The 56,873-nt window shown below is 56.8% G+C and carries 55 protein-coding genes (2 of these 55 running past the window's edge); 35 read left to right on the top strand and 20 right to left on the bottom strand.

Features of this window, described 5'->3' with window-relative positions; genetic code table 11:
- The 10 genes from BFV67_RS13450 to flhE all read left to right on the top strand — a co-directional run.
- Positions 1-138, top strand: the end of a protein-coding gene (locus BFV67_RS13450; protein WP_069598491.1) for a Csu type fimbrial protein. It extends 828 nt beyond the left edge of the window; only the last 138 of its 966 coding nucleotides appear in the window; its start codon lies beyond the left edge, outside the window; the stop codon is at positions 136-138.
- A gap of 84 nt (positions 139-222) precedes the next feature.
- Entirely contained in the window at positions 223-1,890 is a 1,668-nt protein-coding gene (gene tar / locus BFV67_RS13445; protein WP_069598490.1) for a methyl-accepting chemotaxis protein II, read from the top strand.
- Positions 1,891-1,934: 44 nt separating this feature from the next.
- Positions 1,935-3,536 (top strand): methyl-accepting chemotaxis protein IV, encoded by a 1,602-nt coding sequence (gene tap / locus BFV67_RS13440; protein ID WP_023344434.1) that lies wholly within the window; start codon positions 1,935-1,937, stop codon positions 3,534-3,536.
- A 19-nt stretch (positions 3,537-3,555) separates the two neighbouring features.
- The gene (gene cheR / locus BFV67_RS13435; RefSeq protein WP_008500429.1) at positions 3,556-4,422 is read left to right on the top strand and encodes a protein-glutamate O-methyltransferase CheR; all 867 of its coding nucleotides are present in this window, start codon (positions 3,556-3,558) and stop codon (positions 4,420-4,422) included.
- Positions 4,419-5,468: a protein-glutamate methylesterase/protein-glutamine glutaminase gene (locus BFV67_RS13430; RefSeq protein WP_008500430.1), complete on the top strand. Its 1,050-nt coding sequence runs from the start codon at positions 4,419-4,421 to the stop codon at positions 5,466-5,468. Before cheR ends, BFV67_RS13430 begins: the two co-directional genes overlap by 4 nt.
- Before the next feature lie 17 nt (positions 5,469-5,485).
- Positions 5,486-5,875 (top strand): chemotaxis response regulator CheY, encoded by a 390-nt coding sequence (cheY, locus tag BFV67_RS13425; RefSeq protein ID WP_008500431.1) that lies wholly within the window; start codon positions 5,486-5,488, stop codon positions 5,873-5,875.
- 10 nt (positions 5,876-5,885) lie between these two features.
- On the top strand, positions 5,886-6,530 hold the full coding sequence (gene cheZ / locus BFV67_RS13420) for a protein phosphatase CheZ (protein ID WP_008500432.1): 645 nt from the start codon (positions 5,886-5,888) through the stop codon (positions 6,528-6,530).
- Between the two features lie 148 nt (positions 6,531-6,678).
- Entirely contained in the window at positions 6,679-7,827 is a 1,149-nt protein-coding gene (gene flhB / locus BFV67_RS13415; protein ID WP_021240449.1) for a flagellar biosynthesis protein FlhB, read from the top strand.
- The gene (flhA, locus tag BFV67_RS13410; RefSeq protein ID WP_008500434.1) at positions 7,820-9,898 is read left to right on the top strand and encodes a flagellar biosynthesis protein FlhA; all 2,079 of its coding nucleotides are present in this window, start codon (positions 7,820-7,822) and stop codon (positions 9,896-9,898) included. The genes flhB and flhA overlap by 8 nt, the downstream gene beginning before the upstream one ends.
- Complete coding sequence (gene flhE / locus BFV67_RS13405) at positions 9,898-10,290, top strand: flagellar protein FlhE (protein ID WP_023325526.1); 393 nt, start codon at positions 9,898-9,900, stop codon at positions 10,288-10,290. Before flhA ends, flhE begins: the two co-directional genes overlap by 1 nt.
- Before the next feature lie 58 nt (positions 10,291-10,348).
- Here the strand turns inward: flhE and argS are convergent, their stop codons facing one another.
- Entirely contained in the window at positions 10,349-12,082 is a 1,734-nt protein-coding gene (argS, locus tag BFV67_RS13400) for an arginine--tRNA ligase (RefSeq protein ID WP_008500436.1), read from the bottom strand.
- 239 nt (positions 12,083-12,321) lie between these two features.
- Here argS and BFV67_RS13395 point away from each other — a divergent pair, with 239 nt between their 5' ends.
- Together BFV67_RS13395 and cutC are read left to right on the top strand one after the other, a co-directional pair.
- Positions 12,322-12,891 carry a VOC family protein gene (locus BFV67_RS13395; protein WP_039266608.1) on the top strand — a complete coding sequence of 190 codons (570 nt, stop codon included), beginning with the start codon at positions 12,322-12,324 and terminating at the stop codon, positions 12,889-12,891.
- 69 nt (positions 12,892-12,960) lie between these two features.
- On the top strand, positions 12,961-13,704 hold the full coding sequence (gene cutC, locus BFV67_RS13390) for a copper homeostasis protein CutC (RefSeq protein ID WP_069598958.1): 744 nt from the start codon (positions 12,961-12,963) through the stop codon (positions 13,702-13,704).
- A 262-nt stretch (positions 13,705-13,966) separates the two neighbouring features.
- On the opposite strand, the gene cmoB is transcribed toward cutC, so the two are convergent.
- From cmoB to BFV67_RS13365, 5 genes are read right to left on the bottom strand one after another with little or no spacing between them, the layout of a single operon-like run.
- A complete protein-coding gene (cmoB, locus tag BFV67_RS13385; protein WP_025912287.1) occupies positions 13,967-14,938 on the bottom strand; it encodes a tRNA 5-methoxyuridine(34)/uridine 5-oxyacetic acid(34) synthase CmoB in 972 nt (323 codons plus the stop codon).
- Positions 14,935-15,678, bottom strand: coding sequence for a carboxy-S-adenosyl-L-methionine synthase CmoA (gene cmoA / locus BFV67_RS13380; RefSeq protein ID WP_023325522.1), 744 nt, complete (start codon positions 15,676-15,678; stop codon positions 14,935-14,937). The genes cmoB and cmoA overlap by 4 nt, the downstream gene beginning before the upstream one ends.
- 40 nt (positions 15,679-15,718) lie before the next feature.
- Entirely contained in the window at positions 15,719-16,114 is a 396-nt protein-coding gene (locus BFV67_RS13375) for an MAPEG family protein (RefSeq protein WP_021240443.1), read from the bottom strand.
- A 51-nt stretch (positions 16,115-16,165) separates the two neighbouring features.
- Positions 16,166-16,984: a DUF72 domain-containing protein gene (locus BFV67_RS13370; RefSeq protein ID WP_023293959.1), complete on the bottom strand. Its 819-nt coding sequence runs from the start codon at positions 16,982-16,984 to the stop codon at positions 16,166-16,168.
- A complete protein-coding gene (locus BFV67_RS13365) occupies positions 16,981-17,547 on the bottom strand; it encodes a hydrolase (protein WP_069598489.1) in 567 nt (188 codons plus the stop codon). The genes BFV67_RS13370 and BFV67_RS13365 overlap by 4 nt, the downstream gene beginning before the upstream one ends.
- 263 nt (positions 17,548-17,810) lie before the next feature.
- Between BFV67_RS13365 and aspS the strand changes: the two genes are divergently transcribed.
- From aspS to ruvB, 6 genes are all read left to right on the top strand, one after another.
- Positions 17,811-19,583 (top strand): aspartate--tRNA ligase, encoded by a 1,773-nt coding sequence (gene aspS / locus BFV67_RS13360; RefSeq protein WP_008500445.1) that lies wholly within the window; start codon positions 17,811-17,813, stop codon positions 19,581-19,583.
- 1 nt (position 19,584) lies between these two features.
- Positions 19,585-20,028: a dihydroneopterin triphosphate diphosphatase gene (nudB, locus tag BFV67_RS13355; protein WP_008500446.1), complete on the top strand. Its 444-nt coding sequence runs from the start codon at positions 19,585-19,587 to the stop codon at positions 20,026-20,028.
- 27 nt (positions 20,029-20,055) lie between these two features.
- Entirely contained in the window at positions 20,056-20,796 is a 741-nt protein-coding gene (locus BFV67_RS13350) for a YebC/PmpR family DNA-binding transcriptional regulator (protein WP_008500447.1), read from the top strand.
- A 34-nt stretch (positions 20,797-20,830) separates the two neighbouring features.
- Positions 20,831-21,352, top strand: coding sequence for a crossover junction endodeoxyribonuclease RuvC (ruvC, locus tag BFV67_RS13345; protein ID WP_003859749.1), 522 nt, complete (start codon positions 20,831-20,833; stop codon positions 21,350-21,352).
- Between the two features lie 80 nt (positions 21,353-21,432).
- Positions 21,433-22,047: a Holliday junction branch migration protein RuvA gene (gene ruvA, locus BFV67_RS13340; RefSeq protein WP_023617042.1), complete on the top strand. Its 615-nt coding sequence runs from the start codon at positions 21,433-21,435 to the stop codon at positions 22,045-22,047.
- 8 nt (positions 22,048-22,055) lie between these two features.
- Positions 22,056-23,066: a Holliday junction branch migration DNA helicase RuvB gene (gene ruvB / locus BFV67_RS13335; protein WP_008500449.1), complete on the top strand. Its 1,011-nt coding sequence runs from the start codon at positions 22,056-22,058 to the stop codon at positions 23,064-23,066.
- Between the two features lie 52 nt (positions 23,067-23,118).
- Here ruvB and znuB read toward each other — a convergent pair whose 3' ends face one another.
- Positions 23,119-23,904 (bottom strand): zinc ABC transporter permease subunit ZnuB, encoded by a 786-nt coding sequence (gene znuB / locus BFV67_RS13330; RefSeq protein ID WP_069598488.1) that lies wholly within the window; start codon positions 23,902-23,904, stop codon positions 23,119-23,121.
- Positions 23,901-24,656 (bottom strand): zinc ABC transporter ATP-binding protein ZnuC, encoded by a 756-nt coding sequence (gene znuC, locus BFV67_RS13325; protein WP_008500451.1) that lies wholly within the window; start codon positions 24,654-24,656, stop codon positions 23,901-23,903. Before znuC ends, znuB begins: the two co-directional genes overlap by 4 nt.
- Positions 24,657-24,733: 77 nt before the next feature.
- Between znuC and znuA the strand changes: the two genes are divergently transcribed.
- From znuA to lpxM, 3 genes are all read left to right on the top strand, one after another.
- Positions 24,734-25,678, top strand: a complete 945-nt coding sequence (gene znuA, locus BFV67_RS13320) for a zinc ABC transporter substrate-binding protein ZnuA (protein WP_069598957.1) — start codon at positions 24,734-24,736, stop codon at positions 25,676-25,678.
- Positions 25,679-25,693: 15 nt separating this feature from the next.
- Positions 25,694-27,013 carry a murein DD-endopeptidase MepM gene (gene mepM, locus BFV67_RS13315; protein ID WP_008500453.1) on the top strand — a complete coding sequence of 440 codons (1,320 nt, stop codon included), beginning with the start codon at positions 25,694-25,696 and terminating at the stop codon, positions 27,011-27,013.
- 120 nt (positions 27,014-27,133) lie between these two features.
- Positions 27,134-28,105 (top strand): lauroyl-Kdo(2)-lipid IV(A) myristoyltransferase, encoded by a 972-nt coding sequence (gene lpxM / locus BFV67_RS13310; protein ID WP_025910055.1) that lies wholly within the window; start codon positions 27,134-27,136, stop codon positions 28,103-28,105.
- Positions 28,106-28,150: 45 nt separating this feature from the next.
- Here the strand turns inward: lpxM and pyk are convergent, their stop codons facing one another.
- Positions 28,151-29,593 (bottom strand): pyruvate kinase, encoded by a 1,443-nt coding sequence (gene pyk / locus BFV67_RS13305; protein WP_008500455.1) that lies wholly within the window; start codon positions 29,591-29,593, stop codon positions 28,151-28,153.
- A gap of 137 nt (positions 29,594-29,730) precedes the next feature.
- Positions 29,731-30,600, bottom strand: coding sequence for a MurR/RpiR family transcriptional regulator (locus tag BFV67_RS13300; RefSeq protein ID WP_008500456.1), 870 nt, complete (start codon positions 30,598-30,600; stop codon positions 29,731-29,733).
- Positions 30,601-30,956: 356 nt separating this feature from the next.
- On the opposite strand from BFV67_RS13300, the gene zwf reads away from it, so the two are divergent.
- From zwf to BFV67_RS13285, 3 genes are all read left to right on the top strand, one after another.
- Positions 30,957-32,432 carry a glucose-6-phosphate dehydrogenase gene (gene zwf / locus BFV67_RS13295; protein WP_008500457.1) on the top strand — a complete coding sequence of 492 codons (1,476 nt, stop codon included), beginning with the start codon at positions 30,957-30,959 and terminating at the stop codon, positions 32,430-32,432.
- A gap of 233 nt (positions 32,433-32,665) precedes the next feature.
- Positions 32,666-34,477, top strand: coding sequence for a phosphogluconate dehydratase (edd, locus tag BFV67_RS13290; protein WP_023325516.1), 1,812 nt, complete (start codon positions 32,666-32,668; stop codon positions 34,475-34,477).
- Between the two features lie 39 nt (positions 34,478-34,516).
- A complete protein-coding gene (locus BFV67_RS13285; protein WP_025756915.1) occupies positions 34,517-35,158 on the top strand; it encodes a bifunctional 4-hydroxy-2-oxoglutarate aldolase/2-dehydro-3-deoxy-phosphogluconate aldolase in 642 nt (213 codons plus the stop codon).
- A gap of 41 nt (positions 35,159-35,199) precedes the next feature.
- Here BFV67_RS13285 and purT read toward each other — a convergent pair whose 3' ends face one another.
- A complete protein-coding gene (gene purT / locus BFV67_RS13280) occupies positions 35,200-36,378 on the bottom strand; it encodes a formate-dependent phosphoribosylglycinamide formyltransferase (RefSeq protein ID WP_069598487.1) in 1,179 nt (392 codons plus the stop codon).
- 171 nt (positions 36,379-36,549) lie between these two features.
- Here purT and BFV67_RS13275 point away from each other — a divergent pair, with 171 nt between their 5' ends.
- Together BFV67_RS13275 and ptrB are read left to right on the top strand one after the other, a co-directional pair.
- The gene (locus BFV67_RS13275; protein WP_021240435.1) at positions 36,550-37,200 is read left to right on the top strand and encodes a tellurite resistance TerB family protein; all 651 of its coding nucleotides are present in this window, start codon (positions 36,550-36,552) and stop codon (positions 37,198-37,200) included.
- A gap of 85 nt (positions 37,201-37,285) precedes the next feature.
- Entirely contained in the window at positions 37,286-39,346 is a 2,061-nt protein-coding gene (gene ptrB / locus BFV67_RS13270) for an oligopeptidase B (RefSeq protein ID WP_023293953.1), read from the top strand.
- Here the strand turns inward: ptrB and exoX are convergent.
- The 3 genes from exoX to BFV67_RS13255 all read right to left on the bottom strand — a co-directional run bounded on the left by exoX (position 39,343) and on the right by BFV67_RS13255 (position 41,021).
- Positions 39,343-40,005 (bottom strand): exodeoxyribonuclease X, encoded by a 663-nt coding sequence (gene exoX, locus BFV67_RS13265; protein ID WP_069598486.1) that lies wholly within the window; start codon positions 40,003-40,005, stop codon positions 39,343-39,345. The genes ptrB and exoX overlap by 4 nt on opposite strands.
- 24 nt (positions 40,006-40,029) lie before the next feature.
- Positions 40,030-40,680, bottom strand: coding sequence for a carbon-nitrogen hydrolase family protein (locus BFV67_RS13260; protein WP_069598485.1), 651 nt, complete (start codon positions 40,678-40,680; stop codon positions 40,030-40,032).
- Between the two features lie 110 nt (positions 40,681-40,790).
- Positions 40,791-41,021, bottom strand: a complete 231-nt coding sequence (locus tag BFV67_RS13255) for a DNA polymerase III subunit theta (protein WP_008500465.1) — start codon at positions 41,019-41,021, stop codon at positions 40,791-40,793.
- A 137-nt stretch (positions 41,022-41,158) separates the two neighbouring features.
- On the opposite strand from BFV67_RS13255, the gene yobA reads away from it, so the two are divergent.
- From yobA to BFV67_RS13235, 4 genes are all read left to right on the top strand, one after another.
- Positions 41,159-41,530: a CopC domain-containing protein YobA gene (gene yobA / locus BFV67_RS13250; RefSeq protein ID WP_069598484.1), complete on the top strand. Its 372-nt coding sequence runs from the start codon at positions 41,159-41,161 to the stop codon at positions 41,528-41,530.
- Between the two features lies 1 nt (position 41,531).
- Positions 41,532-42,401 (top strand): copper homeostasis membrane protein CopD, encoded by an 870-nt coding sequence (gene copD, locus BFV67_RS13245; protein WP_069598483.1) that lies wholly within the window; start codon positions 41,532-41,534, stop codon positions 42,399-42,401.
- Between the two features lie 16 nt (positions 42,402-42,417).
- The gene (locus tag BFV67_RS13240) at positions 42,418-42,756 is read left to right on the top strand and encodes a YebY family protein (protein WP_008500468.1); all 339 of its coding nucleotides are present in this window, start codon (positions 42,418-42,420) and stop codon (positions 42,754-42,756) included.
- A gap of 654 nt (positions 42,757-43,410) precedes the next feature.
- Positions 43,411-43,902: a hypothetical protein gene (locus tag BFV67_RS13235; protein ID WP_069598956.1), complete on the top strand. Its 492-nt coding sequence runs from the start codon at positions 43,411-43,413 to the stop codon at positions 43,900-43,902.
- Positions 43,903-44,208: 306 nt separating this feature from the next.
- On the opposite strand, the gene BFV67_RS13230 is transcribed toward BFV67_RS13235, so the two are convergent.
- The gene (locus tag BFV67_RS13230; RefSeq protein WP_069598482.1) at positions 44,209-45,150 is read right to left on the bottom strand and encodes a VirK/YbjX family protein; all 942 of its coding nucleotides are present in this window, start codon (positions 45,148-45,150) and stop codon (positions 44,209-44,211) included.
- A gap of 166 nt (positions 45,151-45,316) precedes the next feature.
- Between BFV67_RS13230 and pphA the strand changes: the two genes are divergently transcribed.
- Positions 45,317-45,961: a protein-serine/threonine phosphatase gene (gene pphA, locus BFV67_RS13225; protein ID WP_023325510.1), complete on the top strand. Its 645-nt coding sequence runs from the start codon at positions 45,317-45,319 to the stop codon at positions 45,959-45,961.
- A gap of 34 nt (positions 45,962-45,995) precedes the next feature.
- Here the strand turns inward: pphA and BFV67_RS13220 are convergent, their stop codons facing one another.
- From BFV67_RS13220 to yebS, 4 genes are all read right to left on the bottom strand, one after another.
- The gene (locus BFV67_RS13220; protein ID WP_008500472.1) at positions 45,996-46,235 is read right to left on the bottom strand and encodes a YebV family protein; all 240 of its coding nucleotides are present in this window, start codon (positions 46,233-46,235) and stop codon (positions 45,996-45,998) included.
- Between the two features lie 106 nt (positions 46,236-46,341).
- Positions 46,342-47,784, bottom strand: a complete 1,443-nt coding sequence (rsmF, locus tag BFV67_RS13215; protein WP_047748786.1) for a 16S rRNA (cytosine(1407)-C(5))-methyltransferase RsmF — start codon at positions 47,782-47,784, stop codon at positions 46,342-46,344.
- A gap of 77 nt (positions 47,785-47,861) precedes the next feature.
- Positions 47,862-50,495, bottom strand: a complete 2,634-nt coding sequence (locus tag BFV67_RS13210; protein WP_023325508.1) for a PqiB family protein — start codon at positions 50,493-50,495, stop codon at positions 47,862-47,864.
- A complete protein-coding gene (gene yebS, locus BFV67_RS13205; protein ID WP_021240425.1) occupies positions 50,464-51,747 on the bottom strand; it encodes a membrane integrity lipid transport subunit YebS in 1,284 nt (427 codons plus the stop codon). Before yebS ends, BFV67_RS13210 begins: the two co-directional genes overlap by 32 nt.
- A gap of 132 nt (positions 51,748-51,879) precedes the next feature.
- Between yebS and BFV67_RS13200 the strand changes: the two genes are divergently transcribed.
- The 4 genes from BFV67_RS13200 (at position 51,880) to htpX (ending at position 56,303) form a co-directional block, all read left to right on the top strand.
- Entirely contained in the window at positions 51,880-52,377 is a 498-nt protein-coding gene (locus BFV67_RS13200; RefSeq protein ID WP_008500476.1) for a GAF domain-containing protein, read from the top strand.
- Positions 52,378-52,473: 96 nt separating this feature from the next.
- Positions 52,474-53,160 (top strand): RNA chaperone ProQ, encoded by a 687-nt coding sequence (gene proQ / locus BFV67_RS13195; RefSeq protein ID WP_069598481.1) that lies wholly within the window; start codon positions 52,474-52,476, stop codon positions 53,158-53,160.
- Between the two features lie 19 nt (positions 53,161-53,179).
- Positions 53,180-55,228 (top strand): carboxy terminal-processing peptidase, encoded by a 2,049-nt coding sequence (gene prc, locus BFV67_RS13190; RefSeq protein WP_025910096.1) that lies wholly within the window; start codon positions 53,180-53,182, stop codon positions 55,226-55,228.
- A gap of 193 nt (positions 55,229-55,421) precedes the next feature.
- Entirely contained in the window at positions 55,422-56,303 is an 882-nt protein-coding gene (gene htpX, locus BFV67_RS13185; RefSeq protein WP_014884290.1) for a protease HtpX, read from the top strand.
- A 50-nt stretch (positions 56,304-56,353) separates the two neighbouring features.
- On the opposite strand, the gene BFV67_RS13180 is transcribed toward htpX, so the two are convergent.
- Positions 56,354-56,873: the final stretch of an MFS transporter gene (locus BFV67_RS13180; RefSeq protein ID WP_021240422.1), read on the bottom strand. It continues 854 nt past the right edge of the window; 520 of the gene's 1,374 nt are visible here — the last part of the coding sequence; its start codon lies off the right edge, out of view — the gene reads right to left on this strand; its stop codon occupies positions 56,354-56,356.

Here is a 56,873-nt window from a genome sequence, read left to right as displayed (position 1 = left end):
ACCAGCGCGACGTCGTCGCAGGTCAGTGCCGACGGTTTACTGCGTACCTACAACTACACCGCGAAAGTGCTGACTAATCAGGCCACGCCACCCGCCGGAACCTACACCGATACGCTGATTGTCGACGTGGCTTTCTAACCCCGCGCTTTTCCCTTTCTCAAATGTAAAGTTCCTGTTGGCTGTGCCGATAACACCGTTAATAAATCTATGAGAAGGTGTTGTATGTTGAACCGTATCCGCGTTGTCACAATGCTTATGATGGTGCTGGTCATTTTCGCACTACTTCAGCTTATCTCCGGCGGGCTTTTTTTCTCGTCATTAAAACAGAACCAGGACAGCTTCGCGGCCTCGAACGATCTCCGCCTGCAGCAGAGTGAACTCACCTCAACGTGGGATCTGATGCTGCAAACGCGTATCAACCTGAGCCGCTCGTCCGCGCGCATGATGATGGATCCCAACAATCAGCAGAGCAGCGCGAAAACCGATCTGCTGAAAAATGCCCGGGCGACACTTGCGGATGCCGCAAAGCATTACGAGGCCTTTAAGAAAATCACCCCGCAGCCTGCGATGGAGCAGGTGAGCCAGAATATCGACGAAAAATACAACGCCTACCATGCCGGTCTGGCAGAGCTGATTCAGTTCCTGGAGAGCGGCAACATGGACGCCTATTTCGCGCAGCCGACGCAGGGGATGCAAAACGCCCTCGGCGCGGCGCTGGGGGAATATGCAAAGGTCAGTGGCGATCTGTATCACTCCGCGTTTGCTGAAAGCCAGAATGACTACCGCTTTGCGAAATGGCAGATGGCGGTGCTGGCGCTGGCGCTGGTCATTGTGCTGATCGCGGTCTGGTACGGCATTCGCCATATCCTGCTGAACCCTCTCGGTCGCGTTATTGCCCACATTCGTGACATTGCCGGCGGTGACCTGACCAAAACGCTGACCGTGTCCGGGCGCAATGAGATCACCGAGCTGGCAAACAGCGTTGACCATATGCAGCGTTCGCTTATCGATACCGTCGCCAACGTGCGTAGCGGCACGGATGCCATCTATACCGGCACCAGCGAAATTGCGATGGGCAATAACGACCTCTCATCGCGCACTGAACAGCAGGCGTCCGCCCTGGAAGAGACGGCGGCCAGCATGGAGCAGCTCACCGCGACCGTGAAGCAGAACGCCGATAACGCCCGCCAGGCGTCTCAGCTGGCGGAAAGCGCCTCCGAGACGGCGCAGCGCGGCGGCCGCGTGGTGGATGGCGTAGTGAAAACCATGCACGACATCGCCGAGAGCTCGAAGAAAATCGCCGACATCATCAGCGTCATCGACGGCATTGCCTTCCAGACCAACATTCTGGCGCTGAACGCCGCCGTGGAAGCGGCGCGCGCAGGCGAACAGGGACGCGGATTTGCCGTGGTGGCCGGGGAAGTGCGCAACCTGGCCAGCCGCAGCGCCAACGCGGCAAAAGAGATCAAATCGCTGATTGAAGATTCCGTCTCCCGCGTCGATACCGGCTCCGTGCTGGTGGAAAGCGCCGGGGAGACCATGAATGACATCGTGAATGCCGTCACCCGCGTGACGGACATCATGGGTGAAATCGCCTCTGCGTCTGATGAGCAGAGTCGTGGTATCGACCAGGTTGCCCTGGCGGTATCGGAAATGGATCGCGTGACACAGCAAAACGCCGCCCTGGTGCAGGAGTCCGCTGCGGCGGCCGCTGCGCTGGAAGACCAGGCGAGCCGTCTGAAGATGGTCGTCTCGGCGTTTCGTCTCGCTTCACTCGCTGGAAACACGGTCACCCCGCAGGCGACGTACCGCGCGCCAGCCGCTGAAACGGCTGCCAACCGTACGCGTACCGCGGCGACCGGACAAGATGAAAACTGGGAAACATTTTGACTGACAATTAAACCGCGGCTGCTTGCCGCTTGATGGGAGCGTGGATGTTAAATCGTATTCGTATCTCGACCACACTGTTTTTGATTCTGATCCTTTGCGGTGTGTTGCAGGTTGGCAGTAACGGGTTGTCTTTTTGGGCGTTTCGCGATGGCTATCAGAATTTGCAGGACGTTGAGGCGAGTAATCAGCAGCGCTCCGCACTGGCACAAACCCGTGCCGTGCTGTTGCAGGCAAGCACTGCGCTGAACAAGGCGGGAACCTTAACCGCGCTAAGTTATCCGCCGGATGACATTAAGGCGCTGATGGCCACCGCACGCGACAGCCTGAAACAGGCTGACGCACAGTTTAAGGCCTTTGCGGCACAGGCCACCGGCAGCGAGAAAGAGAAAGCGCTGAAGGCCGCCATGAAGACCCATTTTGAACAGTGGTACAGCGATCTCGACCATCAGGCGACGTGGCTTGAGAACAACCAGCTGTCGGATTTTATGACCGCGCCGGTTCAGGCCTCGCAGGCGGCGTTTGACGGCAGCTTTGACGCATGGCAGCAGGATATCAATCAGTCTGTTCTGCGCGCCGGTGAAGCAAGCCGCACCAGCTATCACATGTCGGGCGTCATCTTCGGCGTGATGGTGATTCTGGCGGGCTTGCTGACCGGCGCCGCGCTGCTCTGGTCACGCAAAATGATTGTGCAGCCGCTGGCGATTATCAGCAGCCACTTCGACAGCATTGCGAAAGGCGACCTGGCGCGTCCGGTGGCGGTGTTCGGCAAAAACGAAATTTCGGCGATCTTTGCCAGCCTGAAGGCGATGCAGGGATCGCTGCGGGAAACGGTATCCGACGTGCGTCAGGGCAGTTATGCCATGCACACCGGGATCTCAGAGATTGCGGCGGGTAACAACGATCTCTCATCCCGCACCGAGCAGCAGGCGGCCTCGCTGGCGCAGACGGCAGCCAGCATGGAGCAGCTGACGGCGACGGTTAGCCAGAACGCCGATAACGCGCGTCAGGCATCTGACCTGTCAAAACAGGCGGCGATGACGGCGAAGAAGGGCGGCGACCAGGCGTCCCACGTCGCCAGCACCATGCAGGAGATCGCCACCAGTTCACAGAAAATTGGTGACATCATCAGCGTGATTGACGGTATCGCGTTCCAGACCAACATTCTGGCGCTGAATGCTGCCGTTGAAGCGGCGCGTGCCGGGGAGCAGGGGCGCGGATTTGCGGTGGTGGCGGGTGAGGTGCGTAACCTGGCGAGCCGCAGCGCCAACGCGGCGAAAGAAATTAAGGTGCTGATTGAAGAATCGGTGTCACGGGTTCAGCAAGGCTCTGCCCTGGTGGATACGGCGGCACAAACCATGCACGAAATCGTCACCTCGGTGACGCGGGTGAACGACATCATGGGCGAGATTGCCTCGGCGTCGGATGAACAGCGTCGCGGGATTGAGCAGGTTGCTCAGGCGGTCACCCAGATGGATCAGGTGACGCAACAGAACGCCTCGTTAGTTGAGGAAGCGGCAGCGGCAACCGATCAGCTGGCCAGCCAGGCGGATCGTCTGACCGGGCTGGTCGCGGTATTTAATGTGAAAGAGCACGTTGAAGCAGTAACAGAAGTCGGGCGGTCGCAGGCCGTGCCAGTTGTATCCTGAATGTAATTAAGAAGGCGCTATGACATCACCAATGCCCCCTGGGCAAACGTCATTATTGTTGCAGATGACACAGCGCCTCGCGCTGTCCGACGCGCATTTTCGTCGGATATGTCAGTTAATCTACCAGCGTGCGGGGATCGTGCTTGCGGATCATAAGCGGGACATGGTCTACAACCGTCTGGTGCGGCGCTTGCGTACGCTGGGGCTGGATGATTTTGGCCGCTATCTGAGCATGCTCGAGGCGAACCAGAACAGCGCAGAGTGGCAGGCTTTTATTAACTCGTTAACCACCAACCTGACGGCGTTTTTCCGGGAGGCCCACCACTTCCCGGTCCTGGCCGAGCATGCGCGCCGGCGCACCGGGGAGTATCGCGTCTGGAGTGCGGCCGCCTCGACGGGTGAAGAGCCGTACTCGCTGGCGATCACCCTTGCCGATACGCTGGGGATGGCGCCGGGACGCTGGAAGGTCTACGCCAGCGATATCGATACCGAAGTGCTGGAGAAGGCGCGTAACGGTGTTTATCGCCAGGATGAACTGAAAACGCTGTCGCCGCAGCAGCTGCAGCGTTATTTCATGCGCGGCACGGGCCCGCATGAAGGCCTGGTACGCGTACGCCAGGAGCTGGCGAACTGCGTCGAATTCGCGCCCGTTAACCTGCTGGATAAGCAGTACAACGTGCCGGGGCCGTTCGACGCCATTTTTTGCCGTAACGTCATGATCTATTTTGATAAAACGACGCAACAGGACATTTTGCGTCGGTTTGTTCCGTTGCTCAAGCCTGACGGTTTACTGTTTGCCGGGCACTCGGAAAACTTCAGCAACCTCGTGCGTGAGTTTAGCCTGCGTGGGCAAACGGTATATGCGCTGAGTAAGGAAAAAGCATGAGTAAAATCAGGGTATTGTCCGTCGATGATTCAGCGCTGATGCGTCAGATCATGACTGAAATTATCAATAGCCACAGCGACATGGAGATGGTGGCAACCGCCCCCGATCCGCTGGTAGCGCGGGATTTAATTAAAAAATATAACCCCGACGTGCTAACGCTGGATGTCGAGATGCCGCGCATGGATGGCATAGATTTCCTCGAAAAATTAATGCGGCTGCGGCCCATGCCGGTGGTGATGGTCTCCTCCCTGACCGGAAAAGGATCGGAAATCACCCTGCGCGCGCTGGAGCTGGGGGCGGTGGATTTTGTCACCAAGCCGCAGCTCGGCATTCGCGAGGGGATGCTGGCGTACAGCGAGATGATCGCCGAGAAGATCCGCACCGCGTCGCGGGCAAAGCTTGCCGCCCATACGCCGATGGCCGCGCCTGCGACCCTGAAGGCCGGTCCCTTACTCAGCTCGGAAAAACTGCTGGTCATTGGGGCGTCAACCGGAGGAACAGAGGCAATTCGTCATGTACTCCAGCCATTGCCGCTCTCAAGTCCGGGTATTCTGATCACGCAGCATATGCCGCCAGGCTTTACCCGTTCGTTCGCCGAACGCCTGAACAAGCTGTGCCAGATCAGCGTGAAAGAGGCGGAAGACGGCGAGCGCGTGCTGCCGGGACATGCCTATATCGCGCCGGGCGACAAGCATATGGAACTGGCGCGCAGCGGCGCTAACTATCAAATCAAAATTCATGACGGACCGCCGGTCAACCGGCACCGTCCGTCGGTGGATGTGCTGTTTCATTCGGTGGCGAAACATGCGGGGCGCAACGCCGTGGGGGTGATCCTGACGGGGATGGGCAACGACGGGGCCGCCGGAATGCTTGCAATGCACCAGGCTGGCGCCTGGACGATTGCGCAGAATGAAGCAAGTTGTGTGGTGTTCGGCATGCCGCGCGAGGCCATCAATATGGGTGGCGTGAGCGAAGTGGTCGATCTTAGCCAGGTAAGCCAGCAGATGCTGGCGAAAATCAGTGCCGGACAGGCAATACGTATTTGACTCAGGAGTATTATTTTATGGCGGATAAAGAGCTTAAGTTTTTGGTTGTGGATGACTTTTCCACCATGCGTCGCATTGTGCGCAACCTGCTGAAAGAGCTGGGCTTCAATAACGTTGAAGAAGCAGAAGACGGCGTGGATGCGCTGAACAAGCTGCAGGCGGGCGGGTTTGGTTTTGTGATCTCCGACTGGAACATGCCAAACATGGACGGTCTGGAACTGCTGAAAACCATTCGTGCTGATGCGGGAATGGCGTCCATGCCGGTGCTGATGGTCACGGCAGAAGCGAAAAAAGAGAACATCATTGCCGCTGCACAGGCGGGCGCAAGCGGCTACGTGGTGAAGCCATTCACGGCGGCGACCCTGGAAGAGAAGCTCGGTAAGATCTTCGAGAAACTCGGCATGTGAGGTGTTGGTTATGATGCAACCTGCTATGAAACCCGTTGAAGAACACTCGCCGAGCGACATCATCGTCCGCATCGGCAGCCTGACGCGCATGCTGCGTGACAGCCTGCGTGAGCTGGGTCTGGATCAGGCGATTGCCGAAGCGGCGGAAGCGATTCCTGATGCCCGCGATCGTCTGGACTACGTCGTGCAGATGACCGCTCAGGCCGCTGAACGTGCGCTGAACAGCGTGGAAGCGTCGCAGCCGCACCAGGATGCGATGGAAAAGGGGGCGAAAGCGCTGACCAAACGCTGGGACGAGTGGTTTGAGAACCCTATCGAGCTGGCGGATGCCCGCGAACTGGTGACCGATACCCGCCAGTTCCTGGGGGATGTGCCTGGCCACACCAGCTTCACCAATGCCCAGCTGCTGGACATCATGATGGCGCAGGATTTCCAGGACCTGACCGGTCAGGTGATTAAGCGCATGATGGATGTGATCCAGGAGATTGAGCGCCAGCTGCTGATGGTGCTGCTGGAGAACATCCCGGAACCGGCAGCCCGTCCAAAACGCGAGAACGAAAGCCTGCTCAATGGTCCACAGCTCGACGCCAGCAAGGCGGGCGTGGTGGCAAGCCAGGATCAGGTGGACGACCTGCTGGACAGCCTCGGCTTCTGATGGTCCATTCCGCTTCAGGGGGTTAACGCCGCCTGGGGCGGTTTGCGACAAAATCACCGAAAAGAGCCCGAATAAACGGGCTTTTCCCGCCATTGGATTTCCGCTGCGCTGGCATGATACCCGTGACGTAATGGGCTGAGCGTGCACAGTGGCAGAAGAGAACGACGACAAAACGGAAGCCCCCACACCCCACCGACTAGAAAAGGCGCGTGAGGAAGGGCAGATCCCCCGATCCCGAGAATTGACCTCCCTGCTGATCCTTATCGTAGGGGTGTGCATTATCTGGTGGGGCGGGGAGTCGCTCGCCCGCAAGCTGGCGGGCATGCTCTCAACCGGCTTACGTTTTGACCACAGTATGGTCAACGATCCGAATCTGATCCTCAGCCAGATTATTCAGCTGATTAAAGGGGCCATGGTTGCGCTGCTGCCCCTCATTACCGGGGTTGTGCTGGTCGCGCTGGTCTCGCCGGTGATGCTCGGCGGTCTGGTCTTCAGCGCCAAATCGCTGCAGCCGAAATTTTCCAAACTCAACCCGCTGCCGGGTATTGCGAAAATGTTCTCTGCCCAGACCGGGGCCGAATTGCTCAAAGCCATTCTCAAATCGGTGCTGATGGGCAGCTCCGCGGGGTTTTACCTCTGGTACCACTGGCCGGAAATGATGCGTCTTATCAGCGAATCGCCGCTCACCGCGATGAGCAACGCGCTGAATCTGGTCGGGCTCTGCGCGCTGCTGGTGGTGCTCAGCATTATCCCGATGGTGGGTTTTGACGTGATCTTCCAGCTCTATACCCACTTCAAGAAGCTGCGGATGTCGCGTCAGGATATCCGTGACGAATATAAGCAGATGGAAGGTGACCCGCACGTGAAGGGGCGCATCCGCCAGATGCAACGTGCCGCCGCCCGTCGCCGCATGATGGACGATGTGCCAAAGGCCGACGTCATCGTTACCAACCCGACACACTATTCCGTTGCGCTGCGCTATGACGAAAACAAAATGAGCGCGCCGAAAGTGGTGGCGAAAGGGGCGGGGCTGATCGCGCTGCGTATCCGTGAAATTGGCACCGAACACCGCGTGCCGATCCTCGAAGCCCCTCCGCTGGCGCGTGCCCTGTACCGCCATGCGGATATTGGACAACAGATCCCGGGACAACTTTACGCCGCCGTGGCGGAAGTGCTGGCCTGGGTATGGCAGTTGAAGCGCTGGCGTCTGGCCGGCGGTCAACGGCCTGTGAAACCTGAGAACCTTCCGGTGCCTGCCGCGCTGGATTTTATGAACGAGAAGGACACTGATGGCTAATCTGGTGGCAATGTTGCGCCTGCCCGGCAACCTGAAATCGACCCAATGGCAGATCCTGGCCGGGCCGATTCTGATCCTGCTAATTCTATCGATGATGGTACTGCCGCTCCCGGCGTTCATCCTCGACCTGCTTTTCACTTTCAATATCGCGCTGTCCATTATGGTGCTGCTGGTGGCGATGTTCACCCAGCGTACCCTGGAGTTCGCCGCGTTCCCGACCATTCTGCTGTTTACCACCCTGCTGCGACTGGCGCTGAACGTGGCGTCCACGCGTATCATCTTGATGGAAGGCCACACCGGGGCGGCCGCGGCAGGTAAGGTGGTGGAAGCGTTCGGCCACTTCCTGGTGGGCGGTAATTTCGCTATCGGTATCGTGGTGTTCGTCATCCTCGTGATCATCAACTTTATGGTCATCACCAAAGGTGCAGGGCGTATTGCGGAAGTGGGCGCGCGCTTTGTGCTGGACGGGATGCCGGGCAAGCAGATGGCGATCGACGCCGACCTGAACGCCGGGCTAATCGCCGAAGATGAAGCCAAAAAGCGCCGTGCGGAAGTGACGCAGGAAGCGGACTTCTACGGCTCCATGGACGGTGCGAGTAAGTTTGTGCGCGGTGACGCCATCGCGGGCATTCTGATCATGGTGATTAACGTGGTCGGCGGCCTGCTGGTGGGCGTATTGCAGCACGGGATGGACATGGGCCACGCGGCGGAAAGCTATACGCTGCTGACCATCGGTGACGGTCTGGTCGCGCAGATCCCGGCGCTGGTGATCTCCACTGCGGCGGGTGTCATCGTGACCCGCGTGAGCACCGATCAGGACGTTGGCGAGCAGATGGTGGGCCAGCTGTTCAGTAACCCGCGCGTGATGCTGCTGGCCGCGGCGGTGCTCGGGTTGCTCGGCCTGGTGCCGGGTATGCCAAACCTCGTCTTCCTGCTGTTTACGGCGGCGCTGCTGGGCCTTGCCTGGTGGATGCGTGGCCGTGAAACCAAACCGGCAGCGGAACCTGTTCCGGTCAAAATGCCGGAGAATAATCAGGCCGTCGAAGCGACCTGGAACGACGTTCAGCTGGAGGATTCTCTGGGAATGGAAGTCGGGTATCGCCTGATCCCGATGGTCGATTTCCAGCAGGACGGCGAGCTGCTCGGCCGTATCCGCAGTATCCGTAAAAAATTCGCCCAGGACATGGGCTTCCTGCCGCCTGTGGTACACATCCGCGACAATATGGACCTGCCGCCCGCGCGCTATCGCATCCTGATGAAAGGCGTTGAAATTGGCAGCGGTGATGCCTATCCGGGCCGCTGGCTGGCGATTAACCCCGGCACCGCCGCAGGCACGCTGCCGGGCGAGCAAACCATCGATCCGGCCTTTGGTCTGGCCGCGATCTGGATTGAAAGCGCGCTAAAAGAGCAGGCGCAGATCCAGGGTTACACGGTTGTTGAAGCCAGTACCGTGGTGGCAACCCACCTTAACCACCTGATTGGGCAATTCTCGGCGGAGCTGTTTGGCCGTCAGGAAGCGCAGCAGCTTCTGGACCGCGTCACGCAGGAGATGCCGAAGCTGACGGAAGATCTGGTTCCGGGCGTGCTGACCTTAACCACGCTGCACAAGGTGCTGCAAAACCTGCTCGACGAGAAGGTGCCGATCCGCGATATGCGCACCATTCTGGAAACGCTGGCAGAGCACGCGCCAATCCAGAGCGATCCGCACGAGCTGACGGCGGTGGTGCGCGTGGCGCTGGGCCGGGCAATCACCCAGCAGTGGTTCCCGGGAACCGGAGAAGTGCAGGTGATCGGCCTCGATACGCCGCTTGAGCGTCTGCTGCTGCAGGCTCTGCAGGGTGGGGGCGGCCTGGAGCCGGGCCTGGCGGACCGTCTGCTGGCGCAAACCCAGGAGGCGCTGGCGCGTCAGGAGATGCTCGGCGCGCCGCCGGTGCTGCTGGTGAACCACGCGCTGCGTCCGCTGCTGTCCCGCTTCCTGCGCCGCAGCCTGAGCCAGCTGGTCGTGCTGTCGAATCTGGAGCTGTCGGATAACCGTCATATCCGCATGACCGCGACGATTGGAGGAAAATAATGCGTAAATGGCTTTGGATGCTGTTCTTCCCGCTGGCGGCGCAGGCTGCCGGGGGAGGCACCTGGCAGGCGAGCAGCATAGGGGTGACCCTCAGCAACCGCGGTGTTGCCATGTCGTCTAACCCGCTGGCGCCTGCTGAAGAGGTTTCCGGTCTGATGGGTCTGGTGGTCTGGAACTACCGGCTGATTGGCCCAACGCCAGCGGGCCTGCGGGTGCGCCTCTGCTCTCAGACGCGCTGCACGGAAATCGATGGCGAAAATGGAACAACGCAGGCGTTCAACGGCGTGCCGGCTATTGAACCTTTGCGTTTCATCTGGGAAGTGCCGGGCGGGGGACGTTTGATCCCGGCGCTGAAGGTGCAGAGTAATTCTGTCATCGTGAACTACCGCTGACGGTTGAATTGTCAGGACTGCAAAAAAACAAAACCCGGCGATTGCCGGGTTTTTGGTATTACATACGTTCTACGGTTTCGATACCCAGAGTATCCAGACCCAGTTTCAGGGTCTTCGCCGTCAGCTGCGCCAGCTTCAGGCGGCTGTTGCGGACCGATTCATTCTCCGCAGAGAGAATAGGGCAGTGCTCGTAGAAGCCGGAGAACAGACCCGCCAGATCGTACAGGTAAGCACACATCACGTGCGGCGTGCCGTCACGTGCGACCACGGTCAGCGTCTCTTCGAACTGCAGCAGACGCGCCGCCAGCTGCGCTTCACGATCTTCCGTGATGGTCACGGTGGCATTCGCCAGCACGCTTTCGTCGATATTGGCTTTGCGGAAGACCGACAGCACGCGGGTGTAAGCGTACTGCATGTACGGCGCCGTGTTGCCCTCAAACGCCAGCATGTTATCCCAGTCGAAGATGTAGTCGGTGGTACGGTTCTTGGAGAGATCCGCGTATTTCACCGCGCCGATACCCACGGCGTTCGCCAGTTTTTCCAGCTCGTCGGCCGGCATGTCTGGATTCTTCTCGGCCACCAGACGACGGGCGCGTTCCAGCGCTTCGTCCAGCAGGTCGGAGAGCTTCACGGTCCCGCCCGCGCGGGTTTTGAACGGCTTGCCGTCTTTACCCAGCATCATGCCGAACATGTGGTGTTCCAGCGGAACGCTGTCCGGTACGTACCCGGCTTTACGCACGATGGTCCACGCCTGCATCAGGTGCTGGTGCTGACGGGAGTCGATGTAGTACAGCACGCGGTCGGCGTGCAGCGTTTCATAACGGTATTTCGCACAGGCGATATCGGTCGTGGTGTAGAGGTAGCCGCCATCCTTTTTCTGGATGATCACGCCCATCGGTTCGCCTTCCTTGTTTTTGTACTCATCAAGGAACACCACCGTTGCGCCTTCGCTCTCCACCGCCAGGTTTTTCGCTTTCAGGTCAGCCACAATGCCGGGCAGCATTGGGTTGTACAGGCTTTCACCCATCACGTCATCACGGGTCAGGGTGACGTTCAGACGGTTATAGGTAAGCTGGTTCTGAGACATGGTGATGTCAACCAGCTTGCGCCACATCTCGAGGAAGTATTGATCGCCGCCCTGCAGTTTTACCACGTAGCTGCGCGCGCGCTCGGCAAAGGCTTCATCTTCGTCATAGTGCTTTTTGGCTTCGCGATAAAACCCTTCCAGGTCCGCCAGCGCCATTTCGCCTGCGTTTTCCTGCTGCTGTTTTTCCAGGTAAGCAATCAGCATCCCGAACTGGGTACCCCAATCGCCCACGTGGTTCGCGCGGATCACCTTGTGACCGAGGAACTCGAGCGTACGCACCGCGGCATCACCGATGATGGTGGAGCGCAGGTGGCCAACGTGCATCTCTTTCGCCACGTTCGGGGCAGAGTAGTCGATCACGACGGTCTGCGCTTCCGGCTGGGAAACACCCAGACGATCGGATTTCAGCGCCGCGTCAACGTGGCTTGCCAGGAAGGCAGGCTCAAGGAAAATGTTGATAAAGCCCGGGCCGGCGATTTCGGTTTTGCTGGCAATGCCGGCGAGATCCAGATGCGTCAGTACCTGCTCAGCGAGCTGTCGCGGCGGCATACCCAGTTTTTTAGCCACTGCCATCACGCCATTAGCCTGATAGTCGCCAAACTGTACTTTTGCTGACTGACGAACCTGCGGTTCGCAATCCGCAGGCGCGCCTGCGGCAATCAGTGCCTGACTGACTTTTTCGGAGAGAAGAGCCTGAATATTCACCTGGATACCTTACTTTTTTGATGCGGGCTCACAACCACCCGCGCCAGTTAGAGAATTTAGGGCGGGAGTATACTGCAAATGCCTTCTGCCGTCAGCATCGCGGGGCCTGAAGATCGCTCAGAATCCAGGCTAAGAAGGTGTGCATAAACATGCAGTCGTAAAAAGCCGGATTCTGCGGTTGGTCAAAACAGAGCAACAGAGTAAATTAGCGGCTTTGCGACACGAAAAGAGAGTGACTTATGGCGAACTGGCAATCCATTGACGAACTGCATGATATTTCCGCAGATTTACCGCGCTTCACCCAGGCGTTCACAGAACTTGCCACCCGTCTCGGCCTGGATATTGCGCCGCTCGAGGCCGATCACATCTCTTTGCGCTGCCATCAGAATGCCACCGCAGAACGCTGGCGTCGCGGATTTGAACAGTGCGGCGAGTTACTGTCCGAGAATATCATTAACGGTCGCCCCATCTGCCTGTTCAGGCTGCGTGAGCCGGTGAACGTGGCCCACTGGCAATTCACCGTGGTTGAACTGCCGTGGCCGGGCGAGAAGCGCTATCCGCACGAAGGGTGGGAGCACATTGAAATTGTCCTGCCGGGTGAGCCGGAGACATTAAACGCGCGCGCGCTGGCCCTGTTAGCTGACGAAGGCTTAAGCCAGCCGGGGATTTTTGTGAAGACCAGTTCGCCCAAAGGCGAACGCGAGCGGTTACCCAACCCGACGCTCGCCGTCACGGACGGGCAGGTCACGGTGAAGTTTCATCCCTGGACCATTGAGCAGATCGTTGCCAGTGAGGCGCAAGAGATGTGAGTTCCCGCCGGGACTGAAAACAGACGGCATGTCATGATGGTGCGTTTGGTGGAATTTAAGGAGGATTACATGGCGCTGCTGGAGATTTGCTGTTACAGCGTGGAGTGTGCCGTCACCGCGCAAAATTACGGGGCTGACCGCATTGAACTGTGTGCGGCACCCAAAGAGGGCGGGCTGACGCCTTCTTACGGCGTGCTGAAGGCTGCCCGTCAGGCCGTCACGATTCCCGTTCACCCGATTATTCGCCCGCGCGGCGGTGATTTTTGTTACACGGCGGGCGAGTTCGGTGCCATGCTTGATGATATCGCCCTCGTGCGCGACCTGGGGTTCCCCGGGCTGGTCACCGGCCTGCTGGATGAAGACGGCAATATCGACCTCCCGCGCATGCGTCAGGTCATGAGCGCCGCGCAGGGGCTCGCCGTCACTTTTCATCGCGCATTTGATATGTGTAAAGATCCGCTTCAGGCCTTTGAAACGCTTGGAGAAATTGGCGTGGCGCGCATTCTGACATCGGGTCAACAGCCGTCCGCTGAAAAAGGACTGCAATTAATTACGGAACTAAAAGCACATTCCGGTGTTCCAATAATAATGGCGGGTGCGGGAGTCCGTGCCAGCAATCTGGAACGGTTTTTAAACGCCGGGGTAGAAGAGCTGCACAGCTCGGCAGGCAAATGGATGCCGTCACCCATGCGTTATCGCAATACAGGATTGTCAATGTCGACGGATGCTGAAGCGGATGAGTATTCACGCTACGGCGTAGAGGGAGAGTCGGTTGCGGAAATGAAGTCGCTGATTGAGCGCCATCACGTGTAGCAACGTACCGATTTTTACCGCGCATCATGTCGCCCAATATGATGCTTGCTTGTACCAGGCCCCTGCCAATTACACAGGGGCCTTTTTTTCTCCTTCATATTTCAAGCCGCAGCCGCGTTGGCCGCCTCGCTCACCCCGGTCACTTACTGATGTAAGCTCCCGGGGATTCGCTGCGTTGCCGCCTTGCTGCAACTTGAACTATTTTGGAGAAAACGTGCGACGCGTAGGCCGGGTAAGGCGCAGCCGCCACCCGGCTAACAGGCTACGGCTTCGTCGCAATCAACACCGCTCGCATCGGGGCCGGATAGCCTTCGATGGTTTTGCTGTGATCGGCCGGGTCGAGGAACTGCTCCAGCGATTCGGTGATCATCCACTCGGTCCGGCGCTGCTCTTCGATAGAGGTCACGCTGACATCGGCAATTCGCACATCCACAAATCCGCACTTCTCCAGCCAGTTCTTCAGGGCCAGCGCGGAAGGGATGAAGTAAACGTTGCGCATCTGCGCGTAGCGATCGCCCGGTACCAGAACGGCATGTTCATCGCCTTCGATCACCAGCGTTTCCAGCACCAGCTCGCCGCCGCTGACCAGCTGATCTTTCAGTTGCCACAGGTGCTCCAGTGGGGAACGGCGGTGATACAACACGCCCATGGAGAACACGGTATCAAAGGCTTTCAGTGCGGGCAGCTGCTCAATACCCAGCGGCAGCAGGTGCGCGCGCTGGTCGTTACCCAGCAGCTTACGTACCGCTTCAAACTGACACAGGAACAGCTGCATCGGGTCGATACCAACCACCAGATGCGCGCCCGCGCCAATCATGCGCCACATGTGATAGCCGCTACCGCAGCCCACGTCCAGAATGGTGCGCCCGGTCAGGTCGGAAAGGTGCGGCAGAACGCGATCCCATTTCCAGTCTGAGCGCCATTCGGTGTTGATGTTCACGCCGTACAGCGAGAACGGCCCTTTACGCCACGGCATCAGGTTGCGCATCAGCGTTTCGATGCGGTTTATCTGCCCTGGCGGAAGCGGTTCTTCACTCTCTGCGGTGACGCTGTGCAGAAGATCCAGACGATGCGGGGTCAGTTCCGGCAGGAACTCCACCGCGTTTGACCACTGCTTTAACAGGCCGTGCTGCTGATCCCGCTGCCAGGCGGCAATCTGCGCAGGCAGCGTCTCCAGCCAGTGGGAGAGGTGATTTTTGGCAATCAGCTGATAGAAGTTGCTGAACTCGATCATGCGGGTTTCCCCGCTTTCAGCGCCACCAGCGATCCAAAGTTGAAGCACTGGAACCACAGTTCGCTATGCTCAAATCCGGCCTGACGCAGGCGCGCCTTGTGGGTTTCTACGGAGTCCGTCAGCATCACGTTTTCGAGCATGCTGCGCTTCTGGCTGATCTCCAGCTCGCTGTAGCCGTTCGCCCGTTTGAAATCGTGGTGCATATTGAACAGCAGCTCGCCAACCTCGGCATCTTCAAAGCTGAATTTCTCCGAGAGCACCAGCGCGCCGCCAGGATTCAGCCCCTGATAGATTTTGTCCAGCAGCAGCTGGCGGTCTTCCGGCACCAGGAACTGCAGCGTGAAATTCAGCACCACCATCGAGGCGTTTTGGATCTCGATCTCACGGATATCGCCTTCCACCACGTCAACCGGAACAGGGGCCTTGTAGGCGTCAATATGGCGACGGCAGCGTTCCACCATGGCCGGAGAGTTATCCACGGCAATGATTCGGCAGCCTTCGTGATGAACGTTACGACGTACCGACAGCGTTGCCGCGCCGAGCGAGCAGCCCAGGTCATAGACCTGCGTGCCGGGTTGAACGAAGCGCTCAGCCAGCATGCCGATCATAGAGATAATATTGGAATAACCGGGAACAGAGCGCTGGATCATATCCGGGAAGACTTCGGCTACCCGTTCATCGAAGGTCCAGTCGCCCAGGCTGGCGATAGGCGCGGAAAAAAGCGTGTCGCGATCTGACATAACGTAAAAATCCGGGAAAAATAAAGTGGCGTATTGTGCGCTAATGGAGGGAGAAAACCAACTCCCACGGCATATACCACAGGTTAGCCAGCACCATCAGCAAAAGCGAACACCAGGTTGCACTCATGCCGGAACGACGCCAGCGGATTAAGCGGTGGTGAAAGCCGTAATAATGCATCAGGCGGCCAGCGATAAGCAGCAGGCCACAGATGTGCACCATCCAGGTTTCTGCGCCATTCATCTCCATAAACAGCAGCAGGATGAGGGCCGCGGGGATGTATTCGACCGCATTGCCGTGAATGCGGATAGCACTTTGCAGCTCGGAAAATCCGCCGTCACCGTAAGAAACGCGGTAAAGCGTTCTGAGGCGCACAACGTCAAATGAAAACTTAATCAGCAGTAATGCACCTAACACCGCGTACAGCGCGCTGACCATACAAACTCCCTGTTTTTGGCAGATGGCACTTCCCTATGATAGGGGGTGATATCAGAAAAGAGAAGATTGTTGTGGGATGGAAGGGGCGCTGCCCACGGACGGCACCGCAGCCTGCAAGGCCTGCCACAGAGCATCGACCAGTTCGGGGGCCTGGGCAATATCCGGCGTGTGCAAAAAGAGATACGGCGTGGTGGTGTGTTCCCACGAGGCCAGTTTTTCCAGCCAGACGGCGAACATCGCCTGGTTTTGCGGCATGTTATCGCTGCCGATAAACCTGACCATTGGGTTTTGCGCGGTCACGATGGCGTGGACCGGCACTTTCGGTTTTTTACGCTGAGCTTCAACGATGGCCTCGTTATGCGGTATCGCGCTGTGCACCGGACGGCTATCGAGGATCACACGGTTAACGGAACGCTCAAGCAGGCCGCGGTTGAGCGCTTTTTCCGCTTCGCCTTTCGCAAAGAAGTCCTGGTGCCGAACCTCCACGCCGTAGGTAAATTCCCGGGGCAGGGCATCCAGGAACTGCCAGAGCGCAGGCAGGTCGCGCGGAGCAAACGTGGCCGGAAGCTGCAGCCAGTACTGCCCGATGCGGTTTGCCAGAGGCGCCATCCGGCCAAAGAATTCGTCGGTCAACTCACCGCAGTTTCGCAGCGCGGCCTGGTGAGAAATGGTCGCCGGAAACTTGAAGCAGAAGCGGAAGTCGTCGGTCGTTTGTTCCCGCCAGCGCGCAACAATCTCGGCTTTCGGGAGCGCATAGAGGGTAGTGTTACCCTCGACGCAGTTGAAGTGTCGGGCATACTCCTCAAGGCTGGTGATGCCCAGCCGCACCCATTTCGGGTGCGACCACTGGGGCAGGCCCACATACATCATAACGCGCTGAGGATCTCGTCCGTGCTGCGCACGCGACCGATGCGCGGGAAGATGTGCGTCATGCTGCACTGGTGCTGTTCCGCCGAGGCCGCGCTACACGCATCTTCGGCAATCACCAGATTAAAGCCCAGTTCCCACGCGTTGCGGGCGGTCGACTCCACGCCGATATTGGTGGAAATGCCGCACAGGATGATCGTGTCAATGCCGCGACGGCGGAGCTGCAGCTCGAGATCGGTCCCGTAGAAGGCGCCCCACTGACGTTTGGTCACTTCGATGTCGCCGTCGCGTTTGCCGAGCGAGACCGGGTACGTCCACCAGTTTTCCGGCAGGGCGCGGGCGGGAGTTTGCGCATCAACGGGCTGTTTTAACGCTTCTGCGTAATCCGCAGACCAGCCGACGCGCACCATGACAACCGGGGCACCGCTGGCACGGCATTTTTCCGCCAGGCGGGCGGCGCGGCTGACCACATCGTCCGCGGTATGCGGGCCACCGGCGAAGGGCAAAATGCCTTCCTGTAAATCAATCACCACAAGCGCGGTTTTGCTGGCATCAAGGGTTAACATCGTTACTCCCGTTAAATGAATCACTTCCACACACCATACGACGCGATGGCCTGTTATTGGTCGCATAATTTTGTTAATTTTTGTGAGAATGCGCAATAAGAGTGCAGCAAACGACCGCCTGGCCGTGGTTCGCTCTTATCGTCCGGCGGAATTTCCAGTATAATAGCCGCCTTTTTTCATCCAGTTGTGACATACAGAAAGCTGCGACATAGTAGCCTGCATACCAGGCGACATTTAGCCTGCGGCTAATTAAGGGATATCTCATGCGTACAGAATATTGCGGGCAGCTGCGTCAGTCCCACGTCGGACAGCAGGTCACCCTGTGTGGTTGGGTCAATCGTCGTCGTGATCTTGGTAGCCTTATCTTCATCGATATGCGCGACCGCGAAGGTATCGTTCAGGTGTTCTTCGATCCGGATCGCGCAGATGCGTTGAAGCTGGCCTCTGAGCTGCGTAATGAGTTCTGCATTCAGGTCACCGGCACCGTGCGTGCGCGTGACGAGAAAAACGTTAACGCCGACATGGCGACGGGTGCCATTGAAGTGCTGGCGTCCGATCTGACGATCATCAACCGTGCTGAAGCGCTGCCGCTGGACTCCAACCACGTCAACACTGAAGAAGCGCGTCTGAAATACCGCTATCTGGATCTGCGTCGTCCGGAGATGGCTCAGCGCCTGAAAACCCGTGCGAAAATCACCAGCCTGGTGCGTCGCTTTATGGATGACCACGGTTTCCTCGATATCGAAACCCCGATGCTGACCAAAGCCACGCCGGAAGGCGCGCGCGATTACCTGGTGCCATCCCGCGTCCATAAAGGCAAATTCTACGCGCTGCCACAGTCTCCACAGCTGTTCAAACAGCTGCTGATGATGTCCGGCTTCGATCGCTACTATCAGATCGTGAAATGCTTCCGCGACGAAGACTTGCGTGCTGACCGCCAGCCTGAATTTACCCAGATCGATGTGGAAACCTCCTTCATGACCGCCGAGCAGGTGCGTGAAGTGATGGAAGCCCTGGTGCGTAGCCTGTGGAATGACGTGAAAGGCGTTGAGCTGGGCGATTTCCCAATCATGACCTTCGCGGAAGCCGAGCGTCGCTACGGCTCTGACAAACCAGACCTGCGTAACCCGATGGAGCTGGTGGACGTAGCTGATCTGGTTAAAAACGTGGAGTTCGCGGTCTTCGCGGGTCCGGCTAACGACGCCAAAGGCCGCGTAGCCGCGCTGCGTGTACCGGGCGGAGCGGCTCTGAGCCGTAAGCAGATCGACGACTACGGCAACTTCATCAAGATCTACGGCGCGAAAGGTCTGGCCTATATTAAAGTGACCGAGCGTGCGAAGGGTCTGGAAGGTATCACCAGCCCGGTTGCGAAATTCCTGAACGCGGACATCGTGGAAGCGATCCTGGAGCGCACCGGCGCGCAGGACGGCGACATGATCTTCTTTGGTGCAGATAACAAGAAAGTCGTTGCGGATGCGATGGGCGCGCTGCGTCTGAAGCTCGGTAAAGACCTGAATCTGACCGACGAGAGCAAATGGGCGCCGCTGTGGGTTATCGACTTCCCAATGTTTGAAGACGACGGTGAAGGCGGCCTGACCGCGATGCACCACCCGTTCACCTCGCCAAAAGACATGACGGCTGCCGAGCTGAAAGCGGCACCGGAAGAGGCCGTCGCCAACGCCTACGATATGGTCATCAACGGCTACGAAGTGGGCGGTGGTTCCGTGCGTATTCACAGCGGTGAAATGCAGCAGACCGTGTTCGGCATCCTGGGCATCAACGAGCAGGAGCAGCGCGAGAAATTCGGTTTCCTGCTGGACGCGCTGAAATACGGTACGCCTCCGCACGCGGGTCTGGCCTTCGGTCTTGACCGTCTGACCATGCTGCTGACCGGCACCGATAACATCCGTGATGTTATCGCTTTCCCGAAAACCACTGCTGCAGCGTGTCTGATGACCGAAGCGCCAAGCTTTGCCAACCCGGCCGCACTGGCTGAGCTGGGCATTGAGGTGGTGAAGAAGGAAGAGAAAAACTGATATGACATATAAGCTCCCCGTTTCGGTCCTGGTGGTCATTTATGCAGAAGACACGAAGCGGGTGCTGATGTTGCAGCGGCGCGATGACCCTGAATTCTGGCAGTCGGTTACCGGCAGTCTGGAAGAGGGGGAAACCGCGCCGCAGGCCGCCGCGCGTGAAGTAAAGGAAGAGGTCGCCATTGACGTTGCCCGCGAGCAACTGACCCTGAAGGACTGTCAGCGCACGGTGGAGTTCGAAATTTTTAGCCATTTACGTCATCGCTACGCGCCGGGTACCGAGCGCAATACGGAATCGTGGTTCTGTCTCGCGCTCCCCCATGAACGGGAGATCGTGTTTACCGAACACCTGACCTACCGCTGGGTGAATGCGGCGGATGCCGCCGCACTGACCAAGTCGTGGAGCAACCGGCAGGCGATTGAAGAATTTGTAATTAACGCAGCCTGAAAAGGCGCGATTTTTGGAGAACTTTTTATGGCAGGTCATAGTAAGTGGGCCAACACCAAACACCGCAAAGCGGCACAGGATGCCAAGCGCGGTAAGATCTTTACCAAAATCATTCGCGAGCTGGTGACGGCAGCGCGTCTGGGCGGCGGCGATCCGGCCTCTAACCCACGTCTGCGCGCGGCGGTGGATAAAGCGCTGTCCAACAACATGACGCGTGACACCCTGAACCGTGCTATCGCACGTGGCGTGGGCGGTGATGAAGACGCGAACATGGAAACCATCATTTATGAAGGTTACGGTCCTGGCGGTACGGCGGTGATGGTTGAGTGCCTGTCCGACAACCGTAACCGTACCGTTGCGGAAGTGCGCCACGCGTTCACCAAAACCGGTGGCAACCTGGGCACTGACGGTTCTGTTGCTTACCTGTTCAGCAAAAAAGGCGTCATCTCCTTCGAGAAAGGCGACGAAGATGCGATCATGGAAGCGGCGCTGGAAGCCGGTGCGGAAGACGTAGTGACCTTCGACGACGGCGCTATCGACGTTTATACCGCCTGGGAAGAGATGGGTGCCGTGCGCGATGCGCTGGAAGCGGCGGGCCTGAAAGCGGACAACGCTGAAGTCTCCATGATCCCGTCCACCAAAGCGGACATGGATGCAGAAACGGCACCAAAACTGCTGCGTCTGATCGACATGCTCGAAGACTGCGACGACGTGCAGGAAGTGTACCACAACGGTGAAATCTCTGATGAGGTTGCAGCGACTCTCTGATGAGAGCGTGTAAACCCGTTACAGGAGACGCGTGATGTCGATTATTCTCGGGATTGACCCAGGCTCACGCGTCACCGGTTATGGCGTTATCCGTCAGGTGGGACGCCAGTTAACCTACCTGGGCAGTGGCTGTATTCGCACCAAAGTGGACGATCTGCCGTCGCGCCTGAAGCTCATCTATGCGGGCGTGTCGGAGATCATCACCCAGTTTCAGCCGGACTATTTCGCCATCGAGCAGGTCTTTATGGCGAAAAATGCCGATTCGGCGCTAAAGCTCGGTCAGGCGCGCGGGGTGGCCATTGTCGCTGCGGTGAACCAGGATTTGCCGGTATTCGAATACGCGGCAAGGCAGGTTAAGCAGACGGTGGTGGGCATCGGTAGCGCGGAGAAAAGTCAGGTGCAGCACATGGTGCGGACCCTGCTCAAGCTCCCTGCGAACCCGCAGGCCGACGCCGCCGATGCGCTGGCGATTGCGATTACCCACTGTCACGTCAGCCAGAACGCGATGCAAATGAGCGAATCGCGGCTCAATCTGGCGCGAGGCAGGTTACGATAATGACAAATCAGGCTGGATGTTTATCCAGCCTTTTTTTATTATGTCGGCAGTTAATTTCTTCCAGAACGCAGGAGCGTCACGTGATAGGCAGACTCAGAGGCATCATCATTGAAAAACAACCCCCGTTAGTGCTGCTGGAAGTGGGTGGCGTGGGCTATGAAGTCCATATGCCGATGACCTGCTTCTACGAGCTGCCGGACGCGGGCAAAGAGGCGATTGTCTTTACCCAGTTTGTGGTGCGTGAAGATGCTCAGCTGCTGTACGGCTTCAACAACAAACAGGAACGCACCCTGTTCCGCGAGCTGATTAAAACCAACGGCGTCGGGCCGAAGCTGGCGCTGGCGATCTTATCCGGCATGTCTGCACCACAGTTTGTGAATGCCGTTGAGCGTGAAGATCCTGCGGCGCTGATTAAGCTTCCTGGCATCGGTAAGAAAACGGCAGAACGCCTGATTGTCGAGATGAAAGACCGCTTTAAAGGCCTGCATGGCGATCTCTTCACGCCGGCGGCCGATCTGGTGCTGACCTCCCCAGGCGCGCCTGCGACGGATGATGACGCCGAGCAGGAAGCGGTTGCCGCGCTGGTGGCGCTGGGCTATAAACCTCAGGAGGCCAGCCGCATGGTAAGTAAAATTGCCAAACCGGACGCCAGCAGTGAAACCCTGATTCGTGAAGCGCTGCGCGCTGCATTGTGAGGTAAAGGATGATTGAAGCAGACCGCCTGGTTTCGGCAGGCACTGTTCAGGCAGAGGATGTGGTGGATCGCGCGATTCGCCCAAAACTGCTTGATGAGTACATTGGCCAGCCGCAGGTTCGTTCCCAGATGGAGATTTTTATCCAGGCGGCAAAGCTGCGCGGCGATGCGCTCGATCACCTGTTGATTTTTGGCCCTCCGGGTTTAGGCAAAACCACGCTGGCGAATATCGTCGCTAATGAAATGGGCGTTAACCTGCGCACCACCTCCGGCCCGGTGCTGGAGAAGGCGGGCGATTTGGCGGCCATGCTGACCAACCTCGAACCGCATGACGTGCTGTTTATTGATGAGATCCACCGCCTGTCACCGGTGGTGGAAGAGGTGCTCTATCCGGCGATGGAAGATTATCAGCTGGATATCATGATCGGTGAAGGTCCGGCTGCGCGCTCCATCAAAATCGATCTGCCGCCGTTTACCCTGATAGGCGCAACGACGCGAGCCGGGTCGTTGACCTCTCCACTGCGCGACCGTTTCGGTATCGTGCAGCGTCTGGAGTTTTACCAGGTGGCCGATCTCCAGCACATCGTTGGCCGCAGCGCCCGCTATATGGGGCTGGAGATGAGCGAAGAGGGGGCGTTTGAAGTGGCGAAGCGTTCCCGCGGTACGCCGCGTATCGCCAACCGCCTGCTGCGCCGCGTGCGTGACTTTGCTGAGGTGAAGCACAACGGTTCGATCTCCGCTGAGATCGCCGCGCAGGCGCTGGATATGCTGAACGTTGATGCCGAAGGTTTTGACTACATGGACCGCAAGCTGCTGCTGGCGGTGCTGGACAAGTTCTTTGGTGGCCCGGTCGGGCTGGATAACCTGGCGGCGGCAATCGGGGAAGAGCGTGAAACCATTGAGGATGTGCTTGAACCGTATCTGATCCAGCAGGGCTTCCTGCAGCGTACCCCGCGTGGGCGTATGGCCACGGTGCGGGCGTGGAATCATTTCGGCATTACGCCACCGGCAATGCCGTAAGCAGCGATAATTTGTCGCCCCGGTAAGCGAAGCGCCACCGGGGACATACCCGCTACTGTGCGGTCTTCTTCATCATACTGAAGATAAACAGCATCGCCGCACTCAGCACCACGGACGGCCCCGCAGGCGTGTCATAGAACGCCGAGAAGGTTAGCCCACCCGTTACCGCAATCATCCCGATAATTACGGCGACACCGGCCATCTGCTCCGGCGTACGGGCAAAACGACGCGCCGTAGCCGCAGGGATGATCAGCAGCGACGTAATAATCAGCGCGCCGACAAACTTCATCGCCACGCCAATGGTTAACGCCGTTACCAGCATCAGCAGCAGCTTAACGCGCTGCAGCTTCACGCCGTCGACAAACGCCAGGTCCGGGCTGACGGTCATGGCCAGCAGGTTACGCCATTGCCAGAGCAGAATGCCGAGGACCACCACAACGCCAATCGCGATAGCGATGAGATCGTCTGGCGTGACGGCCAGCAGGTCACCGAACAGGTAAGCCATCAGATCCACGCGGATATTGGACATCAGGCTGACCACCACCAGACCCAGCGACAGGGCGCTGTGCGCCATGATGCCAAGCAGCGTATCAATGGCGAGGTGAGGGCGTTTTTCCAGCCAGACCAGACCGGCCGCCAGCAGCAGCGTGACCACAATCACCGCGTAGAACGGGTTGACGTTCAGCAGCAGGCCAAAAGCCACGCCCAGCAGGGACGCGTGCGCCAGGGTATCGCCGAAGTAAGACATTCTGCGCCACACCACAAACGAGCCGAGTGGACCCGCGGCGCAGGCAAGCATAATCCCGGCCAGCCAGCCGGGCAGTAACAGTTCAATCATGAGTGTCCATTTCCCCGACGCAGAACGATTCGTCCCTGCAAATCATGGCGGTGATTATGATGATGGCGATAGATGCCGAGCTGTTCAGCGCCGCGAGGGCCGAACATGGAGATAAATTCCGGGTGCATGGAGACCACTTCTGGCGTGCCGGAGCAGCAGATGTGGTGGTTAAGACACAGCACTTCGTCAGTCTTTGCCATCACCAGATGCAGGTCGTGGGATACCATCAGTACCGCGCAGTTCAGTTCCTGACGCAGCTGGTCAATAAGATCGTACAGCGCTACCTGGCCGTTGACGTCGACCCCCTGAGTCGGCTCATCCAGCACCAGCAGCTGCGGGCTGCTGAGCAACGCACGGGCAAGTAATACGCGCTGTGTTTCACCGCCGGACAGTTTTTGCAGCGGCGCATCGACAAGATGGCCTGCCTGCACGCGCTTCAGCGCCGGGAGAATATCGGCTTTACGCGTACCGGGACGCAGGCGCAGGAAACGGCTCACCGTCAGCGGCAGCGTGGCGTCAAGGTGAAGCTTTTGCGGCACATAGCCGATACGCAATTTTTCCTCACGCTTGATCACGCCTTCATCGGGTGCGACCAGACCCAGCACCACGCGAACCAGGGTGGATTTGCCTGCGCCATTGGGGCCGAGCAGCGTCAGAATTTTGCCGGGCTTCAGATCGAGCGACACGTCAGAGAGGACGCGGCGCTGGCCAAATGAGACCGAAATATTTTCAAGAGAAACCAATGTCGTCATGTCATTTTAAGCTTGAAGAAGTCAACGAATGTTATAATATCACATTCCACGCATTCACTACGATGATTAGTCGCATTATGTTACATAAAAATACGCTTCTTTTCGCAGCATTATCCGCTGCCCTTTGGGGCACAACCGCACAAGATGTTAACGCTGCGGTTGTCGCTTCGCTTAAACCACTCGGGTTTATCGCGTCAGCCATTGCTGACGGGGTAACAGAAACTCAGGTTCTGCTCCCGGATGGTGCATCCGAGCATGACTACTCCCTGCGCCCTTCAGACGTAAAACGCTTACAAAACGCGGACTTAGTTGTCTGGATTGGTCCGGAAATGGAAGCGTTTATGCAGAAGTCAGCAAAACAGGTGGCGGGCGAAAAACAGGTCGCGATTGCCGCCCTCCCAGGCGTGAAACCGTTACTCATGAAAGGCACGGATGACGACGGCGATGAACATGACCATCATGCTGCCGACGGTGAAAAAGGTGATGGAGATCACCATCACGGCGAGTACAACATGCATCTTTGGTTATCCCCAGAGATAGCGCGGCTTTCAGCGGTTGCAATCCATGACAAATTAGTGGAACTTATGCCGCAAAGTCGAGCCAAACTAGACGCCAACCTGAAAGATTTTGAGGCACAATTAGCCGCAACCGATAAGCAGGTAGGTAATGAGCTCGCACCGTTGAAAGGAAAAGGGTATTTCGTTTTTCATGACGCCTACGGCTATTACGAAAAACACTACGGTTTGACCCCGTTGGGTCACTTTACCGTCAACCCTGAAATTCAACCTGGTGCGCAGCGTTTACATGAAATCAGAACACAGCTGGTTGAGCAAAAAGCGACATGCGTTTTTGCTGAGCCACAGTTCAGGCCAGCGGTCGTAGAAGCCGTGGCCAGGGGGGCATCCGTGCGCATGGGGACCCTTGACCCGCTAGGAACGAATATCCAGTTGAGCAAAGCGAGCTATTCGCAGTTCCTCAGCCAACTGGCGAACCAGTATGCGAGCTGCCTGAAAGGAGATTAACGAGGAAGTGAATACGTGCAACAGATAGCCCGCTCTGTCGCCCTGGCATTTAACAATCTGCCTCGACCCCACCGCGTCATGCTGGGGTCGCTTACAGTACTCACCTTAGCGGTCGCCGTCTGGCGGCCCTATGTTTACCACCCGAGTTCTGCCCCTATCATCAAAACCATCGAGCTTGAAAAGAGCGAAATCCGCTCTTTGCTGCCTGAAGCCAGTGAGCCTATCGACCAGTCGGCTCAGGAAGATGAAGCCATTCCACAGGATGAACTGGACGATAAAACCGAGAATGAAGCGGGTATCCACGAATATGTAGTTTCTACCGGGGACACGCTGAGCAGCGTGCTGAACCAGTACGGCATCGACATGGGCAATATCAGCCAGCTGGCGGCGGCAGATAAAGATCTTCGCAACCTGAAAATTGGGCAACAGCTCTCCTGGACGTTAACGGCCGATGGCGATCTCCAGCGTCTGACCTGGGAAATGTCCCGCCGTGAAACCCGCACCTACGATCGCACGGCAACCGGTTTCAAAATGACCAGCGAAATGCAGAAGGGCGACTGGGTCAACAGCGTTCTCAAAGGCACCGTGGGCGCAAGCTTTGTCTCCAGTGCGCGCGACGCAGGGTTGACCAGCGCTGAAATCAGTTCGGTGATCAAAGCCATGCAGTGGCAGATGGATTTCCGCAAGCTGAAAAAAGGCGATGAGTTTTCCGTCCTGATGTCCCGCGAAATGCTGGACGGCAAGCGCGAGCAAAGCCAGCTGCTGGGCGTGCGTCTGCGCTCCGAAGGCAAAGATTACTACGCGATCCGTGCCGAAGACGGCAAGTTCTACGACCGCACCGGTACGGGCCTTGCGAAAGGCTTCCTGCGCTTCCCGACGGCGAAACAGTTCCGCGTCTCCTCCAACTTTAACCCGCGTCGTCTGAACCCTGTCACCGGACGCGTCGCACCGCACCGTGGTGTTGACTTTGCTATGCCACAGGGTACACCGGTACTCGCGGTTGGGGATGGCGAAGTGGTGGTGGCCAAACGTAGCGGCGCAGCCGGATATTATGTTGCGGTACGTCATGGTCGCACGTATACGACCCGCTATATGCACCTGCGTAAGCTGCTGGTTAAACCAGGACAGAAGGTGAAGCGTGGTGACCGCATTGCGATCTCCGGTAATACCGGTCGCTCTACCGGCCCGCACCTGCACTACGAAGTGTGGATCAACCAGCAAGCCGTGAACCCGCTGACGGCGAAACTGCCGCGCACCGAAGGCCTGACGGGTAAAGATCGTACGGATTACCTGGCGCAGGTGAAAGAGGTGTTGCCGCAGCTGAGCTTAGACTAAGCCCTCTGTTTTTGTTAAAAAAGCCGGCGCACCCTGACGCCGGCTTTTTCTTTTGTGCGCGGACGACTGCCTCGCTACACTATCTGAATTAATTTTGCGTCATCAGACCCTGGATCCAGCATGGAAACCCAAAAAAACAATATTGAATACATTCCTGAGTTTGAAAAATCCTTCCGCCATCCGCGCAACTGGGGCGCCTGGCTCGGTGTCTACGCCTTTGCGGGGATAGCGTTGCTGCCGGCTTCCGTCCGCGATCCTGTTCTGGGTAAAATTGGCCGTCTTGCCGGGCGCTTAGGCAAGAGTGCCCGCCGTCGCGCGCAGATCAATCTCTATTACTGTTTTCCTGAAAAGAGCGACGCCGAGCGCGAGGCAATCATTGATGAGATGTATACCACCGCACCGCAGGCCATGGCGATGATGGCGGAGCTGGCGCTGAAAGGGCCGGAGAAAATTGTCGATCGCGTTGACTGGAAAGGGCTGGATATCATTCAGGAGATGCGCCGCAATGACGAGAAAGTCATTTTCCTTGTCCCACACGGCTGGGGCGTTGATATTCCGGCGATGCTGATGGCCTCTCAGGGCCAGAAGATGGCGGCAATGTTCCATAACCAGGGCAATAAAATCTTCGACTTTGTCTGGAATACGGTGCGTCGTCGTTTTGGCGGACGCCTGCATGCGCGCAACGATGGCATTAAGCCGTTCATTCAGTCGGTACGCCAGGGGTACTGGGGCTACTATCTGCCGGATCAGGACCACGGTCCCGAGCACAGCGAGTTTGTCGATTTCTTTGCGACCTATAAAGCGACGCTCCCTGCGATTGGCCGCCTGATGAAAGTGTGTCGTGCCCGCGTGATTCCGCTATTCCCGGTCTATGACGGCAAAACGCATCGCCTGAGCATTGAGGTTCGTCCGCCGATGGACGATCTGCTGACCGCTGACGACCACACCATTGCCCGTCGGATGAACGAAGAGGTGGAGATCCTGGTAGGGCCGCATGCCGAGCAATACACGTGGATCCTGAAGCTGCTTAAAACGCGTAAGCCGGGTGAAAAAGAGCCGTATAAACGCAAAGAGCTTTATCCAACGAAATAAAAAAAGCCCTCTCCATCTGGAGAGGGCTTTTTAACAGAGACGTTATTACTCGACGGTCATAACGCGCGTGGTGTTGGTTGAGCCGATGGTGCTCATCACATCGCCCTGGGTCACAATGACGATATCACCAGAGACCAGATAGCCTTTGTCGCGCAGCAGGTTTACGGCATCGTGCGCCGCGGCCACGCCGTCATTGGTGCTGTCGAAGTGTACCGGCGTCACGCCGCGGTACAGCGCCGTCAGGTTCAGCGTACGTTCGTGACGGGACATGGCGAAGATCGGCAGACCCGAGCTGATACGAGAGGTCATTAGCGCGGTGCGGCCAGATTCGGTCATAGTGATGATCGCGGTAACGCCCTTCAGATGGTTTGCCGCATACATTGCAGACATCGCAATCGCTTCTTCAACGTTGTCGAACTGCACGTCCAGACGGTGTTTAGAGACGTTGATGCTTGGGATCTTTTCAGCACCCAGGCAAACACGTGCCATGGCGGCCACGGTTTCTGCCGGATACTGGCCCGCAGCGGTTTCCGCAGAGAGCATTACCGCATCGGTACCGTCCAGCACGGCGTTGGCCACGTCCATCACTTCTGCACGGGTTGGCATCGGGTTGGTGATCATCGATTCCATCATCTGAGTGGCGGTAATCACCGCGCGGTTCAGCTGACGTGCGCGACGAATCAGGGCTTTCTGAATCCCCACCAGCTCAGGGTCGCCGATTTCCACACCCAGGTCGCCACGCGCAACCATCACCACGTCAGAGGCAAGGATCACGTCGTCCATAGCATCCTGATCGCAAACGGCTTCCGCACGCTCAACTTTGGCGACGATTTTGGCATCGCAGCCTGCATCACGCGCCAGACGACGCGCATAGTTCAGATCTTCGCCGCAGCGCGGGAAGGAGACAGCCAGGTAGTCAACACCGATCAGCGCAGCAGTCACAATATCCGCTTTATCTTTATCAGTAAGCGCTTCTGCAGAGAGGCCGCCGCCCAGCTTGTTGATGCCTTTATTGTTGGAGAGTGGGCCGCCGACGGTGACTTCGGTGAACACTTTCATGCCCTGAACTTCCAGCACTTTCAGCTGCACGCGACCGTCGTCAAGCAGCAGGATATCGCCAGGTACGACGTCAGCCGGGAGGCCTTTATAGTCGATACCGACTTTCTCTTTATCGCCTTCGCCTTTGCCCAGGTTGGCATCCAGCAGGAATTTGTCGCCGATATTGAGGAAAACTTTACCCTCTTTAAAGGTCGAAACGCGGATTTTAGGACCCTGCAAATCGCCGAGGATCGCAACGTGACGGCCCAGTTTAGCTGCGATTTCACGCACTTTATCGGCACGTAATTTATGGTCTTCTGGCGTACCGTGAGAGAAGTTCATACGCACCACGTTGGCGCCAGCGGCGATAATTTTCTCGAGATTATTATCGCGATCGGTGGCCGGGCCTAAGGTGGTTACGATCTTGGTTCTGCGAAGCCTTCTGGACATGTAATACTCCGTTGACTGAAACAACTTTGGTGTTGCGTGAACATTGAATCGGCCTTCATCTGCTGCAAGGCAGTGGAGAGGGGACCGAATGCCGTAAATCGGTACTTAGTCATTATTCGTGACGTCTTCGTTATCAACTATCGAACATCGCTCTTTATAAGCAATTCTTTATCAAAACGCGATTCCTTCAGCGCTTCCTTGACCCGCTTCAAGTTATCCCGGAATTTTGCCCCCCGGCGTAAGGTAAAACCGGTCGCCAGCACGTCAATCACGGTGAGCTGGGCCAGTCGGGAGACCATTGGCATATAAATGTCGGTGTCTTCCGGCACGTCGAGAGTGATCGCCAGCGTCGCCTCACGGGCCAGCGGTGTGCCCGCCGTGGTCAGCGCAATCACCATGGCATCGTTTTCACGGGCCAGCTGCGCCAGTTCTACCTGACTCTTAGTGCGGCCAGTATGCGAAATCAGTACCACGACGTCATCTTCACTGCAATTCATACAGCTCATGCGTTGCAGGACAATGTCATCGGAATAAATCACCGGGACGTTAAAGCGGAAAAATTTGTTCATGGCGTCATGCGCGACGGCCGCCGACGACCCGAGCCCAAAGAAGGCAATTCGCTTGGCCTGGGTGAGTAAATCCACTGCGCGATTCACGGAACTCATGTCCAGAGACTGACGGACGTGGTCAAGCGAAGCCATGGCCGACTCAAAAATTTTCGCGGTATAGGCATCAACGCTGTCGTCTTCATCCACATTACGATTAACATAAGGGGTGCCGTTAGCCAGACTTTGTGCCAGATGCAGTTTAAAATCAGGAAAGCCGCGCGTTTCCAGGCTGCGGCAGAAGCGATTGACCGTGGGTTCGCTAACACCCGCTTCCTGTGCCAGAGCGGCGATGCTTGAATGAATCGCCTGAGCGGGAGAGGCGAGAATGACCTCGGCCACTTTTCGCTCGGATTTGCTAAGGTGTTCCAGTTGAAACTGGATTTTTTCCAGCATGTTCATGTTAACAGGACGCTCATGGGTGTAAACGATTTCATTAATTGATGAAATCGTGATTCGATTTAGCCGATATTACCCCTGTGGCTTCCATTAAGGGTAACAATCGACGAGATAATGTTGTTGTTTTTTTTCATTACTTGATCGATGTCGGGTTTTGCTATGACCCTGTTGCGCAAAGAAACGACGGTTGTTGCGTCATTAAGCCGTCGAAATCATCCGATGGGTGAAAAATCGCGGTATCGCACGCGACGATAAGCGCTAATGGTTTCGGGAATGACGTAAAAGCAGTACAGTGCATTGTAATAAAATTACAACGATACCTGGCAGAAGTACCAGGTGATCCAACTGAGGAGAATGACATGGCGGTAACGCAAACAGCCCAGGCATGTGACCTGGTCATTTTCGGCGCGAAAGGCGATCTTGCACGCCGAAAATTGCTGCCTTCCCTGTATCAACTGGAGAAAGCGGGCCAAATTCATCCGGATACCCGTATCCTGGGTGTTGGGCGCGCCGACTGGGACAAGGACGCTTATACCAAAGTCGTCCGCGAGGCGCTCGAAACTTTCATGAAGGAAAAAATTGATGAAAGTTTGTGGGATACCCTGAGCGGTCGTCTCGATTTCTGCAACCTTGACGTGAATGACGTCAGCGCGTTCGCTCGCTTGGGCGCGATGCTGGATCAGAAAAACCGTGTCACCATTAACTATTTCGCCATGCCGCCAAGCACCTTCGGCGCCATCTGCAAAGGCCTGGGCGAAGCCAAACTGAACGCTAAACCGGCGCGCGTCGTGATGGAGAAGCCGTTGGGTACGTCCCTGGCAACCTCGCGTGAAATCAACGACCAGGTGGGCGAGTTCTTTGAAGAGTGCCAGGTCTACCGTATTGACCATTATCTCGGTAAAGAGACGGTGCTGAACCTGCTGGCGCTGCGTTTTGCTAACTCCCTGTTTGTGAACAACTGGGACAACCGCACCATCGACCACGTGGAAATCACCGTGGCGGAAGAGGTGGGGATTGAAGGTCGCTGGGGTTACTTTGACCAGGCCGGTCAGATGCGCGACATGATTCAGAACCACCTGCTGCAGATTCTGTGCATGATTGCCATGTCTCCACCGTCTGACCTGACGGCGGACAGCATCCGTGACGCCAAAGTGAAAGTGCTGAAGTCGCTGCGCCGCATCGACCGCTCCAACGTGCGCGAGAAGACCGTTCGCGGCCAGTACACCGCCGGGTTTGCGCAAGGCAAAAAGGTGCCTGGCTACCTGGAAGAAGAGGGCGCGAACAAGTCCAGCAACACCGAGACGTTCGTGGCCATCCGCGTGGACATCGACGACTGGCGCTGGGCGGGTGTTCCGTTCTACCTGCGCACCGGTAAGCGTCTGCCTGCGAAATGTTCCGAAGTGGTTGTCTACTTTAAGAACCCGGAACTGAACCTGTTCAAAGAGTCCTGGCAGGAGCTGCCGCAGAACAAACTGACCATTCGTCTGCAGCCGGACGAGGGCGTGGACATCCAGATCCTGAACAAAGTGCCGGGCCTGGATCACAAACACAACCTGCAGACCACCAAGCTCGATCTGAGCTACTCCGAAACCTTCAACCAGACGCACCTGGCCGATGCTTACGAACGTCTGCTGCTGGAAACCATGCGCGGTATCCAGGCGCTGTTCGTGCGTCGCGATGAGGTGGAAGAGGCGTGGAAATGGGTCGACTCCATCACCGAAGCCTGGGCTGCCGATCAGGATGCGCCAAAACCGTATCAGGCGGGCACATGGGGACCTGTCGCGTCGGTGGCAATGATCACCCGTGATGGCCGCTCCTGGAACGAGTTTGAGTAAGATAATCCGCTAGCCCGAAAGTGTTATTTTACCGGTAACATGATCTAACACAGCTCGTGGCACAATTTTCAACTTTTAAGCTCCGCGTGGATTCACCCGCGGAGCTTTTTTTATTACACTGCCGGAAGTGATTTTGCCCCTGAGCTCCGGACAGCAAGCGTTTCAGCGTTGTTAACAACTGCCAGCGACTTTGTAAACTCCCGAGCCCGGACAGATAAATGAGAGGAGCTTTTATGAATCCGACATTGTTACGCGTAACACAGCGCATTATTGAGCGCTCGAAAGAGACCCGTTCGGCCTACCTCGCCCGGATTGAACAGGCGAAGAGCAACACCGTTCACCGTTCCCAGCTGGCCTGCGGTAACCTGGCGCACGGCTTCGCCGCCTGCCAGCCTGACGATAAAGCGTCGCTGAAAAGCATGTTGCGTAACAATATCGCCATCATTACCGCCTATAACGATATGCTCTCCGCGCATCAGCCCTATGAGGTTTACCCGGACATCATCCGTAAAGCGCTGCACAGCGTGAATGCGGTCGGCCAGGTGGCGGGTGGGGTACCCGCCATGTGCGACGGCGTGACGCAGGGTCAGGACGGTATGGAGCTCTCCCTGCTGAGCCGTGAAGTCATTGCCATGTCCGCGGCGGTGGGCCTGTCACACAACATGTTTGATGGCGCGCTCTATCTCGGCGTATGCGACAAGATTGTTCCGGGCCTGGTGATGGCCGCGCTGTCGTTTGGTCATCTGCCTGCGATCTTCGTGCCGTCGGGCCCAATGGCAAGCGGCCTGCCGAACAAAGAAAAAGTGCGCATTCGCCAGCTGTACGCGGAAGGAAAAGCAGATCGTCAGGCGCTGCTGGAAGCGGAAGCTGCATCCTACCACGCGCCGGGCACCTGTACGTTCTACGGTACCGCGAACACGAACCAGATGGTGGTGGAGTTTATGGGGATGCAGCTTCCGGGCTCGTCCTTTATCCAGCCGGATGCACCGCTGCGCAAGGCGCTGACCGAGGCTGCGGCCCGTCAGGTCACGCGTCTGACCGGAAACGGCAACGAATGGATGCCGATGGGCAAAATGGTCGACGAAAAAGTTATCGTCAACGGGATTGTCGCGCTGCTGGCCACCGGCGGTTCGACCAACCACACCATGCACCTGGTGGCCATGGCGCGTGCGGCGGGCATTCTGATTAACTGGGATGACTTCTCCGAGATCTCTTCCGTGGTGCCGTTGATGGCGCGCCTGTATCCGAACGGTCCGGCGGACATCAACCACTTCCAGGCCGCAGGCGGCGTACCGCTGCTCATGCGCGAGCTGCTGAAGGGCGGTCTGCTGCATGAAGATGTTAACACCGTAGCGGGCTTTGGCCTGCAGCGCTACACCCAGGAGCCATGGCTGAACAACGGCGAGCTGGACTGGCGCGAAGGGGCGACCGCATCTCTTGATGCGCAGGTTATCGCCACCATCGACAAACCGTTCTCTCCTCACGGTGGCACAAAGGTGCTGAGCGGTAACCTCGGTCGCGCGGTAATGAAGACCTCTGCCGTACCGGAAGAGAACCAGATTATCGAAGCGCCAGCGGTGGTATTTGAAAGCCAGCACGACGTATTACCTGCCTTTGACGCCGGTCTGCTCGACAAAGACTGCGTGGTAGTGGTGCGTCATCAGGGGCCTAAAGCCAACGGGATGCCAGAATTACATAAACTTATGCCACCGCTTGGTGTATTATTGGACCGCCGTTTCAAAATTGCACTGGTGACCGATGGACGCCTCTCTGGCGCCTCAGGTAAAGTGCCATCAGCTATCCACGTGACGCCGGAAGCGTACGACGGCGGCCTGCTGGCGAAAGTGCGTGACGGTGACATGATCCGCGTTAACGGTCAGACAGGCGAGTTAACCCTGCTGGTGGATGACGCCGAGCTGGCGGCACGTCAGCCCCATATTCCTGACCTGAGCGCGTCGCGCGTGGGAACAGGACGCGAAATGTTTGGCGCACTGCGTGAGAACCTCTCCGGTGCTGAGCAGGGCGCAACCTGTATTACGTTTTAAGACGACTTGATTTTAACGATCTGGCGAGAGAAGACTCTGATGAAAAACTGGAAAACAAGTGCAGAAGCAATCCTGACCACTGGCCCTGTCGTGCCGGTTATCGTGGTAAACAAGCTGGAGCACGCTGTACCGATGGCGAAAGCGCTGGTTGCGGGCGGCGTTCGCGTTCTGGAAGTGACCCTGCGTACCGCCTGCGCGATGGATGCCATTCGCGCGATTGCTAAAGAAGTGCCGGACGCCATTATCGGTGCGGGTACCGTAACGAACGCAAAACAGCTGGCTGAAGTAACCGAAGCGGGCGCACAGTTTGCCATTAGCCCGGGCCTGACCGAGTCGCTGCTGAAAGCCGCCACCGAAGGTACCATTCCGCTGATCCCGGGCATCAGCACCGTCTCTGAACTGATGCTGGGCATGGACTACGGTCTGAAAGAGTTCAAATTCTTCCCGGCGGAAGCGAACGGCGGCACCAAAGCGCTGCAGGCGATTGCCGGTCCATTCTCTCAGGTACGCTTCTGCCCGACGGGCGGTATCTCTCCTGCCAACTACCGTGACTACCTGGCGCTGAAAAGCGTGCTGTGCATCGGTGGCTCATGGCTGGTTCCGGCGGATGCCCTGGAAGCGGGCGACTGGGATCGCATCACCAGACTGGCTCGCGAAGCGGTAGAAGGCGCGAAGCAGTAAGTCATTCGCCGCATGAAAAACGGGCCTTTCGGCCCGTTTTTTTATCCCGTTACCTTAACGCTTGCAGCGGCCGCTTTCGCTCTCGCCACGGCGTCGTCAACGTTATCTTCGGTGGCTAACGCCACGCCAAGACGACGGGTACCGTCGATCTCCGGCTTACCGAACAAACGGACCTGCAACCCGGCACCCACCGCCGCGTCGACGTTATCAAACGTAACGTTCTGGCTGGTTAACTGCGGCAGGATCACCGCCGAGGCTGCCGGGCCGTACTGACGGATACCGCCGACGGGCAGGCCGAGGAAGGCGCGCACGTGCAGGGCGAACTCGGAGAGATCCTGCGAAATCAGCGTGACCATGCCGGTGTCATGCGGGCGAGGGGAGACTTCGCTGAAGATCACCTCATCGCCGCACACAAACAGCTCCACGCCAAACAGGCCATAGCCGCCCAGCGCCAGGACGGTTTTACGGGCGATCGCCTGCGCACGCTCCAGCGCCAGGGCGCTCATCTGCTGCGGCTGCCAGGATTCGCGGTAATCGCCATCTTCCTGGCGGTGGCCAATCGGGTCGCAGAAATGGACGCCGTCAACGGCGCTGACGGTCAGCAGGGTGATCTCGAAATCAAACTTCACCACCCCTTCAACGATCACGCGACCGGCGCCTGCGCGGCCACCCTGCTGGGCGTACTCCCACGCCTTGTCCAGCGTGCTGCTGTCGCGGATAAAGCTCTGTCCTTTACCGGAGGAGCTCATCACCGGCTTAACGATGCACGGGTACCCAATCTCCTCAACGGCCTGCAGGAATGCGGCCTTATCGCCAGCAAAACGATAGCTCGACGTGGGCAACCCGAGCTCTTCTGCCGCCAGACGACGAATGCCTTCGCGGTTCATGGTCAGCTTTGCGGCTTTCGCGCAGGGCACCACGCGCTGGCCTTCCTGCTCAAGCGCAATCAGCGTGTCGGTGGCGATGGCTTCAATTTCCGGCACGACAAAATCAGGCTTCTCGCGTGAAATCAGCTCACGAAGGGCATCGCCGTCCAGCATGTTAATCACATAAGAACGATGGGCGACGTGCATGGCGGGTGCATCGGCGTAGCGGTCTACGGCAATGACTTCCACGCCTAAACGCTGGCACTCAATGGCGACCTCTTTTCCCAGCTCGCCCGATCCCAACAGCATCACTCGCGTCGCCGCAGGTCGCAGCGCGGTTCCTAAACGAATCATAACAATCCCCCTGAAAAAGTTGCGGGCAGTATAAACGAAAACGTTTGCGTCTGTCTTGTGCACGGCCAGGTGAGGGGAGAAGAAATTTGCGCTTCTTTAGCCCGCCCAGACATTTCCTGACGCCTGCTCGCTTACGCTGTGGAACATGTTCACCGTTAAGTGAGGGAAACCATGTCTGGCTGGCTAAATCAATTGCAATCACTGTTAGGGCAGAAAACGTCGTCTTCCGGCGAGCGGGATCTCAGCAAACTACTGGTGCCCGGGGCGCTCGGCGGGCTGGCAGGCCTGCTGGTCGCAAATAAATCCTCGCGCAAGCTGCTGGCAAAGTACGGGACAGGCGCGCTGCTGGCCGGTGGGGGCGCCATTGCGGGCACCGTCCTGTGGAATAAATACAAGGACAGGGTCCGGACCGCGCACAGCGATGAACCGCACTACGGCGAGCACACCTCGCCGCTGGATCTGCGTACCGAAAGGCTCATTCTTGCGCTGGTTTTTGCCGCGAAAAGTGACGGACATATCGACGATAAGGAACGGCTGGCGATCGAACAGCAGCTGCGCGAAGCCGGCGTCGAAGAGAAGGGCAGAGCGCTGGTGGCGCAGGCCATCGAACAGCCCCTGGATCCGCAGCGTCTGGCGCAAAGCGTGAAAAATGAGGAAGAGGCGCTTGAACTCTATTTCCTCAGCTGTGCCGCCATCGATATCGATCACTTTATGGAGCGCAGCTACCTGAATGCGCTTGGCGACGCGCTGAAGATCCCGCAGGACGTGCGTGAGGGCATTGAGCGGGATATTCGGGAACAAAAACAGGCGTTACAGGGATAGTTCTCGCCGTTGCGACCCTGTTTCGCTTGCATCATGCGTGGGTTTTGCCAACCTTATAGGGTGTAAAACGAAAAAGAATGATGACATGCCACCGAAAGCCCGACGTATACCTTATGCGATCACCACGCATGGCGATACGCGTATAGACAACTATTACTGGCTACGGGACGATTCGCGCTCCCGGCCAGAGGTGCTCGACTACCTGCACGAGGAAAACGACTATGGCCGCAAGGTCATGTCCAGCCAGCAGACGCTTCAGGACCAGCTGCTGAATGAAATGGTGCAGCGTATTCCCCAGCGCGATATCTCCGCGCCCTGGACCAAAAATGGCTATCGCTATCGCCATATTTATGAGCCCGGCAACGAGTATCCCATCTACCAGCGTCAGTCGGTCCTGAGCGCCGAATGGGATGCGTGGGATATTCTGCTGGATGCCAACCAACGCGCGGCCCACAGCGAGTTTTATACTCTGGGCGGCATGTCCATTTCGCCGGATAACGCGGTGATGGCGCTGGCGGAGGATTATCTCTCCCGTCGCCAGTACGGCCTGCGTTTTCGCAATCTGGACACCGGCAACTGGTATCCGGAAATGCTGGAAAACGTCTCCCCGGATTTTGTCTGGGCGAATGATTCCGAGACGGTGTACTACGTCAAAAAGCACGCCTCTACGCTGCTGCCCTATCAGGTATGGCGGCATACCATCGGAACGGACTCCGCAGACGACGAGCTGGTCTATGAAGAGAAAGACGAAACGTTTTATGTCAGCCTGCATAAAACCTCTTCGCGCCATTATGTGATTATCTTCCTGGCCAGCGCCACGACGTCGGAAGTCCTGCTGCTGGATGCCGAACTGCCGGACGCCCAGCCGCTCTGTTTCCTGCCGCGCCGAAAGGATCATGAATACAGCCTGGATCACTTCCAGCACAGCTTTTATCTGCGCTCGAATCGCGAGGGTAAAAACTTTGGCCTCTATAAAACCAAAGTGCGCGATGAGCGCAAGTGGGAGGTGCTTATCCCCGCGCGGGATCAGGTGATGCTGGAAGGGTTTACCCTTTTCACCGACTGGCTGGTGGTGGAGGAGCGCCAGCGCGGGCTGACCAGCATCCGGCAAATCAACCGCAAAACGCGGGAAGTGGTGGGGATCGCGTTCGACGACCCGGCCTATGTGACGTGGATTGGGTTCAATCCCGAACCCGAATCATCGCGGCTGCGCTACGGCTATTCATCCATGACCACACCGGACACCCTGTTTGAGCTGGACATGGATACCGGGCAGCGTCAGGTGATAAAGCAGACCGAGGTTAAAGGGTTTGAGTCCGAAAACTACCGCAGCGAGCACCTGTGGGTCACCGCCCGGGATGGCGTCGAGGTCCCCGTCTCGCTCGTCTATCACAAAGCCCATTTCCAGAAAGGCAAAAACCCGATCCTGGTGTACGGGTACGGCTCCTACGGCTCAAGCATGGATGCTGATTTCAGCAGCAGCCGTTTAAGCCTGCTCGACCGCGGCTTTGTTTTCGCCATCGCCCATATTCGCGGCGGCGGTGAGCTGGGGCAGCACTGGTATGAGGACGGGAAATTCCTGAAAAAGAAAAACACCTTCAATGACTACCTCGACGTCTGCGATGCGCTGATTGATCAGGGCTATGGCGATCCGAAACTCTGCTTTGGCATGGGCGGCAGCGCGGGAGGCATGCTGATGGGGGCGGTGATCAACCAGCGTCCCGAACGCTTTAAGGGGATTGTCGCGCAGGTGCCGTTTGTCGATGTGGTGACGACCATGCTCGATGAATCCATTCCGCTGACGACCGGGGAGTTTGAAGAGTGGGGGAATCCGCAGGATGAGATTTACTACCGCTATATGAAAACGTACAGCCCTTACGATAACGTCGAGGCGAAAGCCTATCCCCACATGCTGGTCACCACCGGTCTGCATGACTCTCAGGTGCAGTACTGGGAGCCGGCAAAATGGGTGGCGAAACTGCGGGAGCTGAAAACCGACGACAACCTGCTGCTGCTGTGTACCGACATGGATTCCGGACACGGCGGGAAATCGGGACGATTTAAATCGTATGAAGGGGTAGCGCTGGAATACGCCTTCCTGATTGGCCTGGCGCAGGAGACGCTGCCAGGCCGTGCAGAGCGTTAAGCTTCGCCCAGATAATGTTTCAGCGTCAGGCGCAGTTCCGGGCTCATTTTGTCAAGGTTGTTATACAGCCAGCGCAAATAGCCCGGGTCTTTATCCGCAATATCCGACACCGCTCTGCCCCGGTATTTACCAAAGGTAAACGTGGTCAGCAGTGCGGGACGGCCGGTGATGGTCGCCATATCATCCGGCGTCCAGCCAGAGGTATTTATGATATCAATCAGTAGCGCGGCGGTGATATAGCAGTCATACAGGGCCCGGTGATGATGAAGCCCCTCAGGCGTGCGGACGCTGAGCTTGCGGGACTTGTACAGCGCCATGTTGCTGTATTTAATGCCCGGCCAGAGGCGACGCGCCAGCTTCATAGTACAAATCCATTCCCCCGGCATTTCAGGGAGCACCCGGCGGTCAAAACTGGCGTTATGCGCGACGTACCAGGGGCTACCGTAATAGTGGGGAATGATCTCTTCGATCCACGGTTTGTCCGCCACCATCGATTCGGTAATGCGATGGATAGCCATCGCCTGAGGGCTGATGGGGCGGTCAGGACGCACCAGATGGCTCATTGGGTTGACGATTTTACCATCAACCACGTCGACAGAGGCCACTTCCACAATTCCGCCCTGAAGATCGCAAGTTTCGGTATCGATGACGCGCAGCATTGAACACTCCTGAGCTTAAAACGCCTAGCCTAAAGGAATGATATCGCCTTGCCAACCCTCTCCGCCGAGCGTGCCGGTCAACAGCAGCTCGCCCTTATCCGCGCGAACGATCAGCTGGCCTTTTTCATCCCACAGCGCGCTACCGCCGCAGGCGTTCGCCATCAGCACCGCTATGGCATATTTATGCGCAAAGCGCTGCAGGGTACTGATGGACTGCCGCCAGCGGTTATCCTCCACTGACTGACAGCTGGTAAACAGCGACGCTCTGGGATCGAGATTGGGGGAATCGGCATGCGCATCAATAATGCTGAGCTGTTTCTCTCCCGGCACCAGGCTGGCTCCGCCACCTTGCGGGTAGCGAAGGATGCGTTGACGAGCGGGGGTGAAGAGCGCGAGACCTTTCTGGCGCTGACCATCCCGCTCCACGGGGAGCCCGGCAATCACGGTTATCCGGTAACGATGCGCCGCGTCGAGCAGCGGTTCCAGTTGGGCGTCGTCGGGTGGGAGAGGTAACGTCGTTGTACCCGAGCCTGTTAATGACAGTTCAGGAAACACCAGCAGATCGCACCCCTGCCGTGCTGCTTCGGCGATGAAGCGCAGGTGGTGCGTGATATGGTCATCGGCACTCTGATGCTGCCCGCTATACTGGGCCGCCGCTATATTCCAATGTGACATCGTGACTTCCTTATACACTGAGTCGCAGGGATTTAAGAATACACCTAAATTTATCAGGGTTTTCTTATCCTGCCAGATTCAGCGTAAGGAAGTGTAACGGCTCGTTAAGCTTATTTAACTTTAGGTTCGTACGGTAAACGGGAGAGGTTGACCGAGGCGAGACGGTGGGCGATGAGTCTTTCGCGAAACCAGTCGCGCAGATGGGCGGGCTGTTCCCGTTCAACGACTTCAGCCACGACAGGCATGTTGTAACGCTCTTTAAACGCGACGCCAGCGGCAGCGAGATCGACATTCACTTTATCCATCTCGTCCTGTGGAAGGGCGGCCAGATTGATCTTCATTACCTTCTCCTTTTTATGCGGCGGCAACGTTACCGCGATTGCACGACGATGACAAGCGGAGGCAGGATGATCCTCGACTCGTTTATTATACAGCGTTATTCTTTAGCATACAGACATAACAAAAAGGAATGATTGCTATGGGTTTCTCCGCTTCCCGCGCGGTATGCGCACTGGTTTTTCTGGCCTCTACAATGATGACCCCCTCCGTGCTGGCGCATGCGCACCTTAAGCAGCCGATCCCGGCAGCGGACAGCGTGGTGAGCGCTCCGCAGGCACTGACGCTGAATTTTTCAGAAGGCATCGAACCGGGATTTAGCGGTGTGGTGGTGACGGATGCGCAAAAGCAGGTCATCAAAACGGGAACCGCCACGCGCGACGAAAAGAACAAGGCGCAGCTCACCGTTCCGCTGGACCAAACGCTGACGCCAGGGACGTACCAGGTAGAATGGCATGTCGTCTCTGTAGACGGTCATAAAACCAAAGGTAGCTATCACTTTAGCGTGAAATAGCATGCTGGCGCTGTGTTATATCGGGTTGCGCTTTATCCATTTCGGGGCGCTGATGCTGATTTTTGGCAACGCGCTTTACAGCGTCTGGTTTGCGCCTTCCTCTCTCCAGCGGCTGATGTCCCGACGTTTCCAGCTGCAGCAGAAAGTGGCGGCTTTTGTGAGCCTGGCGGCTGCACTCCTGATGTTTATGCTTCAGGGCGGACAGATGGGTAACGGCTGGGGCGATGTATTTGCCCCACAGGTCTGGTCCGGCGTAATGAGGACACAGTTTGGCGGCGTTTGGCTGTGGCAAATGATTCTCGCTGCGATGACGGTCGCTGCAGCATGGCTCGCGCCGCTGAAAGGTTCGCGGCTGCTGCTGCTCGCCATGGGGCAGCTTATCCTGCTGGCGGGGGTAGGGCACGCGGCGATGAACGACGGTCCGATGGGGGCGTTGCAGCGCCTTAATCACGCTTTTCACCTGATCTGTGCTGCTACCTGGCTTGGCGGATTACTGCCCCTGCTGTTCTGCATGCGTCTGGCGAAAGGGCGCTGGCAGAATGCCGCCATCTATACCATGATGCGCTTCTCGCGCGTGGGCCATTATGCGGTCGCGGGCGTGCTGCTCAGCGGAGCGATCAATGCGCTCATGATACTGGGCGTCCATATTCGCTGGCAGGCTGACTACGTGCAGTTTTTGTTGTTCAAATGTGCGCTGGTGGCGTTGATGGTGGTAATTGCGCTGGCAAATCGGTATTTTCTGGTGCCACGGTTTCGTCCGGAGACCGGGCGAGCACAACAGATTTTTATCAGGATGACACAGGCAGAAGTGGTGCTGGGGGCGCTGGTACTGGCAACGGTCAGTCTGTTCGCCACCTGGGAACCCTTCTGACAAGGTTAAATATCATATGAAAAAGACAGTACTTTCTCTCATATTGCTGGCCTGCACGGGGAGCGCGTTTGCCGCACCGCAGGTTATCACCGTCAGCCGTTTTGAAGTGGGTAAGGATAAATGGGCGTTCAACCGCGAAGAGGTGATGCTGACCTGCCGTCCGGGCCATGCGCTGTATGCCATCAACCCGAGCACGCTGGTGCAATACCCGTTAAATGAAACCGCCGAGCAGCAGGTGGCCAGCGGAAAGAGCAGCGGCCAGCCGATTAGCATCATTCAGATCGATGACCCGGCGAATCCGGGACAGAAAATGAGCCTGGCCCCGTTTATCGAGCGCGCCGACAAGCTCTGCTAACGTTCAGGTTTCCAATAAAAAACCGCAGATGCTTGCGAAAACACTGCGGTTTTTCACATTTTATGATGCTCTGGCGCTTTTTTTCCGACCGCTTTAGCTGTGGACTGGAAAACCTGGCGTCGTCATCTATTCTTAAAAGGCAAGGCGACTTAGCCTGCATTAATGCCAACTTTTAGCGCACGGCTCTCTCCCAAGAGCCATTTCCCTGGACCGAATACAGGAATCGTATTCGGTCTCTTTTTATCTGTTTGTTTCTCAAGAGTTTTTCGGTCTTTACACGAAATGCCCCGAGAATTACTCGAATATTCCATATCCTGTCTAAACCATAACATAATCTGCACCGCGTACGTCCAGGTATTTTTTGGTCATTGTTAAATTTTTGTGGCCGAGCAAGCATTGAGCAAATTCCTCTCCGCGCTCCTTTTCATAGGGTCTGTTCGCGAGGCTTCTGCTCTCATGGAAAGGTGGCGAGTTAGGTCCGAATTTCAACCCGGGCGAACCCCTTATCTCTCGAACGCCCGGGGAAGACCGTCAGGAGTTAGCGGTCCAGGTTTTCTTTCTCCGCGGAGCTGGGTTCGAACATTTGGATAAAATAAGTTGGGTAAATCCAAAATCTGCCGATATGTTAAGAGATATTTTTAGGGAATGGCGTCCATGAAAACAAAGAATTTACTCCTGTTTATACTCTTAACTGTGGCCCAGTGCAGTCATGCTCAAGAACAATACAATTTTGAAGCTGTAAAACCAGCAGTGATTGAATTCTTTAAGCGCGGGGCAGGAAATCCTGATAGTTGCAATGTGTTCAAAGAGCAGCTTGCAAAAAATTTTGAAGATAAGCAAACAAGGAAAATGATGATTGGTTTCTGTGACAGCGACTTAGATACAACCAAGCCAGTTTCTTTTACGGAAATGTCATTACATCATTCTGAAGGGCATCTCTATGTTTGCGGTATTCTCTCTTGTGAGACTCAACTAGGCCGAAAAATAGGTGCTCGTTTTATTGCTGCCGAACCATATCATTTGGTTCTGGGCTTCAAGTATTCACGACGACCGATAGCTTACGCAACTGATGATAAATTTCTGGTCGATGAAGTTCGATCTCAGATTAAAGCATTTAATGAACTTTATGCAAAAGCATGTAACTGAATTAAAGCTCTCTGCTTGTTCTTCAGTTCGATAATATTTTGGAACTCAGCGCACAACGACATTCAGACCGAATGGATGTATTGGTAAGCATTAAAAACCCGTATTTGACGGGTTTTTAATGCTTAAGTATTTGAATGATAAAAGGTTAATTGTGGTGTAAAAGAAATCGTTTTCGAACGCTACCTTTACGATACAGAGCATCCCTTAAGAACTTTTTTGTAATTCACAACACGGCATAGCTAAATTCAGCCCGTTTGCCTGCCTTGTTAATTTTTCTATTGCAATTCAACAAAGCGCGTGCGGGGTCTAAAAGTGCGACTTAACCGACGCCTCAATTTCATCAAGCAGCTCAAAGCGACGGCGGTATTCAGCGCGTTTTTTACTGGCAATCTCTTCAAGCGATTTACGCGCCATCTGTAGCGGCAGCTGCCAGCAGAAGGCTGAGAGCTTTTTACCGTCCAGAGAGGCCCAAAATTCATCATAGCTGGCGTGGAAATGGCGGCCTTTGCTGAGGCGATAGCGCAGCGCACGGAATACGTGGCCCTCATCGCTGACGGCAAAAATCGCCCGGACGGAGGACTGTGCAGCCAGCTGGAAAAGCACTTCCATCAACACGCGCTTAGGGAACAAACCGTGGCAGGCGCGGGTGGCCTGTTTAATAACGTCACGCGTTACGCTGCGGCGGGGGCCCTGAAGCCCACCGATGACCATGACCTGTTGCCCATTGCTGCGCGCGACGCTAAAGGTCAGGCTGGCCAGCAGCGTATCCTCGTTGTCGCGAAGCCAAAGCGTGCTTTCGCCTTCACGCTCGGCTTTCCCTGCAGAGGACGCATTAACCGTATAGATAACACCGTCTTTTGCATGGAACTGCGCAACGGGCTTCTCCTTTGGGCTGGTCAGTGCCAGGGCGAGGGCGCTCTCTTTCAGGCTATCAATCCAGTAATAATGGCTAACGATCGCGTCGGCGCGATCGTTAGCCGTCAAACCGCGCATCAGGTACTGTCGGTGGGTTTTGCTCGGCAATGTAATTTGAGAGGCCAGCAGTCTGTCGAAATCGTCGCGACCAGAAAGCGCCTCCAGCATGCGATGGGTAGAAGACCAGAACACCAGCGAACGTAACAGGAACTTCAGGCGATATTCGCGCTTGCGCCAGATCGGCCCCGGGACGCGTTTGCCGTTCACCAGCTCAGAAATAATATTTGTGCGATGCGGATAGAAAACATCGTTATGCAGGTGCGTATTAGACACGTGAAGACCTCTCTTTTCTTATACCCTTATTCTAAAGAGCCAGGAAAAAGGGATTAATAGCGCGAGGATCTTTATTTCTGTTTGGTTTACCGTTTGTTTCACTTCGTGAGGACCACGCCCGGCTGTTGCCCTTTCTGTGGCGGCTATACTGTTAAAAGGAGGGGCTATGTATCAGCGAATTGAAGGTGGAATGTGGCGTCACGTCTGGGTGGTCAGCGATATACATGGCTGTTATCAGCGGCTTATGGATGAGCTTAAACGCCGTCATTTTAATCCGTATGAGGATTTGCTTATTTCCGTTGGGGATATGATCGATCGCGGTCCGGACAGCGTTAAATCATTACAGCTTATCAATGAAAAATGGTTTCGTGCCGTCCGGGGCAACCATGAGCAAATGGCGCTCGACAGTCTGGATAATAACGATTTTTCACTCTGGACAATGAATGGCGGAATATGGTTCAGGCAACTTGAACGGGACCAGCAACAGCTTGCGCTATCGTTGCTCGAGGCCTGTCACGATTTACCGCATATCATCGAGATAACCTGTGCGAACGGTCTGAACGTGATTGCCCATGCGGATTATCCGGCAGCGGAATACCGCTGGCAAAAACCGGTGAGCGCCCAGCGCGTTTTATGGGATCGCGATCGGTTGATGGGGTTTATGGTGGGTAAAGGGCAGGGCATTAGCGGTGCGGATCATTTCTGGTTCGGACATACGCCCGTCGACAGAAGGTATGATTTTGACAATCTCCACTACATTGATACGGGCGCCGTATTTGACGGTTACTTTACGCTGGCGCAGCTGCAGTAATAAATAACCCGCCTTCGGGCGGGTTCTCTTTAGGTCAGGCAAGACGCATGACCCAGGCATCGGTTTTACTATCGTAATGCTCACGGTAAAGAACAGAATGTTCGCCATCAAGTATTGCCGGGACGCTGGTGTCTGCATCCCATGCATCGAGCTGCATGCACAAATCCGGGTCGGATTTGCAGGGAATACTTAACGTTCGATCGCCTTGCGCTTCGCCGCGCAGTTCTGCGTCGTCGATCTCAAAAGCGCCAATACGCACGCTGGTTTTCGTCATAGTGCTCTCCGGGTCGGTTGTCAAAATCTGGTATGACCAGTACGGCCACCCATTTTTGATCGTAGACAAGGAGAGCAAAATCGCCAGTAAAAAAATGCGCTTTTTTTCAGGCCGTGCGATCGTTACCGGTAAACAGTCGTCCATCCCGGACCAGCTCGCGCGGATAGCTGTTTTTCAGTCGTGAACCGACTTTTTTTGCCAGCCCGAGCGGGTATCCCTGATACGTCACGATCACTTCATCGCCTGATGGCGTGCTGTCAGGATAGACATCGCGACCACGGTACCACTCTTCGGCTTCCTGATGCGTAAGGGCAAAGGCATTCTCGTGCCCGGCAAGGGCGATGACGGCCTCATGCTGCCAGCGATAGCCTTTATTATGCACTTCCGCCAGGCGGATCCCGATTCGGGAAAAACGGACCTTTCCGATGAGCGGTTCGATCTCAGCCGGGAAAAGCCATACCTCTTTATCACGGATCCAGAGGTGCAGGCTCTCATCCCAGACCAGGCCAATTTTTTCGGCGGCGGCGACAAGCTGTGCTGCATCGCGACCTTTGAGGGGGGCAAACGGGAAGTTGCCGACCTTGAATTTGGGGGCGGGCAGGGGAGCAACCGCCTGCGTTTTACGCAGACGTGCCACAAAGAAGCCTTCGCAGTCGTAAATCTGCGGGAATACGTGGAGGAAACCCTCCGGCGTAATCGCCTCCTGTGCTGAGACAAACAGATCGTTAAGCGGCAGGAATTCGACCGCATCCGGGTATTGCGCTTTCAGCCACAGGCAGACGTCTTCGTTTTCATCGCGGTTTAAGGTGCACGTTGAATAGACCAGCGTGCCGCCTGGGCGAAGGGCATGGAATGCGCTCTCGATCAGCTCCCGCTGCGTGGCGGCGATCTCAAGGTTGCTTTCCACGGACCAGTTCTTTAACGCATCGGGATCTTTACGCACCACCCCTTCGCCGGAGCAGGGAGCGTCCAGCAGAATGGCGTCGAAGGCTTCCGGCAGGGCGGCGCCAAACACGCGGCCGTCGAAGTGCGTCAGGGCAACGTTATGAATACCGCAGCGGCTGATGTTGGCATGCAATACCTTCACGCGGCTGGCGGAAAACTCGTTGGCGAGGATCGCGCCGCGGTTACCCATACGGGCGGCAATCTGCGTGGTTTTTGAGCCGGGCGCCGCGGCCACATCCATCACGCGCTCGGGCGCATTGCCATCGGCGAACAGGGCTGCCACCGGCAGCATCGAGCTGGCTTCCTGGATATAGAACAGGCCGCTCAGATGTTCAGCGGTGCTTCCCAACGGCACGGCGTCTTCGTCATCGCGCTCGATCCAGAACCCCTCAGCGCACCACGGTACCGGCGTAAGCTGCCAGCTGTAGGGCGCGACCAGCGCCAGAAAATCCGCGACGCTGATTTTCAGCGTGTTGACGCGAATACTGCGGCGTAACGGACGCTGGCAGGCGGCGATAAAATCGTCTAACGACAGGTGAGAAGGAAGCGCCTCGCGCATCTGCGCCAGGAATTGTTCAGGAAGAAATACGGAGTTTTGAGCCACGGGCACACCACAGGGAAAAGTTCAGGTGCGCAGTGTAACATAAAGGCCCCGGTGCGTTGACACCGGAGCCTTGTAGATTAACGCGGCAGGGCGGTTCCCCATTCGCGCCACTCTTTTGGTTCGCTTTCGAGCAGCAGGAAATGTTTACCCGGCTGCGCTTTCGGCGCCAGCGGCGTCCCCGGCGGTGTGGCAAACGCAATACCACCGCGAATGAACTGGTTGAAGGTCCCGGTTTTCACCACGCCTCCCGTCAGGCCGAAGTCCAGCGAGTAGCCGGATGCCAGCCAGAACACCGAGTTATTACGCACCAGGTGCTGGTAGCGTTCGCTGATGCGTAGCGCCACCATCACGCGGTCGGAGAGCGTCCCGAGCGTCAGGCCAGTGACCGTACCGACCTCTATGCCGCGGAACAGGACCGGCGTGCCGATGCTCAGCGAGCCGGCTTCCGGCACTTCCACCACGATGCTCAGGCCACCAAGGTAGCGCGAGTCGGTGATCGTGGCTTCCTGCAGTTCGAAATCACGACGGGCATTGCCCTGGCCTGGCTCCACGTTGATGTACGGCTGCAAAATGGTGTCGAGATGCTCAACGCCCGCGGCCGAGATCTGCGGCGTGACCACCGAGAAGCGTGAACCCGCGCGCGCAAAGGTCTGCACATATTCCGGGTAGAGCACGGCGGTAGCCTGCACCTCGTTACGCGAGGTGATCAGCGTCAGCTTCTGGATCTGCCCGATATCAATGCCCAGGTAGCGGATGGGCATGCCTTCCGCCAGCTTACCGGCATCAAACGCGTGCAGGGTAATCTGCCCGCCCACTGCGCGGGCGGCGGTCTCTGACGGGAAGAGAATTCGCTTATCGCCTTTACGCAGGTTCGCGCCCGCTCCGCTGAGGTTATCGAAGCTAATCGCCCCGCGCAGCGCGCGTGACAGCGGAGAGGCCTGTACGGTCAGTCCGTTACCGTTCAGCTGCACTTTCGCGCCGCCTTCAGCCCAGAAGACGCTGTTCGGCGTCAGCAGCTTACGGTACTCCGGCTTGATGTGCAGTTCGATATCAAAGGCGTCGGCACGCGGGCGAACGGTGATCACTTCCCCGACCTCAAACTTGCGATACAGCACCACGGAGCCCGCCTGAACGTCCGGCAGGGTCTCGGCGCTTAACGTCAGCGTGGTGGTAGGAAGATCGCTCAGGCTGTTTTCAATCGCTTTCTCAAGGTTGGCATACAGCGGGTAGCTGTCGCGCACGGGACCTTTATCCCCCGGCAAAATACGGATGCCGCCGTTCACCCATTCGCTGGCGCTGGCGCCGAGAAACTCCACGCCGTCCAGTCCTACCTTCACGTCGACGCGACTGTTCACCACGAATTTACTGTCGCCATGTACCAGGTCTCTGTATTGCGGGTCGATGGCAACGGAGAATTGCACCCCATCCGCGGAGAGCTTGCGCTCCAGCACCTGTCCCACCTGCACGCCGTGTAAAATCAACGGCTGACCGGCTTCAATGCCATAGCTTTCTGGCGCATTGAGCGTAACCGTCACGACGCCCGGCTTTTGCAGCAGGGCTTTATCCGCCGGGGCAATCACGAAGCTATTGCTGGGCTGACCTTCCCCGGGGATCAGCTCAAAGGTATTGCCGGTCAGCAGCGTGCTGAGGCTGGTATCGTTCAGGGAGATCTTTGGACTGCGCATTTCGATGCGTGTTTTCTCGCGCAGGAGATCGACCACGCTCGGATCGACCGTCATTTCGCCAGTGACCGATCCGCCCGGGTTGAGCGTCATTTTGGTGAGCTGGCCGACCTGCAGACCCTGATACATCAGCGGCGTTGAACCCGCTTTTAGTCCTTTAGCATCGGGAAGGGCGAGTTTAACAATCACGCCGCGCTGGCTGTGCGCCAGATCGGCGTACAATCCGAACGTGTCATCAGCCGTGGCAGGGCTTGAGTTTTCCGGGGAGTCAAAGGCGATGGCGCCGTTCACCAGTGCGGCCAGACTCTCCAGCTTCACTTTTGCACCGCTCAGGCTGAGGTCGGCATCCACGCCGGACACGTTCCAGAAGCGGCTGCCCTTTTTCACCAGATTGGTGAAGCGGCGCTCGATCAGCACATCAATGGTGACGCCCTGTTTATTCGGGTTAATCGCATAATCGTACACGCGGCCAACCGGGATCTTACGAAAATAGACCAGGGAGCCGCTGTTCAGGGAACCGAGGTCCGGCGCCTGGAGATGAATCATCAAATCGCCGTTATTGAGGCGGTATTTGGGCTGCGTATCCAGAGCCACAAAGTGATCCTGCGGTTCGCCTTTGCCGGGCATCATGCCGATATAGTTACCGCCGACGAGCGCATCCAGACCGGAAACACCGGCCAGCGAGGCTTTTGGCGTCACCAGCCAGAACTGCGTTTCGCTGCGCAGGGCATCCTGCATGTCAGATTTAATGCTGACCCGCACCTGAATCTTGTTCAGCCCTTTTCCAAGGGAGATATCCTGAACCGTACCCACTTCAACCCCCTGGAAGCGAACGGGGGTTCGCCCGGCGACGATGCCGTCGGCGGTCTGGAAATCAATGGTGACGGTACTGCCGCGATCCTCATAGCTTGTCCAGATAAGCCAGCCTGCAATCATCAGGGCGATGACGGGCAGCAACCAGAATGGCGAAATGCGGCGTTTTGTTTTAATTCTCGCTTCAGTCGGCGAAGCGGGGGTTTCCTGACTCATGTGCATCCCAAAGTAAGCGGCTATCCAGCCATTCCACAGCAAGAATAGTCAATATCACCGCAGAGCCGAAATAAAAAGCCGCGGGTCCCATTGTAAAAGCAAGTAACTGATCGCGATTGATGAGCGACATCATCAGCGAAATCACGAACAGATCTAACATTGACCAGCGGCCAATCCAGGTGACGAATCGCAGAAGCAAAATGCGGGTCCGTAAACCTTGTTCACACTTTAAGTGAATGCTGATGAGCAGGGTAATCATCACCACCACTTTGGTAAAGGGAACCAGGATACTGGCAATAAAGACGATTGCCGCCACCCCGACATTGCTGTGCGCAAGGGAGATAATCCCGGAGAGGATAGTATCCTCCTGACGTCCACCATTCACGTAAATGATGGAAATCGGCAGCATATTGGCGGGGATCAGAAACACCAGGGAGGCGATCAGCGCCGCCCAGCATTTTTGCAGGCTGTTATTGCGCCGCAGTCTCAACGGAATGTGGCACCGCGGGCAGCGTCCGCGCGTGTCGGGCAACCCGGTATAGTGGCAACCCAGACAGACGCGCAGATTTTCATCGGGACGCGTGGCGGGGCGCTGAGGGTAGAATCGCTCCCAGAGCTGCTCAACGTTCAGGTGGATCAGCGTCAGGATGCTCAGCAATACCAGACAGATGAAGGCAAAGAGTCCGACGCCGGGCTGCAAAAAGGCGTAGTCCTGCACCTTTATTGACGCAACCCCCACGCCCACCAGATAAATATCCAGCATCACCCACTCTTTGAGCTTGTCCAGCATCAGCAGCACCGGGCGAAGGTTCATGCCAAGAATGTTGCCAAACCAGAGATAGGCAATGGCGGCAACCAGCACCAGGGGTGCGCCGACGGTGCAGAACAGCACCATCGCGGCGGTGATGGGATCGCCCTGACGGGTCATCTGCCAGATGCCCTGCAGCACGTTGGCGTCAATGCGCACGCCGAGCAGGTAGAGTTTTAGCAGCGGCTCACTCCAGGCGAAGGGCATCAGCAGCAGCATGGTAACGGCCATGGCGGCGAGGCGGGTCAACGACCAGTCGCGGCCATCGCGAATTTTGGCGTCACAGCGGGGGCAGAAGGCACTTTGGTGCGATTTCATCTTCGGCAACATAAAAAGCGTATCGCACTGGGGGCAACGCTGATAATGTGCACGAGGCAAAGCTTCGCTTACAGTATGGACAGTTATCTTTCTCGTCGGCGTAATTTTGGTTGTTTTTAAGGCCATCAGCTGCGCACAAATAAGTATTGTTGAAAGTTATAATAACTCATGAACGGATTCATCTTGAGCATGAGCGCATTTAATGCTTATTTTAATAGGCTATGCGGTAATTTTGTAAGACAACTAAGTGATTGAATAATGAACAAAACAGAATTCTACGCGGATCTGAACCGCGATTTTAAGGCATTGATGGCGGGTGAGACCAGCTTCTTAGCCACTCTGGCAAATACTAGCGCATTGCTGTTTGAACGTCTCTCTGACGTGAACTGGGCTGGCTTTTACCTTCTGGAAGGTGAAACGCTGGTGCTCGGTCCGTTCCAGGGCAAACTGGCCTGCGTGCGTATTCCGGTAGGGCGTGGCGTATGCGGCACGGCGGTGGCCGAGAATCAGGTCCAGCGTGTGGAAGACGTTCATGCGTTTGACGGGCACATCGCCTGTGATGCTGCCAGTAATTCTGAAATCGTTCTGCCGCTGGTGGTCAAAAATCAGATTATTGGCGTTCTGGACATCGACAGTACGGTCTTCAGTCGCTTTACAACCGAGGACGAACAGGGGCTGCGCGAGCTGGTGGCGAATCTGGAAAACGTACTCGCAGCAACCGATTATCAAAAATTCTTTGCGAGCGTCGCAGGATAATCAACGGATAACGTAGCATTTACTGATAGCGTCATTATAATGACGCCTGTTCATGCCTGCGCTTGTTGGCAACGTCCGTTGTAATCAGGAAATTTCATGGAAAATCAACCTAAGTTGAATAGCAGTAAAGAAGTTATCGCATTTCTGGCCGAGCGTTTCCCGCAGTGCTTCAGCGCGGAAGGCGAAGCTCGTCCCCTGAAAGTCGGTATTTTTCAGGATCTGGTGGCGCGTGTTGAAGGGGAAATGAACCTCAGCAAAACTCAGCTGCGTTCCGCCTTACGTCTTTATACTTCGAGCTGGCGTTACCTGTACGGTATCAAACCTGGCGCGACCCGCGTGGATCTCGACGGCAACCCTTGCGGTGAGCTGGACGAGCAGCACGTTGAGCACGCGCGCAAGCAGCTGGAAGAAGCCAAAGCACGCGTTCAGGCACAACGTGCAGAACAGCAAGCGAAAAAACGCGAAGCCGCCGCGGCAAACGGCCAGGAAGAAGCGCCTCGTAGTGAGCGTAAACCACGCCCTGCGCCGCGTCGTCACGATAATAACGATCGCAAACCGCGTGCAGACAAACCAGCAGCAAAAGCCCCGCGTGCGCCTCGTGAAGAGCCGCGCCATACGCCGGTTTCTGACATCAACGCCCTGAGCGTAGGTCAGGCACTGAAGGTAAAAGCGGGTAACAATGCTATGGACGCCACCGTACTGGAAATCACCAAAGATGGCGTTCGTGTACAGCTGACTTCTGGTATGTCAATGATTGTACGCGCAGAACACTTGTTGTTCTGAAACGGAGGCCAAGCCTGGCATGAACACTTTTTTTAAGCTCACCGCGCTGGCGGGCCTGTTTGCTATAACAGGTCACGCCTTTGCAGTGGACGATATCACGCGTGTTGATCAAATTCCGGTACTCAAGGAAGAGACGCAGCACGCGACGGTGAGCGAGCGCGTGACCTCACGTTTCACCCGTTCGCACTATCGTCAGTTCGATCTCGATCAGGCCTTTTCGGCCAAAATCTTTGACCGCTATCTGAACTTGCTGGATTACAGCCATAACGTTTTGCTCGCCAGCGATGTCGAGCAGTTCGCTAAGCGGAAATCCGAGGTGGGTGACGAGTTGCGTTCAGGCAAGCTGGATCTCTTCTACGATCTCTACAACCTGTCGCAAAAGCGCCGCTTCGAACGCTATCAGTACGCGCTGAAAGTGCTGGAACGTCCGATGGACTTCACCGGCAACGACACCTTCAATCTGGACCGCAGCAAAGCGCCCTGGCCAAAAGATGAAGCCGAGCTGAATGCGCTGTGGGACGGCAAAGTGAAATACGACGAGCTGAGCCTTAAGCTCACCGGCAAAGACGAAAAAGAGATCCGTGACACGCTGACGCGTCGTTACAAATTTGCCATTCGTCGCCTGGCACAGACCAACAGTGAGGATGTTTTCTCACTGGCCATGACGGCCTTTGCGCACGAAATCGATCCGCACACAAACTATCTCTCACCTCGCAACACCGAGCAGTTTAATACCGAAATGAGCCTGTCTCTGGAAGGTATCGGCGCGGTGCTACAGATGGACGATGATTATACGGTGATCAATTCGATGGTCGCGGGTGGTCCGGCATCCAAAAGCAAAGCCATTAGCGTAGGCGATCGCATTGTGGGTGTGGGACAAACCGGCCAGAACATGGTCGATGTGATCGGCTGGCGTCTTGATGACGTGGTTGCGCTGATCAAAGGTCCGAAGGGCAGCAAGGTTCGTCTGGAAATTCTGCCAGCCGGAAAAGGCACCAAAACCCGTATCGTTACCCTGACCCGTGAGCGTATCCGTCTGGAAGACCGCGCGGTGAAAATGTCGGTGAAAACCGTGGGTAAAGAGAAGGTGGGTGTCCTGGATATTCCTGGCTTCTACGTCGGGTTGACTGACGATGTGAAAGTTCAGCTGCAGAAACTTGAAAAGCAGAACGTCAGCAGCATCATCATCGACCTGCGCAGTAACGGCGGCGGGGCGCTGACGGAAGCGGTTTCACTCTCTGGCCTGTTCATCCCATCTGGCCCGGTGGTTCAGGTGCGCGATAACAACGGTAAAGTGCGCGAAGATGCGGACAATGACGGTGTGGTCTACTACAAAGGCCCGCTGGTGGTTCTCGTTGACCGCTTCAGCGCTTCCGCGTCTGAGATCTTTGCCGCAGCCATGCAGGACTATGGCCGCGCGCTGATCGTCGGTGAGCCAACCTTCGGTAAAGGCACCGTTCAGCAGTACCGCTCTCTGAATCGGATTTACGATCAGATGCTGCGTCCGGAATGGCCTGCACTGGGCTCGGTTCAGTACACCATTCAGAAATTCTACCGCGTAAACGGCGGCAGTACGCAGCGTAAGGGTGTCACGCCGGACATCATCATGCCGACAGGCACCCAGGAGACGGAAACCGGCGAGAAGTTTGAAGATAACGCGTTGCCGTGGGACAGCATCAATGCCGCGACCTACGTGAAAGCGGGTGATATGACGCAATTTGGCCCTGAGCTGCTGAAGGCGCATAACGACCGCATCGCGAAAGATCCGGAGTTCCAGTACATCATGAAGGATATTGCCCGATTCAATGCCCTGAAGGATAAGCGGAATATTGTTTCTCTGAACTACGCGCAGCGTGAAAAAGAGAACAACGAAGACGATGCAACCCGCCTGGCGCGTATCAACGATCGCTTCAAGCGTGAAGGCAAGCCTCTGCTCAAGAAACTGGACGATCTGCCAAAAGATTACCAGGAGCCGGATCCGTATCTCGACGAGACGGTGCATATCGCGCTCGACCTGGCAAATCAGGAAAAAGAGAAACCTGCCGTACAGCCCGCTCCGGCAAAATAACCTCCCAACAGGCACAAGAGATTGTGCCTGTTTCTTTTTGTACTTTATCCTTCCGTCAGCCAGATTTTCAATTGTGTAAAGTTGTGTCTTTCTGGTGACTTACGCCCTCAGGATGCTTGAAAATAGCCGCAATACCCATACGATGTGGGTAATCGCATAGTGCGTTTTGTTAAACTGAGGTAAAAAGAAAATTATGATGCGAATCGCGCTCTTCCTGCTCACCAACCTGGCGGTGATGGTGGTTTTCGGGCTCGTGCTAAGCCTGACAGGAATTCAGTCGAGCAGCGTTCAGGGTCTGTTGATTATGGCGCTGCTGTTTGGTTTTGGTGGCTCGTTCATCTCCCTGCTGATGTCGAAGTGGATGGCACTGAAATCGGTAGGGGGTGAGGTTATTGAACAGCCGCGTAACGATATGGAACAGTGGCTGATGAATACAGTGGCTCAGCAGTCCCGTCAGGCCGGGATCGCCATGCCGCAGGTGGCCATTTACCATGCTCCGGACATCAACGCGTTCGCCACGGGTGCCCGCCGCGATGCGTCACTGGTCGCTGTTAGCACCGGACTGCTGCAGAACATGAGCCGTGACGAAGCCGAAGCGGTTATCGCCCACGAAATCAGCCATATCGCAAACGGTGACATGGTGACCATGACCCTGATTCAGGGCGTGGTAAACACCTTCGTGATCTTTATCTCCCGTATTCTGGCGCAGATTGCCGCTGGCTTCATGGGCGGCAACCGTGACGAAGGCGAAGAGAGCAACGGCAACCCGCTGATCTATTTTGCCGTGTCGATGGTGCTGGAACTGGTATTCGGTATTCTGGCGAGCATCATCACGATGTGGTTCTCCCGCCACCGTGAATTCCACGCGGATGCCGGTTCTGCGAAGCTGGTGGGTCGCGAGAAGATGATTGCCGCGCTGCAGCGTCTGAAAACCTCCTACGAGCCGCAGGAAGCGAACAGCATGATGGCCTTCTGCATTAACGGTAAATCCAAATCGCTGAGCGAGCTGTTTATGTCTCACCCGCCGCTGGATAAACGTATTGAAGCGCTGCGCAGTGGGGAATACCTGAAGTAACGCAACAAAACACAATAAGCCGGGCAGGAGAACACTCCGCCCGGCTTTTTTTATGCCTGAACCCTGGGCTGGGTCACCCGCAGGCCGCTGACGATAGCCGCGAGGGTGGCAAGTACACCGGCGGTGAGGAGGGCAACATGGTTGCCGTTCTGGCCTGCGAGGTTAAACATCAGGGCGACCAGCGCTGCACCGGTGCTTTGCCCAAGCAGACGCGCGGTTCCCAACATGCCGCTGGCCCCTCCGCTACGATGTCGCGGTGCTGAGGTGATAATGGTGTGGTTATTGGGGGACTGGAACAGCCCAAACCCCGCGCCGCAGAGGATCATGCGCCAGATAATGTCCAGATCGGAAGGCGACGAGGGCAGCAATGCCAGTGCGAAAAGGCCTGTCGCCATCACCGCCAGCCCCAGCGCCCCGAGTAAACCGGCATGAACGCGTTCAATTAAGTAACCTGCCAGCGGGGCCATCACCATGGTCGCCAGCGGCCAGGGGGTGAGCAGCAGTCCGGTCTCCACTTCTGACCGGCCTACCACGCTCTGCAGAAAGAAGGGCAGAGAAACCAGAGCCAGC

This window comes from Enterobacter roggenkampii (assembly GCF_001729805.1).
Classification (GTDB): Bacteria; Pseudomonadota; Gammaproteobacteria; order Enterobacterales; family Enterobacteriaceae; genus Enterobacter; species Enterobacter roggenkampii.
This window is presented reverse-complemented; position numbering and strand designations above follow the sequence as displayed.

Bases quoted from the DNA above. Each gene is read 5' to 3' on its own strand.
- lpxM (WP_025910055.1), top strand. From the start codon at position 27,134: ATGGAAACCCAAAAAAACAATATTGAATACATTCCTGAGTTTGAAAAA.
- cheZ (WP_008500432.1), top strand. From the start codon at position 5,886: ATGATGCAACCTGCTATGAAACCCGTTGAAGAACACTCGCCGAGCGAC.
- tap (WP_023344434.1), top strand. From the start codon at position 1,935: ATGTTAAATCGTATTCGTATCTCGACCACACTGTTTTTGATTCTGATC.
- zwf (WP_008500457.1), top strand. From the start codon at position 30,957: ATGGCGGTAACGCAAACAGCCCAGGCATGTGACCTGGTCATTTTCGGC.
- exoX (WP_069598486.1), bottom strand. From the start codon at position 40,005: ATGCTGCGCGTCATCGATACCGAAACTTGCGATCTTCAGGGCGGAATT.
- tar (WP_069598490.1), top strand. From the start codon at position 223: ATGTTGAACCGTATCCGCGTTGTCACAATGCTTATGATGGTGCTGGTC.
- pyk (WP_008500455.1), bottom strand. From the start codon at position 29,593: ATGTCCAGAAGGCTTCGCAGAACCAAGATCGTAACCACCTTAGGCCCG.
- yebS (WP_021240425.1), bottom strand. From the start codon at position 51,747: ATGGCCTTAAAAACAACCAAAATTACGCCGACGAGAAAGATAACTGTC.
- flhE (WP_023325526.1), top strand. From the start codon at position 9,898: ATGCGTAAATGGCTTTGGATGCTGTTCTTCCCGCTGGCGGCGCAGGCT.
- yobA (WP_069598484.1), top strand. From the start codon at position 41,159: ATGGGTTTCTCCGCTTCCCGCGCGGTATGCGCACTGGTTTTTCTGGCC.
- htpX (WP_014884290.1), top strand. From the start codon at position 55,422: ATGATGCGAATCGCGCTCTTCCTGCTCACCAACCTGGCGGTGATGGTG.
- cheR (WP_008500429.1), top strand. From the start codon at position 3,556: ATGACATCACCAATGCCCCCTGGGCAAACGTCATTATTGTTGCAGATG.
- BFV67_RS13350 (WP_008500447.1), top strand. From the start codon at position 20,056: ATGGCAGGTCATAGTAAGTGGGCCAACACCAAACACCGCAAAGCGGCA.
- BFV67_RS13370 (WP_023293959.1), bottom strand. From the start codon at position 16,984: ATGATGTATGTGGGCCTGCCCCAGTGGTCGCACCCGAAATGGGTGCGG.
- BFV67_RS13235 (WP_069598956.1), top strand. From the start codon at position 43,411: ATGAAAACAAAGAATTTACTCCTGTTTATACTCTTAACTGTGGCCCAG.
- aspS (WP_008500445.1), top strand. From the start codon at position 17,811: ATGCGTACAGAATATTGCGGGCAGCTGCGTCAGTCCCACGTCGGACAG.
- cmoB (WP_025912287.1), bottom strand. From the start codon at position 14,938: ATGATCGAGTTCAGCAACTTCTATCAGCTGATTGCCAAAAATCACCTC.
- prc (WP_025910096.1), top strand. From the start codon at position 53,180: ATGAACACTTTTTTTAAGCTCACCGCGCTGGCGGGCCTGTTTGCTATA.
- znuB (WP_069598488.1), bottom strand. From the start codon at position 23,904: ATGATTGAACTGTTACTGCCCGGCTGGCTGGCCGGGATTATGCTTGCC.
- flhA (WP_008500434.1), top strand. From the start codon at position 7,820: ATGGCTAATCTGGTGGCAATGTTGCGCCTGCCCGGCAACCTGAAATCG.
- BFV67_RS13255 (WP_008500465.1), bottom strand. From the start codon at position 41,021: ATGAAGATCAATCTGGCCGCCCTTCCACAGGACGAGATGGATAAAGTG.
- cheY (WP_008500431.1), top strand. From the start codon at position 5,486: ATGGCGGATAAAGAGCTTAAGTTTTTGGTTGTGGATGACTTTTCCACC.
- BFV67_RS13300 (WP_008500456.1), bottom strand. From the start codon at position 30,600: ATGAACATGCTGGAAAAAATCCAGTTTCAACTGGAACACCTTAGCAAA.
- proQ (WP_069598481.1), top strand. From the start codon at position 52,474: ATGGAAAATCAACCTAAGTTGAATAGCAGTAAAGAAGTTATCGCATTT.
- BFV67_RS13395 (WP_039266608.1), top strand. From the start codon at position 12,322: ATGGCGAACTGGCAATCCATTGACGAACTGCATGATATTTCCGCAGAT.
- purT (WP_069598487.1), bottom strand. From the start codon at position 36,378: ATGATTCGTTTAGGAACCGCGCTGCGACCTGCGGCGACGCGAGTGATG.
- copD (WP_069598483.1), top strand. From the start codon at position 41,532: ATGCTGGCGCTGTGTTATATCGGGTTGCGCTTTATCCATTTCGGGGCG.
- BFV67_RS13200 (WP_008500476.1), top strand. From the start codon at position 51,880: ATGAACAAAACAGAATTCTACGCGGATCTGAACCGCGATTTTAAGGCA.
- pphA (WP_023325510.1), top strand. From the start codon at position 45,317: ATGTATCAGCGAATTGAAGGTGGAATGTGGCGTCACGTCTGGGTGGTC.
- ruvB (WP_008500449.1), top strand. From the start codon at position 22,056: ATGATTGAAGCAGACCGCCTGGTTTCGGCAGGCACTGTTCAGGCAGAG.
- nudB (WP_008500446.1), top strand. From the start codon at position 19,585: ATGACATATAAGCTCCCCGTTTCGGTCCTGGTGGTCATTTATGCAGAA.
- BFV67_RS13430 (WP_008500430.1), top strand. From the start codon at position 4,419: ATGAGTAAAATCAGGGTATTGTCCGTCGATGATTCAGCGCTGATGCGT.
- BFV67_RS13365 (WP_069598489.1), bottom strand. From the start codon at position 17,547: ATGTTAACCCTTGATGCCAGCAAAACCGCGCTTGTGGTGATTGATTTA.
- BFV67_RS13210 (WP_023325508.1), bottom strand. From the start codon at position 50,495: ATGAGTCAGGAAACCCCCGCTTCGCCGACTGAAGCGAGAATTAAAACA.
- cutC (WP_069598958.1), top strand. From the start codon at position 12,961: ATGGCGCTGCTGGAGATTTGCTGTTACAGCGTGGAGTGTGCCGTCACC.
- BFV67_RS13275 (WP_021240435.1), top strand. From the start codon at position 36,550: ATGTCTGGCTGGCTAAATCAATTGCAATCACTGTTAGGGCAGAAAACG.
- znuA (WP_069598957.1), top strand. From the start codon at position 24,734: ATGTTACATAAAAATACGCTTCTTTTCGCAGCATTATCCGCTGCCCTT.
- ruvC (WP_003859749.1), top strand. From the start codon at position 20,831: ATGTCGATTATTCTCGGGATTGACCCAGGCTCACGCGTCACCGGTTAT.
- BFV67_RS13375 (WP_021240443.1), bottom strand. From the start codon at position 16,114: ATGGTCAGCGCGCTGTACGCGGTGTTAGGTGCATTACTGCTGATTAAG.
- edd (WP_023325516.1), top strand. From the start codon at position 32,666: ATGAATCCGACATTGTTACGCGTAACACAGCGCATTATTGAGCGCTCG.
- BFV67_RS13220 (WP_008500472.1), bottom strand. From the start codon at position 46,235: ATGACGAAAACCAGCGTGCGTATTGGCGCTTTTGAGATCGACGACGCA.
- BFV67_RS13285 (WP_025756915.1), top strand. From the start codon at position 34,517: ATGAAAAACTGGAAAACAAGTGCAGAAGCAATCCTGACCACTGGCCCT.
- cmoA (WP_023325522.1), bottom strand. From the start codon at position 15,678: ATGTCAGATCGCGACACGCTTTTTTCCGCGCCTATCGCCAGCCTGGGC.
- ptrB (WP_023293953.1), top strand. From the start codon at position 37,286: ATGCCACCGAAAGCCCGACGTATACCTTATGCGATCACCACGCATGGC.
- znuC (WP_008500451.1), bottom strand. From the start codon at position 24,656: ATGACGACATTGGTTTCTCTTGAAAATATTTCGGTCTCATTTGGCCAG.
- BFV67_RS13260 (WP_069598485.1), bottom strand. From the start codon at position 40,680: ATGTCACATTGGAATATAGCGGCGGCCCAGTATAGCGGGCAGCATCAG.
- BFV67_RS13240 (WP_008500468.1), top strand. From the start codon at position 42,418: ATGAAAAAGACAGTACTTTCTCTCATATTGCTGGCCTGCACGGGGAGC.